At 69.9% G+C, this 57,671-nt stretch carries 52 protein-coding genes (2 of these 52 running past the window's edge); 22 read left to right on the forward strand and 30 right to left on the reverse strand.

Going from position 1 to position 57,671, the window contains the following annotated elements:
- From nagZ to LDL49_RS30445, 6 genes are all read right to left on the reverse strand, one after another.
- Window positions 1-254: the 5' end (the start) of a beta-N-acetylhexosaminidase gene (gene nagZ, locus LDL49_RS30420; RefSeq protein WP_225295891.1), read on the reverse strand. Its footprint begins 1,000 nt before the window's first position; only the first 254 of its 1,254 coding nucleotides appear in the window; it begins with the start codon at window positions 252-254; the stop codon falls past the left edge of the window.
- Window positions 255-363: 109 nt separating this feature from the next.
- On the reverse strand, window positions 364-2,076 hold the full coding sequence (ptsP, locus tag LDL49_RS30425; RefSeq protein ID WP_225295893.1) for a phosphoenolpyruvate--protein phosphotransferase: 1,713 nt from the start codon (window positions 2,074-2,076) through the stop codon (window positions 364-366).
- A complete protein-coding gene (locus LDL49_RS30430; protein WP_225295895.1) occupies window positions 2,073-2,333 on the reverse strand; it encodes an HPr family phosphocarrier protein in 261 nt (86 codons plus the stop codon). Before LDL49_RS30430 ends, ptsP begins: the two co-directional genes overlap by 4 nt.
- 62 nt (window positions 2,334-2,395) lie before the next feature.
- Window positions 2,396-2,842 carry a PTS sugar transporter subunit IIA gene (locus LDL49_RS30435; RefSeq protein WP_225295897.1) on the reverse strand — a complete coding sequence of 149 codons (447 nt, stop codon included), beginning with the start codon at window positions 2,840-2,842 and terminating at the stop codon, window positions 2,396-2,398.
- A gap of 11 nt (window positions 2,843-2,853) precedes the next feature.
- A complete protein-coding gene (locus LDL49_RS30440) occupies window positions 2,854-3,117 on the reverse strand; it encodes a PTS sugar transporter subunit IIB (protein ID WP_263655705.1) in 264 nt (87 codons plus the stop codon).
- 8 nt (window positions 3,118-3,125) lie between these two features.
- Window positions 3,126-4,160, reverse strand: coding sequence for an SIS domain-containing protein (locus LDL49_RS30445; protein WP_372470469.1), 1,035 nt, complete (start codon window positions 4,158-4,160; stop codon window positions 3,126-3,128).
- Window positions 4,161-4,276: 116 nt separating this feature from the next.
- Between LDL49_RS30445 and LDL49_RS30450 the strand changes: the two genes are divergently transcribed.
- From LDL49_RS30450 to LDL49_RS30460, 3 genes are all read left to right on the forward strand, one after another.
- Complete coding sequence (locus tag LDL49_RS30450) at window positions 4,277-5,017, forward strand: GntR family transcriptional regulator (protein WP_225295901.1); 741 nt, start codon at window positions 4,277-4,279, stop codon at window positions 5,015-5,017.
- A 24-nt stretch (window positions 5,018-5,041) separates the two neighbouring features.
- Complete coding sequence (locus LDL49_RS30455) at window positions 5,042-6,361, forward strand: PTS transporter subunit EIIC (RefSeq protein ID WP_225295903.1); 1,320 nt, start codon at window positions 5,042-5,044, stop codon at window positions 6,359-6,361.
- Window positions 6,362-6,816: 455 nt separating this feature from the next.
- Window positions 6,817-7,185: an Rv3235 family protein gene (locus LDL49_RS30460; protein WP_225295905.1), complete on the forward strand. Its 369-nt coding sequence runs from the start codon at window positions 6,817-6,819 to the stop codon at window positions 7,183-7,185.
- A gap of 98 nt (window positions 7,186-7,283) precedes the next feature.
- On the opposite strand, the gene secA is transcribed toward LDL49_RS30460, so the two are convergent.
- Window positions 7,284-10,076: a preprotein translocase subunit SecA gene (gene secA, locus LDL49_RS30465; protein ID WP_225295907.1), complete on the reverse strand. Its 2,793-nt coding sequence runs from the start codon at window positions 10,074-10,076 to the stop codon at window positions 7,284-7,286.
- A 223-nt stretch (window positions 10,077-10,299) separates the two neighbouring features.
- Between secA and LDL49_RS30470 the strand changes: the two genes are divergently transcribed.
- Entirely contained in the window at window positions 10,300-10,560 is a 261-nt protein-coding gene (locus tag LDL49_RS30470) for an HGxxPAAW family protein (RefSeq protein WP_225295909.1), read from the forward strand.
- Between the two features lie 691 nt (window positions 10,561-11,251).
- A complete protein-coding gene (locus tag LDL49_RS30475; protein WP_225295910.1) occupies window positions 11,252-12,433 on the forward strand; it encodes a winged helix-turn-helix domain-containing protein in 1,182 nt (393 codons plus the stop codon).
- Between the two features lie 721 nt (window positions 12,434-13,154).
- On the opposite strand, the gene LDL49_RS30480 is transcribed toward LDL49_RS30475, so the two are convergent.
- The 6 genes from LDL49_RS30480 to mtrA form a co-directional block, all read right to left on the reverse strand.
- Window positions 13,155-13,853 carry a response regulator gene (locus LDL49_RS30480; protein WP_225295912.1) on the reverse strand — a complete coding sequence of 233 codons (699 nt, stop codon included), beginning with the start codon at window positions 13,851-13,853 and terminating at the stop codon, window positions 13,155-13,157.
- Between the two features lie 170 nt (window positions 13,854-14,023).
- Entirely contained in the window at window positions 14,024-14,683 is a 660-nt protein-coding gene (gene hpf, locus LDL49_RS30485; protein ID WP_225295914.1) for a ribosome hibernation-promoting factor, HPF/YfiA family, read from the reverse strand.
- A gap of 607 nt (window positions 14,684-15,290) precedes the next feature.
- Window positions 15,291-16,073: a ComF family protein gene (locus tag LDL49_RS30490; RefSeq protein WP_225295916.1), complete on the reverse strand. Its 783-nt coding sequence runs from the start codon at window positions 16,071-16,073 to the stop codon at window positions 15,291-15,293.
- 233 nt (window positions 16,074-16,306) lie between these two features.
- A complete protein-coding gene (locus LDL49_RS30495) occupies window positions 16,307-18,082 on the reverse strand; it encodes an LpqB family beta-propeller domain-containing protein (RefSeq protein ID WP_225295918.1) in 1,776 nt (591 codons plus the stop codon).
- Between the two features lie 34 nt (window positions 18,083-18,116).
- Window positions 18,117-19,865 (reverse strand): MtrAB system histidine kinase MtrB, encoded by a 1,749-nt coding sequence (mtrB, locus tag LDL49_RS30500; protein ID WP_263655684.1) that lies wholly within the window; start codon window positions 19,863-19,865, stop codon window positions 18,117-18,119.
- Between the two features lie 20 nt (window positions 19,866-19,885).
- The gene (mtrA, locus tag LDL49_RS30505; protein ID WP_043620615.1) at window positions 19,886-20,563 is read right to left on the reverse strand and encodes an MtrAB system response regulator MtrA; all 678 of its coding nucleotides are present in this window, start codon (window positions 20,561-20,563) and stop codon (window positions 19,886-19,888) included.
- A gap of 269 nt (window positions 20,564-20,832) precedes the next feature.
- Between mtrA and LDL49_RS30510 the strand changes: the two genes are divergently transcribed.
- The 5 genes from LDL49_RS30510 to LDL49_RS30530 are packed head-to-tail and all read left to right on the forward strand — an operon-like array spanning window position 20,833 to window position 26,241.
- Window positions 20,833-22,062 (forward strand): DUF7847 domain-containing protein, encoded by a 1,230-nt coding sequence (locus tag LDL49_RS30510; protein WP_225295922.1) that lies wholly within the window; start codon window positions 20,833-20,835, stop codon window positions 22,060-22,062.
- Entirely contained in the window at window positions 22,059-22,679 is a 621-nt protein-coding gene (locus LDL49_RS30515; protein WP_225295924.1) for a DUF4129 domain-containing protein, read from the forward strand. Before LDL49_RS30510 ends, LDL49_RS30515 begins: the two co-directional genes overlap by 4 nt.
- Before the next feature lie 34 nt (window positions 22,680-22,713).
- Entirely contained in the window at window positions 22,714-23,901 is a 1,188-nt protein-coding gene (locus LDL49_RS30520) for a DUF4350 domain-containing protein (protein WP_225295926.1), read from the forward strand.
- Complete coding sequence (locus tag LDL49_RS30525; protein ID WP_225295928.1) at window positions 23,891-24,868, forward strand: AAA family ATPase; 978 nt, start codon at window positions 23,891-23,893, stop codon at window positions 24,866-24,868. Before LDL49_RS30520 ends, LDL49_RS30525 begins: the two co-directional genes overlap by 11 nt.
- Window positions 24,868-26,241, forward strand: a complete 1,374-nt coding sequence (locus LDL49_RS30530; RefSeq protein ID WP_225295930.1) for a DUF58 domain-containing protein — start codon at window positions 24,868-24,870, stop codon at window positions 26,239-26,241. Before LDL49_RS30525 ends, LDL49_RS30530 begins: the two co-directional genes overlap by 1 nt.
- A 37-nt stretch (window positions 26,242-26,278) precedes the next feature.
- Here LDL49_RS30530 and LDL49_RS30535 read toward each other — a convergent pair whose 3' ends face one another.
- Window positions 26,279-27,271 (reverse strand): stage II sporulation protein M, encoded by a 993-nt coding sequence (locus tag LDL49_RS30535; RefSeq protein ID WP_225295932.1) that lies wholly within the window; start codon window positions 27,269-27,271, stop codon window positions 26,279-26,281.
- A 51-nt stretch (window positions 27,272-27,322) separates the two neighbouring features.
- Between LDL49_RS30535 and LDL49_RS30540 the strand changes: the two genes are divergently transcribed.
- Window positions 27,323-28,315: an RDD family protein gene (locus tag LDL49_RS30540; RefSeq protein WP_225295934.1), complete on the forward strand. Its 993-nt coding sequence runs from the start codon at window positions 27,323-27,325 to the stop codon at window positions 28,313-28,315.
- Window positions 28,316-28,324: 9 nt separating this feature from the next.
- On the opposite strand, the gene LDL49_RS30545 is transcribed toward LDL49_RS30540, so the two are convergent.
- Together LDL49_RS30545 and LDL49_RS30550 are read right to left on the reverse strand one after the other, a co-directional pair.
- Entirely contained in the window at window positions 28,325-29,656 is a 1,332-nt protein-coding gene (locus tag LDL49_RS30545; RefSeq protein ID WP_225296072.1) for an LVIVD repeat-containing protein, read from the reverse strand.
- Between the two features lie 83 nt (window positions 29,657-29,739).
- A complete protein-coding gene (locus LDL49_RS30550) occupies window positions 29,740-30,276 on the reverse strand; it encodes a helix-turn-helix domain-containing protein (protein ID WP_225295936.1) in 537 nt (178 codons plus the stop codon).
- A gap of 82 nt (window positions 30,277-30,358) precedes the next feature.
- Here LDL49_RS30550 and LDL49_RS30555 point away from each other — a divergent pair, with 82 nt between their 5' ends.
- Window positions 30,359-31,483 carry an aminotransferase class V-fold PLP-dependent enzyme gene (locus tag LDL49_RS30555; protein WP_225295938.1) on the forward strand — a complete coding sequence of 375 codons (1,125 nt, stop codon included), beginning with the start codon at window positions 30,359-30,361 and terminating at the stop codon, window positions 31,481-31,483.
- A 122-nt stretch (window positions 31,484-31,605) separates the two neighbouring features.
- Here LDL49_RS30555 and LDL49_RS30560 read toward each other — a convergent pair whose 3' ends face one another.
- Entirely contained in the window at window positions 31,606-32,997 is a 1,392-nt protein-coding gene (locus LDL49_RS30560) for an LVIVD repeat-containing protein (protein ID WP_225295939.1), read from the reverse strand.
- Window positions 32,998-33,172: 175 nt separating this feature from the next.
- Between LDL49_RS30560 and LDL49_RS30565 the strand changes: the two genes are divergently transcribed.
- Window positions 33,173-33,805, forward strand: a complete 633-nt coding sequence (locus LDL49_RS30565; protein ID WP_225295941.1) for a DUF305 domain-containing protein — start codon at window positions 33,173-33,175, stop codon at window positions 33,803-33,805.
- A gap of 75 nt (window positions 33,806-33,880) precedes the next feature.
- On the opposite strand, the gene LDL49_RS30570 is transcribed toward LDL49_RS30565, so the two are convergent.
- Both LDL49_RS30570 and ahcY read right to left on the reverse strand, forming a co-directional pair.
- Window positions 33,881-35,116: an adenosylhomocysteinase gene (locus LDL49_RS30570; protein ID WP_225295943.1), complete on the reverse strand. Its 1,236-nt coding sequence runs from the start codon at window positions 35,114-35,116 to the stop codon at window positions 33,881-33,883.
- 150 nt (window positions 35,117-35,266) lie between these two features.
- On the reverse strand, window positions 35,267-36,694 hold the full coding sequence (ahcY, locus tag LDL49_RS30575; RefSeq protein ID WP_225295944.1) for an adenosylhomocysteinase: 1,428 nt from the start codon (window positions 36,692-36,694) through the stop codon (window positions 35,267-35,269).
- A 101-nt stretch (window positions 36,695-36,795) separates the two neighbouring features.
- Here ahcY and LDL49_RS30580 point away from each other — a divergent pair, with 101 nt between their 5' ends.
- Both LDL49_RS30580 and LDL49_RS30585 read left to right on the forward strand, forming a co-directional pair.
- Window positions 36,796-37,155, forward strand: coding sequence for a MerR family DNA-binding transcriptional regulator (locus tag LDL49_RS30580; RefSeq protein WP_225295946.1), 360 nt, complete (start codon window positions 36,796-36,798; stop codon window positions 37,153-37,155).
- Window positions 37,152-37,622 (forward strand): GerMN domain-containing protein, encoded by a 471-nt coding sequence (locus LDL49_RS30585; RefSeq protein WP_225295948.1) that lies wholly within the window; start codon window positions 37,152-37,154, stop codon window positions 37,620-37,622. Before LDL49_RS30580 ends, LDL49_RS30585 begins: the two co-directional genes overlap by 4 nt.
- A 6-nt stretch (window positions 37,623-37,628) precedes the next feature.
- Here the strand turns inward: LDL49_RS30585 and LDL49_RS30590 are convergent, their stop codons facing one another.
- Entirely contained in the window at window positions 37,629-38,717 is a 1,089-nt protein-coding gene (locus LDL49_RS30590; protein ID WP_225295950.1) for an alpha/beta hydrolase, read from the reverse strand.
- Between the two features lie 240 nt (window positions 38,718-38,957).
- Between LDL49_RS30590 and LDL49_RS58540 the strand changes: the two genes are divergently transcribed.
- Window positions 38,958-40,685, forward strand: coding sequence for a phosphatidylglycerol lysyltransferase domain-containing protein (locus LDL49_RS58540; RefSeq protein WP_225295952.1), 1,728 nt, complete (start codon window positions 38,958-38,960; stop codon window positions 40,683-40,685).
- Window positions 40,686-40,710: 25 nt separating this feature from the next.
- Here LDL49_RS58540 and LDL49_RS30600 read toward each other — a convergent pair whose 3' ends face one another.
- From LDL49_RS30600 to LDL49_RS30620, 5 genes are read right to left on the reverse strand one after another with little or no spacing between them, the layout of a single operon-like run.
- Window positions 40,711-41,637, reverse strand: a complete 927-nt coding sequence (locus tag LDL49_RS30600) for a cation diffusion facilitator family transporter (RefSeq protein WP_225295954.1) — start codon at window positions 41,635-41,637, stop codon at window positions 40,711-40,713.
- Window positions 41,638-41,688: 51 nt separating this feature from the next.
- Entirely contained in the window at window positions 41,689-42,795 is a 1,107-nt protein-coding gene (locus LDL49_RS30605) for an SIS domain-containing protein (RefSeq protein WP_225295956.1), read from the reverse strand.
- Window positions 42,792-42,959 carry a Trm112 family protein gene (locus LDL49_RS30610; protein ID WP_214633501.1) on the reverse strand — a complete coding sequence of 56 codons (168 nt, stop codon included), beginning with the start codon at window positions 42,957-42,959 and terminating at the stop codon, window positions 42,792-42,794. The genes LDL49_RS30605 and LDL49_RS30610 overlap by 4 nt, the downstream gene beginning before the upstream one ends.
- The gene (locus LDL49_RS30615) at window positions 42,956-44,329 is read right to left on the reverse strand and encodes a phosphomannomutase/phosphoglucomutase (RefSeq protein WP_225295958.1); all 1,374 of its coding nucleotides are present in this window, start codon (window positions 44,327-44,329) and stop codon (window positions 42,956-42,958) included. The genes LDL49_RS30610 and LDL49_RS30615 overlap by 4 nt, the downstream gene beginning before the upstream one ends.
- 41 nt (window positions 44,330-44,370) lie before the next feature.
- Window positions 44,371-44,739, reverse strand: a complete 369-nt coding sequence (locus tag LDL49_RS30620; RefSeq protein WP_225295960.1) for a DUF3499 domain-containing protein — start codon at window positions 44,737-44,739, stop codon at window positions 44,371-44,373.
- 183 nt (window positions 44,740-44,922) lie between these two features.
- Between LDL49_RS30620 and LDL49_RS30625 the strand changes: the two genes are divergently transcribed.
- The 3 genes from LDL49_RS30625 (at window position 44,923) to LDL49_RS30635 (ending at window position 46,792) form a co-directional block, all read left to right on the forward strand.
- Window positions 44,923-45,315 (forward strand): metallopeptidase family protein, encoded by a 393-nt coding sequence (locus tag LDL49_RS30625; RefSeq protein WP_225295962.1) that lies wholly within the window; start codon window positions 44,923-44,925, stop codon window positions 45,313-45,315.
- Window positions 45,316-45,425: 110 nt separating this feature from the next.
- A complete protein-coding gene (locus LDL49_RS30630) occupies window positions 45,426-45,572 on the forward strand; it encodes a hypothetical protein (protein WP_225295964.1) in 147 nt (48 codons plus the stop codon).
- Window positions 45,572-46,792 carry a methyltransferase domain-containing protein gene (locus LDL49_RS30635; RefSeq protein WP_225295965.1) on the forward strand — a complete coding sequence of 407 codons (1,221 nt, stop codon included), beginning with the start codon at window positions 45,572-45,574 and terminating at the stop codon, window positions 46,790-46,792. Before LDL49_RS30630 ends, LDL49_RS30635 begins: the two co-directional genes overlap by 1 nt.
- A 90-nt stretch (window positions 46,793-46,882) precedes the next feature.
- On the opposite strand, the gene LDL49_RS30640 is transcribed toward LDL49_RS30635, so the two are convergent.
- Window positions 46,883-47,143: a WhiB family transcriptional regulator gene (locus tag LDL49_RS30640; protein WP_214633495.1), complete on the reverse strand. Its 261-nt coding sequence runs from the start codon at window positions 47,141-47,143 to the stop codon at window positions 46,883-46,885.
- Window positions 47,144-47,465: 322 nt separating this feature from the next.
- The gene (locus LDL49_RS30645) at window positions 47,466-49,373 is read right to left on the reverse strand and encodes a hypothetical protein (RefSeq protein WP_225295968.1); all 1,908 of its coding nucleotides are present in this window, start codon (window positions 49,371-49,373) and stop codon (window positions 47,466-47,468) included.
- A gap of 193 nt (window positions 49,374-49,566) precedes the next feature.
- Here LDL49_RS30645 and cofD point away from each other — a divergent pair, with 193 nt between their 5' ends.
- From cofD to LDL49_RS30660, 3 genes are all read left to right on the forward strand, one after another.
- Complete coding sequence (gene cofD / locus LDL49_RS30650) at window positions 49,567-50,505, forward strand: 2-phospho-L-lactate transferase (RefSeq protein ID WP_225295970.1); 939 nt, start codon at window positions 49,567-49,569, stop codon at window positions 50,503-50,505.
- A 5-nt stretch (window positions 50,506-50,510) separates the two neighbouring features.
- Entirely contained in the window at window positions 50,511-51,830 is a 1,320-nt protein-coding gene (locus LDL49_RS30655; protein ID WP_225296074.1) for a coenzyme F420-0:L-glutamate ligase, read from the forward strand.
- 79 nt (window positions 51,831-51,909) lie between these two features.
- Complete coding sequence (locus LDL49_RS30660; RefSeq protein WP_308016213.1) at window positions 51,910-52,641, forward strand: lytic polysaccharide monooxygenase; 732 nt, start codon at window positions 51,910-51,912, stop codon at window positions 52,639-52,641.
- A gap of 67 nt (window positions 52,642-52,708) precedes the next feature.
- Here the strand turns inward: LDL49_RS30660 and LDL49_RS30665 are convergent, their stop codons facing one another.
- The 3 genes from LDL49_RS30665 to LDL49_RS30675 form a co-directional block, all read right to left on the reverse strand.
- Window positions 52,709-54,454, reverse strand: a complete 1,746-nt coding sequence (locus LDL49_RS30665; RefSeq protein WP_225295972.1) for a substrate-binding and VWA domain-containing protein — start codon at window positions 54,452-54,454, stop codon at window positions 52,709-52,711.
- 80 nt (window positions 54,455-54,534) lie between these two features.
- Entirely contained in the window at window positions 54,535-57,093 is a 2,559-nt protein-coding gene (locus LDL49_RS30670) for a bifunctional FO biosynthesis protein CofGH (RefSeq protein ID WP_225295974.1), read from the reverse strand.
- Window positions 57,094-57,141: 48 nt separating this feature from the next.
- Window positions 57,142-57,671 carry the 3' portion of a DNA-3-methyladenine glycosylase family protein gene (locus tag LDL49_RS30675; RefSeq protein WP_225296076.1) on the reverse strand. It continues 364 nt past the right edge of the window, so only the last 530 of its 894 coding nucleotides appear in the window; its start codon lies beyond the right edge, outside the window; it ends in the stop codon at window positions 57,142-57,144.

Here is a 57,671-nt window from a genome sequence, read left to right on the forward strand (position 1 = left end):
GGGGTCTGCGCGCCGTATCTCGCCTGGTTCTCGCCCGACACGCTGCCGGGGCCCGTGCCGTACAGGACGGGCATGAACAGCTGGCCGACCTTCTCCTCCACGCTCATCTTCGACAGGACCCGCGACAACCCGCCGCCCTCGCCGGCCGACGACGAGCTCTGCTGAACCGTCGACGGCGGCGCCACCTCCGGCCGGGTCGCCGGAGCCGCACCCGCCGGGCCGCCACCTCCGCCGGCGCATGCCGCGAGAGCCATCACGAGGAGCCCAGCCGTGCCTGTCCGTCGAAACATGCTCTCAAAGGTATCCATGCCGCGGGACCCCTGAGTCACGCAGCTGACAAATGCCCTCTTCCTCCCGGTCCGGTCAGAGCCCCAGCTCGACGAGGCCCGGCAGGTGGGAGCGGGCCGCCGCGCGGGCGTGCGCCGCCGTAGCCGCTCCCCGCGCGGCCTGCGCGGCGAGCTGACACTGGTCGAGTGTGTGCGCCCCCAGCCCGGTCCGTACGGCGGGCAGCGCGGCGGCCCCCATGGACAGCGTCGACACCCCGAGCCCCACGAGCACGCAGGCCATGGCCGGATCGGCGGCCGACTCCCCGCAGACGCCGCACGGTTTGCCGTTGTCGGAGGCGGCCGTCGCGGTCATGGCGACCAGGTCGAGCAGCGCGGGCTGCCACGGGTCCTGCAGCGAGCCCAGCGCGGCGGAGTGGCGGTCGGCGGCGAAGGCGTACTGCGCCAGGTCGTTGGTCCCGATCGACACGAAGTCGACCACGGTGACCAGGCTCTCCGCCCGCAGTGCCGCCGCCGGGATCTCGATCATCACGCCCGCCTGCGGGAGCCCCCTGGCGTGGCAGGCGTCGGCGAACCAGTGGGCCTCCTTGGCCGTGGCGACCATCGGAGCCATCACCTGGAGCTCGGCCGCCGCCGCACTGACGCGCACCGCACCCGACCGGTTCACCGCCGCCGCCACGGACAGCGCCTCCAGCTGGGCGGCCATCACCTCGGGATACCTCTCGAACAGCCGCAGGCCGCGCTCGCCCAGGGCCGGGTTCGGCTCGGGTGCGGCGGACGGCAGGAACGCCAGCGGTTTGTCGGCTCCGGCGTCCAGCGTCCGCACCACCACCTTGCCGCCGGGAAACGCGGCCAGCGCCGCCCGGTAGGCCGCCTCCTGCTCCGCCACGGACGGCGCCTCGGTCCGCCCCAGGAACAGGAACTCGGTCCGGTACAGCCCCACACCCTCGGCCCCGGCGGCCAGCGCCTCGTCTAGATCGTCCGGGCCGCCGATGTTGGCCAGCAGCTGCACCCGGAAGTCGTCCAAGGTCCGGCCGGGGCCGCCGGTCGTCATGCGTCGCCGCCGGGCGTCGTGGGCGCTGACGTGCCGGGCGATGTCGGACTCGGTGGGCTCCAGCCGTACTTCCCCGGTGTTGCCGTCGACCAGCACCCGGGTGCCGGCCGGGATCTCCGTCGCGCCCGGACAGGCCACGACGGCGGGCACGCCCATCGCCCTGGACAGGATCGCGGTGTGGCTGGTCGGCCCGCCGGCCTCGGTCACGAACGCGGCCACGGCGTCCTTCGACAGCAACGCGGTGTCGGCGGGCGCCAGATCAACGGCGATCAGCACGTACGGCTCACCCGCGCCCGGAACGGGCGGCGGGGCCGGCAGGGGGTGGCCCGTGAGGCGGGCGATCACGCGGTCCCTGATGTCGTCCAGGTCGGCGACCCGCTCGCCGAGGTACCCACCCGCACTCACCAGCATGTCCCGATATTTCGCGAAAGCTTGGTAAACCGCGCGGGGGGCCGCGATCCCCTCGTCGATCAGGGCCTTGACCCCGACCACCAGCCCGGGGTCCTCGGCGATCAGCGCCTGGGCCTTGAGGATCTCCTTGGCCTCGCCGCCGGCCCGGTTGCCCCGGGCCTCCAGCTCCCCCGCGACCTGTCCGAGCGCCGCCACCGCGCGTTCGCGCTCCGGCTCCGGCGGGCCCTCGTACGTGGAACCGGCGGGGGGCTCGGGGACGGCCCCGGTCAGCACGTACGCGGGACCCGTCCCGATCCCCGGGCTGACCCCGGCCCCCCGCAGGTTCACGGTGTCCCGGCGATCGCCGCCAGTGCGTCGAGCACCTCGTCGGCGCCCTCACCCTCGGCCTTGATCACGATGTCCTCGCCCTGCCGGACGTCCAGCCCCAGGATCTGCAGGATGCTCTTGCCGTTGACGGGCTGGCCGCTCACCCCTTTGCTCACGGTGATGTCCATCGGGGCCTTGACGGCGGTCTGCACGAATGTCGCCGCCGGGCGGGCATGCAGGCCCACTTCCGCCGCCACGGTGACCTTGCGCTCGGCCATGTACTCCTCCTTGTCCAACCGGTCCGGACCACCCGGCCCCGGCGCTGGTCCCACAGCTCTGTCTAGTCCCACAGGAAAAGCTCGTCGCCGGCGTGCACGGGCCCGCCGGCCATGGCCGTCACCGCACCGGTGGGCGCGTCGAGCGCGACCACCGGGCAGACCGGCGAGCGGCCACCGGCCTCGATCGCCGCCGGGTCCCAGGCCACCACGGGCTGGCCCGCGCGGACTCTGTCGCCCTCGGCAGCCAGCAACTCGAAGCCCTTCCCCTTCAGCTGGACCGTGTCGATGCCCAGATGCACCAGCACGCCTTTGCCGTCATCCCCGACGATGACATAGGCATGCGGATGCAATTTCATGATTTTTCCGGTTATTGGGGCTACGGCCTTGCCGGGTTCCCTCGCCGGATCGATCGCCGTTCCCGGCCCCACCATGCCCGCGGAGAACACCGGGTCGGGCACCGCCGACAGCCCCACGGCCACCCCCTCGACCGGGGCGAGAACAGTCGTCATGGTCTCGCCCTCTAGCCGATGATGTCCTCGATGTCGCTGGCGATCGTGTCCGCCTCGGGCCCGACGACGACCTGCACCACGTTGCCCGCGGCCATGACGCCGTGCGCGCCCGCCGCCTTGAGCGCGGCCTGGTCGACCTTGGAGACGTCACGCACCTCCGTACGCAACCGGGTGATGCAGGGTTCGATGTCGATGATGTTGCCCGCACCGCCGAGCCCCGCGATGATCGCGCTGGCATCAGCCGCCATCCGTCCTCCTCGTAACGTTACGACCAGGCTAAACGTCAGTCGGTCTGGGTCACCTTGTTGAGCCCGCGCGGCGCGTCGGGGTCGATGCCCAGCTTCCGGGCCAGCGCCTCGGTGAGCAACTGCCCCGGCACGATGAGACCCATGGGCGCCACCCACTCGGGCAGGTCGGGGCCGTTGAGCGCCGCCGTACCCGCGTGGGCCAGTGCCGGGCCGCCGCCGATGGTGAAGGCCGCGGCGCCCGCGGCGACGACGCGCTCGGCGAGCGCGACCGTCCCGGACAGCGTCGGGCTGTTCTCGGCGGCGACCAGCAGGGCAGGGGTGTCGGCGTCGACCACGGCGATCGGCCCGTGCAGCAGGTCGGCGTACGACAGGCCCATGGCGTGCAGGTAGCACGCCTCCTTGAGCTTGAGCGCGGTCTCCAGCGCGGTGGAGAAGGCCAGCCCGCGCGCGGAGACCACGGCCCCCTGCTTGTCGGCCAGGCCCTCGACGACCGCGTCGAGGTCGCCCGGCTCGGCGATCAGCTTCTCCACCGCGTCCGGGACCCGCTGCAGGTCGGCCGCGTCCACGTCGGCGCCGAGGCCGAGCGCGAGCACGGCCAGCGCGGCGAGCTGGGTGGTGTAGGTCTTGGTGGCGGGGACCGCCTTCTCCTCGCCCGCCAGCGTGCACAGCGCCAGGTCGGCGGCCTGGGCGAGCGGGCTGTCCGGGCCGCCGTTGGTCACGCCGACCGTGCTGGCGCCACAGTCCTTGGCCCAGGTCAGCGTCTCGACGATCTCCTCGGTCCGGCCGGACTGCGAGATGGCGACGGCCAGCACGCCGTCGAGATCCAGCTTGCGCTTGTACGTCGTCGCGACGGACGGGGCGGCGAGCGCGGCCAGCCGCCCAGCGTGCGCTTCGACCAGGTAGCGGCCGTAGACTGCGGCATTGTCGGAGGTGCCACGCGCGATGAACAGGAGCTGCCGGGTCCGCTCGCCCAGTGCTCTCACCTCGTCGACCCTGGGGAGCAGAGAGTCGAGCGTGGCCCGCAGCGCCTCGGGCTGCTCGGCGATCTCGCTGCGCATCTTGGTGGTCATCATCCCTCAAATCGTTACCGTGCAGACTTGACCCTGTTTTACGACATGTGGTCTAGTCCGGACTAGACCAGTACGAACCATAGCCCATTGCCCAGGTCAGATCGAGGGGAGGATCCGTGGCACACATCGATCCGGACAGCCCGGTGCCCAAGTACTTCCAGCTGCGCGAGATCCTGCTGGATCTGATCGACAGCGACGAGCTGAGCATCGGCGCCGCCATCCCGTCGGAGCGCGAGCTCTGCCAGCGCTTCGGCCTGTCCAGGATGACAGTCCGGCAGGCGGTCGACCACCTGGTGTCCGAGGGCCGCCTGCACCGGGTGCCGGGCAAGGGCACGTTCGTGGCCAGACCCAAGATCGAGCTCGCGCTGCAGCTCACGTCGTTCAGCGACGACATGCGGGCGCGCGGCATGGAGCCGGGCTCGCGCGACCTCGACCGGCGGGTCGTCCGCGCGAGCGCCCACCTGGCCAAGGAGCTGGGCATCCAGCCGGGTGAGGAAGTGCACTTCATCGAGCGGCTGCGCACCGCTGACGGCGAGCCGTTGTCCATCGAGCGCGCGCACATCCCGGTCAAGCTCGCTCCCGACCTGGCCGAGCACGACCTGTCGGGCAGGTCGCTCTACGAGCTGCTGGAGAGCCGCTACGGGCTGGTCATGGACGCCGGCGAGCTGACCATCGACGGGGGCATCGCCGATCCGAGCGACGCCGATCTGCTCAAGCTCCCCCGGGGCGGGGCCGTACTACTGTTGCAGCGCAGATCCTTCTCCGGCGGCATCTGCGCGGAGCTGGGCGTGTCCACCTATCGCGCGGACCGCTACCAGCTGCGCACCATTCTGGAAATGCCCACCAGACGGGGCTGAGGGCCCGACCCGGAGGAACGCCCGGTGAACGAGACCACCGCCGCCAGGCCTTCGCCGTTCTCACGCGTGATGAACGTGCTCCAGCGGCTGGGCCGCTCGCTCATGCTGCCCATCGCCGCCCTGCCCGCGGCCGCGCTGCTGCTCCGCTTCGGCCAGCCCGACATGCTCGGCTCCAACGGCGCCGAGCCGGGCGGCCTGGCCGACGTGGCCGGTTTCGGCTGGATGAACCAGGTCGCCGAGGTGCTGGCCGCCGCCGGTGCGGCGCTGTTCGAGAACCTGCCGCTGCTGTTCGCGGTGGGGGTGGCGATCGGGTTCGCCCGCAAGTCCGACGGCTCGACCGCGCTCGCCGCGGTGGTCGGCTACCTGGTGTTCGACCGCGTGACCAAGGTGATGTTCTTCGGCTCGGCGATCAGGGACACGGTCCTGATCAGGGCGGTCCAGCCCCAGGGCATCAAGGAGATCATCAACTACGGCATGCAGAACCCCACCCAGGTGCTCGGCGGCATCATGATCGGGCTGGTCACCGCGATGCTGTGGCAGCGCTTCCACCGGATCAAGCTGCCGTCCTGGCTGGCCTTCTTCGGCGGGCGCCGGTTCGTACCGATCATCACCTCGATCGTGGCGCTGCTCCTCGGCGTGCTCATCGGCTGGGTGTGGCCGATACTCGGCGAGTGGATCGGCCACGCGGGCGAGGCCCTGACCACACTCGGACCGCTGGGCACCGGCATCTACGGCCTGATCAACCGGCTGCTGATCCCGCTCGGCCTGCACCACTTCGTCAACTCGATCGTCTGGTACGTGGTGCCCCAGTGCGAGGTCGGCGGCCAGGTCCTCGGCGGCGACTGGAACTGCTACTTCGGCGGCGCCCCGCACTCCGGCCAGTTCATGGCCGGGTTCTTCCCGATCATGATGTTCGCGCTGCCGGCCGCCGCGCTGGCGATGTGGCGGGCCGCGCCCCCGCACCGGCGGGCGACCGTGGGCGGCATCATGCTGTCGGCCGGGCTGGCCTCGTTCGTCACCGGGATCACCGAGCCGATCGAGTTCGCGTTCATCTTCGTGGCGCCGGTGCTGCTGGCCGTACACGCTGTGCTGACCGGGCTGGCGATGGCGCTCACCACCCTCATCGGCGGGCAACTCGGCTTCGGCTTCTCGGCGGGGCTGCTGGACATGCTGCTCAACGCCAGCAAGTCGAACACCCACAACCTGCCGGGCATCCTCCTGCTCGGGGTGATCTATGGGGTGGTCTATTACGTGGTGTTCAGCTTCCTCATCCGCAAACTGAACATCATGACACCCGGGCGCGAGCCCGAGCCCGATGTCGATTCGGGCGAGCCGCCGTCATAACCGCTCTTTTTTATGGCTTTTACGGCCGTTTTCACGGCCTTCACGGGCTTTTCAGCTTTACGGCAGGCCCGGTGGGCCCCACCCGCCATACGGGGCTGAGCCCCGTCCAGGGGCACGCTCCTCCGGATCACGTGGCTGGGCGCCGTGACGTGCGTCCTCTTGGCCGTGGCCTGCCACACAGTGCCGCAGAAGGATTACGGGCCGCGACACCCGAATCGACATCAGCCACTTCACCAATGGAGGCTGGCCGAATTCGTTGGGGACGGCCCATTGATGGCTAACTCAGGGCCGAAATATGCATCGCGCCGCCCAGCACCACTCCAACTTTCGGTGATCTTCCTCACCAATCACCTCGAATCGGTGGGCTGAGCGGGAAAGTTGGCGGGCGATGTATTCCGGGGCCGGGCCGGAAACTCCTTGTACTGTCCCTCTCCCCCTATGACATCGGAGGCCCCATGTCATCCCTTCCGCAGCACGCCGCCGTTTCCGATCCGCTCGTGTGGGGACCGCCGGGAGCCAGTCCCGACGAGCGCAAACTGCGACAGCTCGGGCAGGCGCTGGCCGAGGTGCTCTCGGGGCGGCGGCCACCCGAGAGCGTCGCCGACCGGCTCACCGACCGGGCCTACCGCGAGCTCGTCAGGGCGGGGCGGATGATCGAGACCAAACGGCCGCCGTTCGTGGGGAGCCCGCACGTGAAGGAGCCCAAGGACGGCGCGGTCGAGATGTGCCTCCTCGTCCACTGCGGCGAACGCAGCCACGTACTCGCCGTGCGGCTTGAGCGGCGCGGCGTGCAATGGCTGTGCACGGACTTCGAAACCGCCTGACGCCAACCAGGAGCAAGCCGAGGCATCCGTCCATCCGGAAGACGGGAGAAGGCCCCCGCCGGCAGGCGAGGGCCTTCTCCCGGAACCGGACCGGTGCGTTATGCCTGGGCGTTCTTGGGGTCGCCGTGGCAGCGCTTGTACTTCTTGCCCGAGCCGCAGGGGCAGGGCGCGTTGCGCTCGACGTTGCCGTAGGCGGCGCGCTCGGCCGAAGTGCTGCGGACCCGGGTGTGCTCGACCTCGCCCGCCTCACCCGGCGCGGAGTATTCGAGCTCGGCGGGCCGCTCGGGCCCGCGCAGGCCACGCGCGATGATCGAGCGGGTCTCCGCCATCATCGCGTCCTCTTCCTCGACGATCGGGTTCTCCTGAACCTCGACCTCGATGTTGAACAGGAAGCCGACCGAGTCCTCCTTGATGCCCTCGAGCATCGCGGCGAACATCTCGAAGCCCTCGCGCTGGTATTCGATCTGCGGGTCCTTCTGCGCGTAGGCCCGCATGCCGATGCCCTCGCGCAGGTAGTCCATCTCGTAGAGGTGCTCGCGCCACTTGCGGTCGAGGACCGACAGGATGACGCGGCGCTCGAACTCGCGGGTGGCGTCGGGGCCGAGCTCCTCCTCACGCCTGGCGTAGGCCTCCAGCGCGTCCTTCTTCATCTTCGCGCTGATGAGCTCGGCGGTCAGCTCCTCGCGGCCACCGGCCTCCTCGACCACGTTGTCGATCGTGACCGTGACGGGGTAGAGCTCGCCGAACGCCTTCCACAGCTTGTCGAGGTCCCACTCCTCGGCGAAGCCCTCGGCCGTGGCGCCCGTGACGTAGCCCTCGATCACCTCGCCGATGAAGCCCTGCACCTGCTCGTGCAGGTCGGCGCCCTCCAGCACGCGGTGGCGCTCGGCGTAGATCACCTTGCGCTGCCGGTTCATGACCTCGTCGTACTTGAGAACTTCCTTGCGGATCTCGAAGTTCTGCTGCTCGACCTGGTGCTGGGCGGAGGCGATGGCCTTGGAGACGATGCCGGACTCGATCGGCTGCTCGTCGGGGATGTTGAGCCTGGTCATGATCATCTCGACCCTGGCCGAGTTGAACAGGCGCATCAGGTCGTCACCGAGCGAGAGGTAGAAGCGCGACTCGCCCGGGTCGCCCTGGCGGCCGGAGCGGCCGCGGAGCTGGTTGTCGATGCGGCGCGACTCGTGCCGCTCGGTGCCGAGAACGTAGAGGCCGCCGAGCTCGGTGACCTCGTCGTGCTCGGCCTTGACGGCCGCCTTGGCCTTCTCGAGCGCCTCGGGCCACGCCTTCTCGTATTCTTCGGGCGTTTCGAGCGGGTCGAGGCCGCGCTGGCGCAGCTCGAGGTCGGCGCGGAACTCGGAGTTGCCGCCGAGCATGATGTCGGTGCCTCGGCCGGCCATGTTGGTGGCGACGGTGACGGCGCCCTTGCGGCCCGCCTCGGCGACGATCGCGGCCTCACGCGCGTGGTTCTTCGCGTTGAGCACCTCGTGCTGCACGCCGCGGCGCTTGAGCGCCTTGGACAGCCGCTCGGACTTCTCGACCGAGGTGGTGCCGACCAGCACCGGCTGGCCGACGTCGTAGCGCTCCTTGATGTCCTCGACGACCGCGGCGAACTTGGCGTCCTCGGTCTTGTAGACGACGTCGGCCTGGTCCTTGCGGATCATCGGACGGTTCGTCGGGATCGGGACCACGCCGAGCTTGTACGTCTGGTGGAACTCGTTCGCCTCGGTGACGGCGGTGCCGGTCATGCCGGACAGCTTCTTGTAGAGGCGGAAGTAGTTCTGCAGGGTGACCGTGGCGAGAGTCTGGTTCTCGTCCTTGATCTTCACGCCCTCTTTGGCCTCGATGGCCTGGTGCATGCCCTCGTTGTAGCGGCGGCCGTGCAGGATGCGGCCGGTGAACTCGTCGACGATGAGCACCTCGCCCTCGGCGACGATGTAGTCCTTGTCCTTCTTGAACAGCTCCTTGGCCTTCAGGGCGTTGTTCAGGAAGCCGACCAGGTGGGTGTGCTCGGCCTTGTAGAGGTTGTCGATGCCCAGCCAGTCCTCGACCTTGGCGACACCGGACTCCAGAACGCCGACCGTGCGCTTCTTCTCGTCGACGATGTAGTCGCCGGTGCTCTCCTCGTCGGGCGACTTGGCCTCGACGCCCCTGCGCAGCCGCGGCACGATCTTGGCGAACTCGGTGTACCACTTGCCCGACTGCTCCCCCGGACCGGAGATGATCAGCGGGGTGCGCGCCTCGTCGATGAGGATGGAGTCGACCTCGTCGACGATCGCGAAGTGGTGGCCGCGCTGCACGCACTCGTCCAGCGACCACGCCATGTTGTCGCGCAGATAGTCGAAGCCGAACTCGTTGTTGGTGCCGTAGGTGATGTCCGCCTCGTACTGCTTGCGCCGCTCTTCCGGGGCCTGCCCGGCCAGGATCATGCCGACCTCGAGACCGAGGAAGCGGTAGATGCGGCCCATGTTCTCGGCGCCGACCTTGACCAGGTAGTCGTTGACCGTGATGACGTGGACGCCGTTGCCGGCGAGCGCGTTGAGGTAGGCGGGGAGAGTACAGGTAAGGGTCTTGCCCTCGCCGGTCTTCATCTCCGAGATGTTGCCCATGTGAAGGCTCGCGCCGCCCATGATCTGCACGTCGAAGTGACGCTGACCGAGCACGCGGCGGGCCGCCTCGCGTACGGTCGCGAACGCTTCGGGAAGCAGATCGTCGAGGGTTTCGCCGTCCGCGAGCCGCTGCTTGAATTCGTCCGTCAGAGCGCGCAACTCCGCGTCGGACAGGCTCGTGAAGTCGTCCTCGATGGAGTTGACCTGATCGGCGATCCGCTTGAGCTTGCGCAGGGTCTTGCCTTCGCCGGCACGTAGGATCTTGTCGAGAATGGCTGCCACTTTATGTAAAGCTCCTCGCAGGTCTACCCCGGCGGCGCCGCCAGGAGGAGAGGCTGAGACAAACTTCCCCGTTGCCATCGTAGGCGGTTCAGCAACCAGACACAGCCACCGCGACGACGAGAGCGTCGGGCATGTCTGGGAGAATGGGGCTAGGCAGAGCGTATGCCGGTAAGCCGTTGGTTCGCACCGTTTGCGGTATATCCGGCAAAGGGAAGGATTTGTGATGGTTGAGGGGCAGAAGTCAGAGCAGACGGAGAATCTCGGCAACCATGGCGGCCGCGCGTCCTCATGGCTCGCGGTGACCGTGATGCTGCTCGGCACCGTCGTCGCCGGCTATGGGATGACCGCCGCCAACTGGACACTCATCTGGATCGGCGCCGGGGTGTTCGTCGTGGGCGGAATCCTCGCCCTCGTCTTCGACATCTTCACGGACGTCGTGATCGACGCGCCGAGGGCGGGACTCCACGCGGAAGACCACCGCTGAGCCTCCGGCGAACCTCGGGGACTCCCGAACCTCCGGCGGCCCTCAGGGCCGCCTGAACCTCCGGCGTACCTCAGGGCCGCCCGGATCTCCGGTGTCCCTCCCCCTCCAGGGCGCCTGAGCCTCCGACACGGACGCGGAAGGCCGCCGCTCGCGCACACGCTCGGCGGCGGACCCCCGCTCCTGTACGCCACGCACCGCGGGATCCATACGCGACGAGCCGCGGGATCCCCGCTCACGTGCGCCACGCACTGCGGGATCCCCGCTCACATACGCGACGAACCGCAGGTTCCCACTCACAAACGCGTCCCGCCACGGCCCCTCGCCCATGCGAGCGTCCTCCGGCGGGTCCCCGCACATGCGCGCGCATCCGGCGGTGGACCCGCTCCCGCACACGCCTCGTGATGGACCAGTACTCATTCATGTGCGCATCACGCAGCGGCCCTGCTCATGCGGGCATCACAGCGGCCCTGCTCATGGGGGCATCACGCGGCGGACCACACCCATCCGGGCGTCACGCGGTGGCCCACCCTATGCGGGCGTCACGCGGCGGATCATCGCCCATCGGGCGTCGCAGCGGATCCCCGCTCAGGCAGGCATCAGGCGGCGGGCCATCGTCTCTCCTCCTCCCGTCGGTTTCTGTCGGTGGCCGCCGCTAGCATCGCGGCATGCATAGCCGTACCAATGTGCTGACATGACGGATCTGACGGCCGACGAGGCGCGGCGGCTGATCCTGCGCGCCCAGGGCCTGCTCGGCGCGGACGCCCGCCGGGGCGGCGTGCACGGCATGCTCCGCAGGCTCGGCGCGATCCAGCTCGACACGATCTCGGTCCTGGCCCGCTCCCACGAGCTCGTCGCCTACGCGCGCCTGGGCGCGGTGGGCAGGCCCAAGGTCGAGCGAGCCTACTGGCACAATCCCGCCCAGAGCTTCGAATACTGGTGCCACGCCGCCTGCATCCTGCCGATCGAGCACTGGCCCCTCTACTCCTTCAGGCGGCGCGCCTACCGCAATCGTCGCTACCGCTGGCACGAGGTGCCCGACCACGTAGACAAGCTGCTGGAGCAGGTACGCGCCTCGGGCCCGCTCACCACATCCGACGTCGGCGGCGCCAAGAACGGCGGCCCCTGGTGGGACTGGTCCGACTCGAAGATCGGCCTGGAATGGCTGCTGGACATCGGTGAGGTCGTCTGCAGCCGCCGCGTCGGCTGGCGCCGGGTCTATGACCTGTCCGAGCGCGTGGTCCCCGCCGACCTCCTGGCCGAGGACCTCTCCGACGAGGAGTGCATCGTACGTCTGGCGGCCATCGCCGGGGCCTCGCTGGGCGTGGCGACCCGGGGCGACCTGATCGACTTCCTGCGGCTCAAGGGGAGGTTCGCCGCGATACTGGACGAGGTGCTGCTCAGCGGGGCCACCGGGCTGGTGCCCGTACACGTGGCCGGTTGGCCCTCGACCAGGGGGCAGACCAACGCGTGGGCCGATCCGGCGGCCCTGGAGTCGGCGCCGCGTGGGCGGCACCGCACAGCGCTGGTGTCGCCGTTCGACTCGCTCATCTGGCATCGCGGCCGTACCGAGCGGATCTTCGGCTTCAACTACCAGCTCGAGCTCTATGTGCCCAAGCACAAGCGGGTGCACGGCTACTTCACGATGCCGGTGCTGGCCGGCGGCCGGCTGATCGGCCGCGTGGACCCGGCCCGCGACGGCACCACGCTGGTGGCCAGGCAGCTCAGCCTGGAGCCGGGCCTCACCGGCGCCAAGTGGGCCGACGCCCTGAGCGACGCGCTGTGGTCGGCCGCCGAGTGGGTGGGCTGCGACACCGTACGAGTCGAACGCGCCGACCCCGCCCTCATCGCCCACCTGGAGGCGGAGCCGAGATAGGACCTCGGACCAGACACCAGGTCGAACCTCGGACCGAACTCATTTCGGGCCGAACACCAGGGCGAACCTCGGGCCGGACTCACCTCGGCCGGACACAGGGCGGACCCCGGGTCGGACCCACTCCGGGTCAGCCCGGGTCAGACCCGCCTCGGGTCGGACCCACCTCGGGTGGGACACCAGGTAGGCCCCGGTCGGACCTCGGATAATCGCCGCCTTGAGCCGAAGGCCGCACTGATCGCCACCCCTTCGCCTATTTGGCGGCGGATGCCGACAAGCCTCATCACCTAGTTACGGCGGGTGCCGACGAATCGGCGCCACACCCCATCGAGTGGGGCGGTGGGTGACCAGCAGCCGCCCCACTCACCGCAGGCGGTAAGTACCCGCAACCCCCGTCGGAGGCGCTGGCGGTCGGCAGCCCCAAGCCCCACCCAGGAACCGGTGGTCGCAACCCGCTATGCCCACCGAGGGGCGGGTAGGTGGCCGACATCTGCCAAGCCCACTGCGCGCTCAAACGGTCGGCACCCGCCGTTTCCGCCGAGGGCGCAGGCGGTCGACAGCGCCGCGCTCACCGCAGGGGCAGGCGGTTGGTGGCCACCCGCTCACCACGCTCACCGCGGGCGCAAGCGGTCGGTGCCACCCTGCTCACTCAGACGGTCGCTAACCACCACACCCACCGAGAGGGCGGGCGAGCCGCTGCCGCCGCGCCCGCCCGAGGGCGATGTCAGGTGATCTCCAGCATGCGCTCGCGTACCGCGTAGACCACAGCCTCCATGCGCGAGTGGAGCTGCAGCTTGTCGAGGATGTTGCGGACGTGGTTCTTGACCGTGTTCTCCGAGATGAAGAGCTGCTTGGCGATCTCGCGGTTGTTCATCCCCTTGGCCACCAGGCGCAGCACCTCCATCTCCCGCTCGGTCAGCCGCGGCACGGGGAGTTGGGGTGGGCGTTCGTTCTCCTTCTTGCTCATGTTCGCGAACTCGTTGATGAGTTTGGCGGCCATGGCCGGATTGATGAGCGACTGGCCTTCGTGAACTCCGCGCACGGCGGCGGGGACGTCGTTGATCTGCACGTCCTTGAGCAGATAGCCGGTCGCGCCCGCCTTGATGGCCTCGAAGAGGTCTTCCTCCTCGTCACTGACCGTCAGCATGATGATGCGGGTGCTCGGCACCGAGGCCTTGATACCCTTCGCCGCCTCGATGCCGTCGCGCCGCGGCATGCGTACGTCCATGAGCACCACGTCGGGCATGAGGCGGTCGGCCAGTTCGACCGCCTCATGCCCGTCGCTCGCCTCACCGACCACCTCGATGTCTGGCTCGGCGGCCAGCGCCAGAGCCAGGCTCCGCCTGATCAACTCGTGATCGTCCACGATCAGGACGCGGATCGGCTCGCCTCCTGACGGGCGCGCCTCGCCGGACTCCGTCACCAGGCCTCCTCGATCAGCCTGGAGACCGCCATCTCCGCGCTTCGCTCGCTCATGACCTGACTGAGCTCGCTCACGTCTCCTCCTCGTCGGGGGGCCAGAGCCGTTGGACCGCCAATGATGGCATGTCTTACGCGGTCCTAGGGTGGTCGAGAAGATCTTTTAGCGCTGCGTCACGGCTCTACGAGCCGAAGTACGCCATAGTTGTAGCCGCGCCGGTTATAAACGACACACGGCTGGCCACTCTCCTTGTCACGGAACAGATAGAAGTCGTGGCCGACCAGCTCCATCTCGAGGAGGGCCTGGTCGATGGTCATGGGTTCCGCTTTGTGGTGCTTCTCTCGTACGATGAGCGGCCCGTCACCGTCCATCTCGATGGGGACGATGTCGTCATACTGCTTGTCGTCGGGGAGCTCTTCTTCTTCGTCGAACTCCGGCACGACCTCGGCCTTGCGCGGTGGCGCCAGGTCGGCGACGTCGGGAAGCGTCGCGGTGATCTCCGCCACGGAGGGCGGGCAGTGGTTACCGTGGTGCACCTTGCGCCGGTCGGACAGGCGCCTGAGGCGGCCTTCCAGTTTGTCCAGCGCCATGTCCAGGGCGGCGAATCGATCGTCGGCGGAAGCCTCCGCGCGAATGGCGGGTCCTCGAGAGTGAATGGTCAGCTCGACGCGCTCTCGCTGGCTGGCGATGCGCGGATTGCGCTCCTTCGACACCTCCACGTCAACTCGAATCAGCTTGTTGTCCAGACGCTCGATCCTGGCCAGCTTGGTCTCCACCTGGTCTCGGAACCGATCACTCACTCCTGTGTGCCGGCCCTTGACGATGATGTCCATGCAACAGCCCCCCTTCGTCTAACGACTGAGAAAGAGCGCCCGACGACGTGCTTGCCGGGCGGGGTCTTCCGTCTGCCTCTCTGCTGTCACCGTTACCCTCTTCCGACGTTCCGTCACCGGGTTCTCGGGTGGCACCCGTCCGGCCGACCTGGTCTTCGACCCCACATCCGCCTGCTGAGGATTTCGCGGCTCTGATGCCACTACTGCCCTTCTCTCCTGGCGGGGGACATCTGGACCCCCGGGAAGGCAGGACTTACCCCTAAGCCGCACCGTGATCGGTCGACAAAGAGTCGCCTTACGTGGACCGTTTTGCCTGCGGCTGGCATCGGCTAGCAGAGCCGGGACTCCCGGCCCTGCGCAACCACGGACCCGAACGGGTGCCATGTCAGAACGCTATCCGCATCGGAGACGAATGTCAGCCTAGGGATCGGTCAAACGATCACTTTCTGTGATTTTTCTCCGATGTGACGCGCGTGACGGATGCCCCTTTTTGCGTACGCCCGGCCACATATCCCCTCCCTCGCGGAGGGCTGAGCTGCCCCGCCGCTGCCCAGTGGGTAGGCACATGTGACGTCCGGGTGAGAGCGGAAAAATGATCTCTCTTTACTCAGTGTGACCGTAATGGATTGCAAGATCTTCGGCGTGTCGCGGCGACGGTCACGGCCAGCAGGACGTCGACGCCGTGCACCCGGAGTGTCCTGGCGGCTTCGGCCAGTGTGGAGCCCGTGGTCACGATGTCGTCCACGAGCAGCACAGAGGCCGCTGTGCGGGCCTTCGCGGCCGGGGTGACCCGAAGGGAGGCGGCGAGGTTGGCGGCCCGCTGCGTGGCGCTCAGCCCCGCCTGGTCGCCAACCTGACGCGCCTGTCCGAGCGCGGGCCACAGCTCCGCGCGATGACCGAACGCCGTCAGCTGTCGTACGGTCAGCGCGGCCAGCCTGCCGACCGGGTCGTGCCCCCTCGACCGGAGAGCTCGGGGGGCGCTGGGCACGGGGACAACGGCCAAGACCATGGGCGTCGGCACGGATGTGGGCACGGGTGGGGTGGGCCGGTAGGCCAGAGCGTGGTCGGCGGTGAATGCCGGGGCGTGGCAGGCGGTCAAGGCCAGGGCGTGGCAGGCGGTGAAGGCCAGGGCCGTCGCCAGGGGACGGGCCAGCGCGGTCTGGCCACGCTCCTTGTAGGCGACGATCGCCTCACGCACGGCCCCCGTGTAGTCGGCGGCCGACCAGCACTCGGGGAGGCCGGCGGGGATGGGTCTCGGCATGCGGCGGGCCGGGAGCGGGGCCAGACAGGTGTCGCACAGGCGCGGGCCCCTGGTGCCGCAGCCCAGGCAGCGCTGCGGAAGGGCCAGGTCAGCGAGGTCGGCGAGAGCGGCGAACACGAGGACCAGCATGCCCGCCGCCCCCGACAGTTTCGGCCCAGGAACACCCTCCGCACGGACAGCCGGTCACCGCCCAGCCGGCCCAAGGGCAAACGTCCGGTCGGCCCAGGAACGGTCCTCGCGCAGGCGGCGGGTCGCCGTCCAGCCGGCGCCCCGGCACGGCCCAGATCGCCGACCCGGCCGACCCTGAGGAAGCACCCGGCCGACCGGGCTCAGCGCCCGGCCGACCCTAGGGAAGCGCCGGGTCAGCCCAGGGGGAAGAGCGGAGTGTCGGCGTCTGTGGCCATCTTGGAGGTCCAGTTCTGCTTGTCCAGGTTGGACTCCAGGATCTCGTTCTTCTTCTTGGTCCCCGCCAGGATCCGCTCACCCTGCGCGGCCAGCGTCCGCAGTCGCGTGTCCGACGGCAGCTTGGTGACCGTGCCGTCGCCCACGTTGATCTCCTTGACCACCGCTCCGGCAGGGCTCTGCGACAGCACCACCAGGTGCTCGCCGTCGCGCCAGGCCAGGTCCCGGATCTCCTCGTCGTCGACCGTACTCAATGTCTGGAAATTTCCGAGCATGACGGCGGCGCCGCTTCCCGTGATGGCGCCGACGCGGATCTCGTGCTTGCCGATCGTGACCGCCACCCGCACGCCGTCCCGGGCGATCCGCAGCCGCGTGACGTCGAACCCGTCGAGGCTGGGCGCGGCGATGCGTTCAGGCCCGCGCCCGGCGCCCGGATTGCACCGCAGCACCGCGCCGTTACGGCGGTCGTACGTCCATAGGGTGCCATCCCGATGCCAGGAAGGCGGCGTGAGATCGGCGTTCGCCCCCTGGATCCACTGCTGCCAGCGGCCGTCCGCCGCGGCTCTGGTCACCCAGATGCCGCCCGCGGTCGACTTGGCGGCGATGAGGTCGGCGCCCTGGCCGACGGAGAAGCCGCCGACCGCCACGGCGAAGCCGGAGTACAGGTTGTTCGCCTGACCGGCGGGTCCGGCCACGGGCCGGCCGGGGCCCTCGGTGGCCATCGCGTAGACGGCGCCCTTGCTGGTGTAGTAGGCGGCGTTCGAGGAGGTGCCCAGCCAGGGGTCGCTGATGTTGGGCGGGATGGTCAGCGTGTCCGAGGAGTAGAACGGCTCGCCGTCCAGCTGCACCTCGATGTAGCGGCCGTTGGCCACGTTGTTGCTGGTCAGGCTCCATCTGAGCTGGGCCTGCAGTCCCCTGGTGAAGATGTCGCCCGAGTCGATGGGGCCGCTGAGGTTGATAATCACGCGGTCGTCCCCGGCGCGTACGGACTCGACCCGCGTGCCGTGCGGGAAGACGTTCTCCACGGCGCCCTGCAGCGCTTTGCTCGGGCCCTTGAGCAGGCGTTCGATGATCGTCTTGGCGAAGCTCTCGGTGGGCTTGAGCCGCAGCCGGACCCGGTCGACGACGAGCATGTCCGAGTTGGCGCCCCCGCTGCCGGGCGTGCCGTTCAGGTAGTAGAGGTTGGTCGGCCGGTACGCGCGGGTGACGTCCGCCTCGGTGAGCAGGAGGCCGCCGACCAGCGACTTGACCCGATAGTCGCCCTGCTGGTCCTTGACCAGCGTGAACTTCCTGTCGACCCCCACGGAGGTGGGCACGTAGGTGTCGTCGTTCTCGATGCGGGCGACCTGGGTGCCGGAGAGGGCGACGGTGATCTCCTTGTCACCGATCTTCCCCTCCACGTCGTACTTCACCAGGTTGTCGAGGACCGTCACCGGACCGCCCGGCTTCCACGCCTGCCGGGCCTCGGGCGTCAGATACTGCGCCAGGATCTCCGGATCGTCGGCGTAAGCGGCCATGGCGGCCTGCAGGCCCGTCACCACCTGCTCCGGCGACCAGCCGGCCTGCGGCGGGATGGCGACCATGCGCTGGAACGGCTTGCTCATCGGGTCACCGCCACCGGCCTCGCCGACCGGGAACGGGCCGCCCACGGGGATCACCGCGCAGGCCGAGCTCCAGACGAGAGCCGCGAGGACGGCGACGACAGCGCCGAGCCGCCTGATCCGCCGCCGGATCACGGGACCAGCCGTCGTCGAAGCCGGGACCGAAGCACTAGTCCTCGTCATAGCCGGCCCCGTCCGCCGAGGCCGGCAGCAGCACCGGCGTCATCTGCCCGCGCCACGTGCGCCGCATCTCGATCTCCGGCGGCACCAGCGACAGCGGCGACCCCTTCAGGTCGGTCCCGGCCACCCGGGGCAGCGTCAGCCGGAACTGCGAGCCCTCCCCCTGCTGCCCCCACGCCTGCAGCCAGCCGCCGTGCAGGGAGGCGTCCTCGCGCGAGATGGCCAGGCCCAGCCCGGTGCCGCCGATGGTGCGCGCCCGTGACGGGTCGGCGCGCCAGAACCGGTCGAACACCATCGTGTCCTCGCCCGCCTTCAGGCCGATCCCGTGATCTCGTACGGCGACCGCCACCGCGTCCCGGTCGGCGCCCACCGTCACCACGACGTCCCTGCCCTCGCCGTGCTCGATGGCGTTGAACAGCAGGTTGCGCAGGATGCGCTCGACCCGCCGGTTGTCGATCTCCGCCATGCACGGCTCGTTGGGCAACCGCAGCTCGAAGCGGGTGGAGTGCCGCTCGGCCAGCGCCTCGGAGTCGCCGATCGCGCGCAGCACCACGTCACGCACGTCGACCGGGTCGAGGTCGAGCGTGGCGGCGCCCGCGTCGTAGCGGCTGATCTCCAGCAGGTCGGCCAGCATCGACTCGAACCGCTCCAGCTGGGCCTGCATGAGCTCGGCCGAGCGGGCGGCCATCGGGTCGAAGTCCTCGCGGGCGTCGTAGAGCAGGTCGGCGGCCATCCGCACGGTGGTCAGCGGGGTACGCAGCTCGTGGGAGACGTCGGACACGAACTGCCGCTGGACCTGGGACAGCTCCTCCAACTGGTGGATCTTCAGTGCCAGGTTGACGGCCATCTCGTTGAACGAGGTGGCCAGGCGGGCCAGGTCGTCCTCACCGCGTACCTTGAGCCGCTCGTCGAGCTTGCCCGCCGCCAGGCGCTCGGCCGCCTCGCGGGCCAGCCGGACCGGGCTGACCACCTGCCGGGCGACGAGGTAGGCGATGGCGGCCAGCAGCACCACGAGGCCCAGGCCCACCACGGCGATGGCGAGCCGGACGTTGGACAGCATCCGCTCTTCCTCGCTGATCGGGAAGAAGTGGTAGACCTCGTAGTTCTGGCCGTCGAGGAGGTTGACCACGCCGCCGATGACCAGCGTGGGCGTGGGCTGGCTCTCACCGGTGAACGTGATGGGCGCGGTGAAGCGATACGGCTTGTCGAATTCGTACTTCCGCTCGTCGCGCCGCAAGGCCTGCTGCAGCGCCTGCGGCACGTCCTCCGGCGTGACCTTGCCCGAGGCGCGCGACCTGCCGGGGTTGGAGGTGTTGAGCACCAGCACCTCGTAGCGCTTCTTGGAGCCGTTCTCGCCCGAGCCGGTGATCGTGTCCATCACGTCGTCGAGCGGGTCGGCGGGCGCGTTACCGCTCGCGTCGGAGGTCGACTTGGCCTGGTCGTCGGGCTTCTGGCTGAGCGCGTCGGCGATCTGCACGCGGTCGGCGAGCGCCTCGGTGGCCGAGGACTGCTGGCGGCTCTCGATGACCGACCTGTTGATCTGGTCGGACAGGAAGACACCGAGCACGACCACGACGGTCACCGAGATCACCAGGGTGCTGGTGACCACCTGGAGCTGGAGCGAGCGCCGCCATACGCTCCGTGCCCTGCCCGCCGCACGCCGCGTCCGCCGCCGGACCCCGCCGAGAATCTGGCGGAGAGTACGGCGACGGAGTCGTTTCTTGCTGGTCGGGGGCATGGCAGAGTTGGGCGCGCCGGTCAGGCCGGCCCGGCTTTGTAGCCCACGCCGCGGACCGTGACCACGATCTCGGGGTGCTCGGGGTCCTTCTCGATCTTCGCCCGGAGCCGCTGAACGTGCACGTTGACCAGGCGCGTGTCGGCCGCGTGCCGGTAGCCCCAGACCTGCTCCAGCAGGACCTCACGGGTGAAGACCTGGCGCGGCTTGCGGGCCAGCGCGACGAGCAGGTCGAACTCCAGCGGCGTCAGGTTGATGGTCTCCTCGCCACGCTTGACCGAGTGGCCGGCCACGTCGATGGTGATGTCGCCGATCTGCAGGATCTCCGGGGTGGGCTCATCGGTGCGGCGCAGCCGCGCCCGCACCCTGGCCACGAGCTCCTTCGGCTTGAACGGCTTGACGATGTAGTCGTCGGCCCCCGACTCCAGACCGAGCACGACGTCGATCGTGTCGCTCTTGGCGGTGAGCATGACGATGGGCACCCCCGACTCCGCCCTGATCCTGCGCGCCACGTCGATGCCGTCGGCCCCCGGCAGCATCAGGTCGAGCAACACCAGGTCCGGGCGCGTGTCCCGGAAAGCGTCGAGGGCTTTGTCCCCGTCTGAGACAAAGGATGGCTCGAAGCCTTCGCCGCGCAACACGATGCCCAGCATCTCGGCGAGAGCGGCGTCGTCATCGACGACCAGCACGCGACCTTTCATGGCCCCTCATTCGTTCTACGCATTCTGGGACATACCCGCACGATCGCTGAAGGTTACCCTTAGTTGGCCCATGCATGGGACATGAGACCCGCAAAAGACGAGTTTTAGACTTGCATCCGCGACCGCAATCTCAGTCTGCGGTAACGGAACGACTTTCGGCCATCCTTCGATGAGATCCTTGAGCCGGAACGCCCTGGAATGCGGGCAAGTTGCGCCGGCGAATCGTACGCACGACACCAATGCCCCGCCCACCATGCCAGGATTGGGATATGTCAGACGGTCACGGTCCCTCGCCCGAGACGCCACCAGGCTGGGCTCCAGAACAGCCCCCTCCCTACGGCGCCCCGCAGACCTCGCCGTGGACCGCCCCCGGCTTCGAGCACCAGCAGCCGCAACAGCCGCCACCCAGCTCCGGTCCGCAACCGCCCTATCAGCAGCCGCCGCCCGGCTACGGCTACATGCCGCACCCGCCCGCACTGCGCCCGGGGATCATACCGCTACGGCCGCTGGGGCTGGGCGACATCCTCGACGGGACGATCAAACTGATCCGGTCGAACCCCAAGGCCGTGCTGGGCCTCTCGGCGGTCGCCGCCCTGCTCGGGGCCGTCCCGATCGCGATCGGGCAGGTGTTCGCCTTCGACTCCATGCGCGGGATGCTGAACGATCCGGCATCGGCGGAGCCGGCGGACGTGAGCGGCCTGTACGGCGGGTTCATCGCCCAGTACGGCGGCGCGATCGTCTCCTACGCCGTCAGCTTCGTCGTGGTGACCCTGCTGACCGGCGTGCTGATGCGGATACTCGGCCGCGCCGTGTTCGGCGGCAAGATCACCGCCGGCGAGGCGTGGCAGCTGACCAAGAGCCGCGTCCCGGCGCTGTTCGGCGTGGTGGGGCTGATGGCCGTCATCATGCTGGTCCCGCTGGCCGTCATCGCGCTGATCATCGTCGCGGTCATCGCGGCCGGCGTGGGCGACGACTCACCCGCCGCTGCGGGCGGCGTGCTCGTGATCACCGGGCTGCTGCTCATCCTGTACCTCTGCTACGTGCTGTACTTCCGCACCCGCTTCGCGCTCGCGGCGCCGGCCGTGGTGCTGGAGGGAAGGGGCCCCATCGACGCCCTGCGGCGCTCCTGGAACCTCGTCTCCGGCGACTTCTGGCGGGTGCTCGGCATCCTGCTGCTCACCTCGCTGCTGGTCGGGCTCGTCGCGGGCATCCTGGAGGTGCCCTTCACCATCGCCGGGACCCTCTTCGGCCTGCTCGGCGAGTCGGCGGGCGCCACCGTGCTGTCCACGGTGCTGATCACCATCGGCGGCACGCTCGGCGCGATGATCACCTATCCCTTCGAGGCGGGCGTCTCGGGCCTCCTCTACGCTGACCGGCGGATGCGCAGTGAGGCGTTCGACCTGGTGCTGCAGACTGCGGCGATCGAGCAGCAGCGCCAGGGCTGGGTGCACGCCTCGGCCGACGAGCTCTGGCACCCGTCCAACTCCGCCAGGCCGTGACGCCGATCGACAGGGGGGAGGCCGCGCGCAGGGCCGCGGACGAGCTCCTCAAGCCCGGTTACGAGAAGGAATCACTGCTGGACCAGGCGTACCGGCGCTTCACGCAGTTCGTCGGCGATCTCATGGACGCGGCCACGGGCGGCGGCACGACCGGCGGCATCATCTCCGCCGTCGTGATCTCACTGATCATCGGCGGGGTGATCGCGCTGGTCGTGTGGCGGCTCCGCAAGACCTCGCGCGCGAATGCGACGGCGGCGGACGGCCTGTTCGGCGAGCGGAGGATGACCGCCGCCGAGCACCGCCAGGCGGCCGAACGGCTGGCCGCCCAGGGCAGCTGGACCGAGGCGATCCAGGAGCGGCTGCGCGCCATCGCCCGCGACCTGGAGGAGCGGGCCCTGGTCGACGGGCTGCCCGGACGCACGGCCGACGAACTGGCCGCCGAGGCGGGCCAGGCGCTGCCCGGGTTCGCCGCGGAACTGACGGCCGCCGCCCGCTCGTTCGACGACGTGACCTACGGCGACGTGCCGGGCACCCGGGAGGCCTACACCGCTATGAGCGAGCTCGACGAGCGGCTCCGCCAGGCCAGGCCGGTCCCGCTGGCCGGGAGAACCCCATGAGCGCCAGGCCGGTCCCGTCGGCGGGGGACACCCCATGAGCCTCGACATGCGCCCCCAGGAGACAGGGGAGTCCTACTCCACCGCCCCGACCGTGCGCTCGACCTGGCGGGCGAGCCGGATGATCGTCCTGCTCGGCGCGCTCATCGTGCTCGCCGCGGTCCTGAGCGTGCTGCTCAAACCGGACTCACGCCCGGCCCGCCATCTGGATCCCGCCGACTCCTCGCTGTCGGGCTCGATGGCGCTGGCCGAACTGCTGCGCGACCGCGGTGTCACCGTCGACCGGGTCGACTCATCGGGGGCGGCCGCCGCGAAGGCGAACGGCGCCGCGCCGGGCGACCGGCTGCTGCTGATCACCGACGCCTCCTACGCCGAGACGCGCGAGCTGGCCGCGATCCAGGGCGACCGGGTGATCATCGACAACGTCTTCGCGCTCGACGAGCTGGCCCCCGGCGTACGACCGGTGAAGGGCGGCGCCCGCGAGCGCTCCCGCGAGCCGGAGTGCTCACTGCCCGGTGCCAGGGCCGCGGGCAGCGCGTTCATCGGCGGCACCGCGTTCACCGGACCGTCGGGCGCCATCGGCTGCTACCCGGCGGGCGACGGATCGACGCTGGTCAGCTACCCCAACGCGGGCGGCACCACCACGGTCCTGGGCAGCGGCGAGTTCATGACCAACCAGCGCCTGGCCGAGGACGGCAACGCCGCGCTCGCCCTCAACCTGCTGGGCTCGGCCAAGGCCGTGACCTGGCTGGTGGCGCCGGAGACGCCGCCGGTGGGCCAGTTGCCGGGCGAGGCCGGTCAGTCCATCTACGAACTGATGCCCGCGGGCATCCCCTGGGCCGTGCTGATGTCGGTCATCACGGTGCTGCTGGTGGCGTTCTGGCGGGGCCGGCGGCTGGGCCCGGTCGTGACCGAGCGGCTGCCCGTCGTCGTGCGGGCCGCGGAGACGGTCGAGGGGCGCGGGCGGCTCTACCGGGCCCGGCGGGCCAGGGGCAGGGCGGCCGACTCGCTCAGGGCCGGCACGATCGACCGGCTCACGCCCCGGCTCGGCCTCGGCTCCGGCTCGGGCCGGCACGAGCTGGTGGCCGCCATCGCCGCACGGACCGGCCAGGACCCGCAGGAGATCGGCGCCGCGTTGTACGGGCCGCCCCCCGCCGACGACGCCGGGCTCGTCGGCCTGGCACGCTACTTGGACGTCATCGAGAGGACCGTCAGTGAACATTGAGGAGACCGCCCACGTGCCCGGCGGTGACGCGGCCAGGGACGCGCTCAGCGCGCTGCGCGCCGAGGTGTCCAAGGCCGTGGTGGGCCAGGACGCCGTGGTGACCGGGCTGGTCATCGCGCTGCTGTGCAGGGGGCACGTGCTGCTCGAAGGCGTGCCGGGCGTGGCCAAGACGCTCATGGTCCGCACGCTGTCCGCCGCGCTCTCGCTGGACTTCAAGCGGGTGCAGTTCACGCCCGACCTGATGCCGGGCGACGTGACCGGCTCGCTGATCTACGACGCGAAGACGGCGCGGTTCGAGTTCCGCGAGGGGCCGGTGTTCACCAACCTGCTGCTGGCCGACGAGATCAACCGGACCCCGCCGAAGACCCAGGCCGCGCTGCTGGAGGCGATGGAGGAGCGGCAGGTCAGCGTGGAGGGCGACGCCCGCAAGCTGCCCGACCCGTTCGTGGTCTGCGCGACACAGAACCCGATCGAGTACGAGGGCACCTACCAGCTGCCGGAGGCCCAGCTCGACCGGTTCCAGCTCAAGCTGACCGTGCCGCTGCCGCCGCGCGACCAGGAGATCATGGTCCTCGAACGGCACGCGCGCGGCTTCGACCCGCGCGACCTGTCCGAGATCAAGCCCGTCGCCACCGCCCAGGACCTCGAAGCGGGCCGCCAGGCGGTGTCGAAGGTGCACGTGGGGCCCGAGGTGCTCGGCTACATCGTGGACGTGGCCAGGGCCACCAGGAACTCCCCGTCGCTCCAGCTCGGCGTCTCGCCGCGTGGCGCGACCGCGCTCCTGGCCGCCTCGCGGGCCTGGGCGTGGCTGTCGGGCCGCGCCTACGTCACGCCCGACGACGTCAAGGCGCTGGCCAGGCCCGCGCTGCGGCACCGGATCCAGTTGCGGCCCGAGGCCGAGCTGGAGGGCGCGACCTCCGACGGCCTGCTCGACGGCATCCTGGCCTCGGTTCCGGTCCCGCGCTGATGGCTCTGACGGGACGCGCCGGGCTGGTCGCGGCGATCGGCATCGTGGTCGTGCTGCTGGCGCCCGATCCGGGACCCGCGGTCGCGGGCGTCTGCCTGCTGCTGGCCGCCGCGATCATCGTGGACCTGGTGTTCGCGGGCGCGGTCCGCCCGCTCCGCTTCCACCGCTCCGGCGACCGGCTGGTCCGGCTCGGCGGCCAGGCGACGGTCGAGCTGGTGGTGGAGAACCCGGGCGGCAGACGCGTACGCGGTCTGCTGCGCGACGCCTGGCCGCCCTCCGCGGGCGCCTCACCGCGCTCCCAGCGGCTCGACGTGCCCGCCGGAGAGCGCCGCAAGCTCGTCGTGACGCTCACCCCGACCAGGCGCGGCGACCGCGAGTCCGTGGCGCTCACCGTGCGCTCGCTCGGACCGCTCGGCCTGGCCGCCCGTCAGGGCACCCACCGGGCGCCGTGGTCGGTGCGCGTGCTGCCGCCGTTCCTGTCGCGCAAGCACCTGCCCTCCCGGCTGGCCAGGCTCCGCGAGCTCGATGGCCAGCACCCGGCCCTGGTGCGCGGGCAGGGCACCGAGTTCGACTCGCTGCGCGAGTACGTGGTGGGCGACGACGTGCGCTCGATCGACTGGCGGGCCACCGCGCGCCGCCACGACGTGGTCGTGCGCACCTGGCGTCCGGAACGCGACCGGCGGGTGCTGATCGTGCTCGACACCGGCCGCACCTCCGCGGGCCGGGTGGGCGACGCCCCGACGCCGCTGGCCGGCGCGCAGGCGGGCGCCGGGGGGCTGCTGGTCCGGCCGGATCCCCGGCCGGTGCCGGGCTGGCCACGGCTCGACTGGTCGATGGACGCCGCCCTGCTGCTGGCCGCGCTCGCCGCCAGGGCGGGCGACCAGGTGGACTTCCTCGCCTACGACCGGGCCGTACGCGCCTGGGTGGCCGGAGCCTCGCGCACCGAGCTGCTGTCGTCGCTGGTCAACGCGATGGCGCCGATCGAGGCGGAGCTGATCGAGGCCGACTCGCAGGGTATGGTCGCGGCGGTCCTGTCCCGGGCCAAACGGCGCTGCCTGGTCGTGCTGCTCACCGACCTCAACTCGGCCGCGCTCGAAGAGGGGCTGATGCCGGTGCTGCCGCAGCTGTCCGCGCGCCACCTGGTGCTGGTCGCGGGCGTCTCCGATCCGCGCGTGGCGGCCATGGCGGCCGGCAAGGACACGGCCGAGCAGGTGTACGACGCGGCGGCGGCCGAGCACACGCAGCTGGGGCGGCGGCGCATCACCGCCCGGCTGCGCCGCCACGGCGTCGAGGTGGTGGACGCGCCCCCGGAGGACATCGCCCCGGCCCTGGCGGACGCGTACCTGGCGCTGAAGGCCGCCGGCCGCCTGTAGGCGGCTTTCAGGCTTTCAGGCGGCCTGTAGGCGGGGGTCAGGCGCTGGGGGCCACGTCAGGGGCGCGTTCGAGGTCGCCGGTCTCGTTCTGGCGCAGCGCCCGCCTGCCGAAGACGATCACGTACGCGAGGAAGGCCCCTTCGGCGAGCACCCCGATGCCCACCCGCACCGGGGTCGGCAGCCCGGACGGCGTGACGAACGCCTCGATGAGCCCCGACACGAACAGCACCCCGACCAGCCCGAGCGCCACGCTGACCACCGCCCGGCCCTGCTCCGCCAGCGCCTCGACCCGCTTGCGCGGCCCGGGGTCGATGACCGTCCAGCCCAGCCGCATGCCTACGGCCGCCGCCAGGAAGACCGCGGTCAGCTCCAGCAGGCCGTGCGGGGTGATCAGCCCGAAGAAGATGTCCAGCTTGCCACGGGAGGCCATCAGTCCGGCGGAGACGCCGAGGTTGGCGGCGTTCGACCAGAGCAGCAGGGGAATCGGCAGGCCCAGGAGGATCGCGTAGATGATGACCTGCGCCGAGACCCACGCGTTGTTGATCCACACGTGTCCGGCGAAGGAGGCCGCCGGGTTCTCCGAGTAGTAGTCGGCGAAGTCGTGCTCGACGAGCTGGGTGATCTCGTCCGGCGAGGCGATCGAGGTCTGCACCTGGGGATTGCTCGCCACCCACGCGCCGAGCACCCACGAGACGGCGATGAACGCCAGCGACGTGGCCAGCCACCACCACCGCGCCCGGTAGGCCACCACCGGGAACGACACGGTGACGAACCTGACGAACTCCCGCCAGGCGGGCGTGTGCGCGCCCGTCACCGCCGACCGCGCCCTGGCCACCAGCGCGGACAGGCGGCCGGTCAGCATCGCGTCCGCGGAGGACGAGCGGACGATCGACAGATGCGTGGACACCCGCTGGTAGAGGTCGACCAGCTCGTCGACCTCGGGGCCGGTCAGGGAGGAGCGGTGTTTGACCAGGTGCTCCAATCTGTCCCATACCGGGCGGTGTGCGGTGACGAACGCATCGATGTCCACCCGACCATTGTGGCCGGTCATCCATCGGGTCAATGCCGTTAGGCTCCACGTATGTCAGAGGTTGTGACCGGTGACGCCGTCGTCGTCGAGGTACGGGTGGCCCAGATGCCGTCCCGCGCCTTGGCGCTCATCATCGACATGGCGGTCCAGATGACCGTCCTGATCGCCACGTACGTGGCATTGGAAGCGTTCTTCCTGGTCACCGACACGGCGCTGTTCGCGGCCGTGTCGATCGTGCTGCTCGTGCTGGTGATCGTGGGCTACCCGGTCATCTTCGAGACGGCCAGCAGGGGGCGGAGCCTGGGCAAGCTGGCGCTCGGGTTGCGGGTGGTCAGCGACGACGGGAGCCCCGAACGGTTCAGGCAGGCGCTGTTCCGCGGGCTGGCCGGGCTGGTGGAGTTCTGGATGTTCTCCGGGGCGCCGGCGTTGATCTCCTCATTGGTCTCCCAGCGGGGCAAGCGGCTGGGCGACATCTTCGCGGGCACGATCGTGATCTCGGAGCGCGGGCCGCGGTCCGACGGGCACCTCATCATGATGCCGCCGCCGCTGGCCGCCTGGGCCGCGACGCTGGAGCTCTCCCAGTTGCCCGAGGAGGTGGCGACGGCCGCCCGGCAGTACGTCTCCCGCTGGCACGACCTGTCGCCGCAGATCCAGCACGAGGTGGGGATGCGCATCGCGGCTCAGGTGGCGGCGTTCGTCTCGCCCGCCGCGCCCTCCGGCGTGCCGCCGCACGCCTACCTGAGCGCCGTCCTGGCCGAGCGCCGCAGGCGCGACCAGGTACGGCTGGCCCAGCGCAACGGCATGGCGCCCCCGGTCCCACCTGGCGCCTTCGCCCCACCTGGAGCCTTTCCGCAACCGGGGGCGTACCAGGCGGCGCCTCAGCCGGGATACCAGGCGCCCTATCGGCCGGCGACGCCGCCCGCCCAGCCCTACCAGCCGTATCAGCCTCATCCGCAGGCCGGACAGCCTTACCAGCCGCAGGCGCCGAGCGTGCCGGAGTCGCCGCCGCAGGCGACTCCGGGTGGGTTCGCGCCGCCCCAGTAAGCGGGCGGGTCAGTAGGCGTACTGGGTCTGGGTGTTGAGGACCTTCAGCCGCTTCGCGGCGGCCGGGTCGGTCCGCTGGTCGGTGATGGTCAGCACGTCCAGGCCCTTCTGGATGTCGCTGCTGTAGATGTGGCCGTTGTAGTAGTAGGCCGACCAGGAGCCGCCGAGGTTCGCGGGCTTGAGCGGGCCGCGGTCGAAGTAGCCGATCTCCGCGGGCGCCGACGAGTCGGTGAAGTCCCAGATCGACACGCCGCCCTGGTACCACGCCTGGACCATGATGTCGCGGCCCGCGACCGGGATCAGCGAGCCGTTGTGCGCCACGCAGTTCTCGTCACCGGTCTGGTTGCGCGGGATCTTGTAGTAGCTCTTGAACGCGAGCTGGCCGTCGGTGATGTCATAGACCGCGTCCGCGCCCCGCTGGGGACCGGTCGCCTCGTTGCAGGCGGCCATGACGCCTCCGCCCAGCTCATCGGTGAAGACGACCTTGGTGCCGGTGTTGTTGAACGTCGCCGAGTGCCAGAACGCGAAGTTCTCGTCGGTGACCCTGGCCGTGACCTTGGGGTGCTCCCTGTCGGAGATGTCCATGAGCACGCCGTCGCCCATGCAGGCGCCCGCGGCCAGGTCCTTCGCCGGGAACACGGTGATGTCGTGACAACCGGTGGTGGGGGCGAGCAGGTCCGCCTGCTTCTCGTTGCCGCCGTCGGGGAAGAGCACCGGGCGCGCGACGACCTTGGCGGAGGTGGGCTTGCCGAGCGGCACCTTGACGATCGAGATCCGGTCGTGCGGCGGCTTGCAGTCGGGGTACGACTTGGCGGGCCCGTACGACGAGACGTACAGGTAGACGGCCGTGCTCTTCTTGCCCGGCCGCGTCTTGTCAGGCACGAGCGTGTGCGTGTGCGAGCCGCAGGCGGTCTCGATGGACTTGATGTACTTGGGCCGCTTCTTGTCGCTGATGTCGAAGATCCGGATGCCCTCCCACGCCGACTTCACGCTGGGCGTCTCGGCGTCGGCCTTGCAGGAGTCACTGGTCAGCGACTCGTCCACCGACAGGAAGAGCAGGTCGCCCTGGACCGAGACGTCGTTCTGGGCGGCGGGGCAGGTGACGCGGCTGACGACCGTCGGCTTGGCCGGGTTCTTGATGTCGTAGATCGTGAAACCGTGGTAGTTGCCCTGGAAGGCATAGTCACCCTGGAAGGCCAGGTCGGTGTCGTAGGCTTCCCCGTCCTTGAACGGCCCCTGTTTCGGGACGTTGGCGACGAGCTTGACGTTGGCGCTGGCTTTGACGTCGTCCGACGCGTTGGCCGGTAGCACCGGCAGCACCAGCAACGCCGCTCCCGCCATAATCAAGGCGCGGCCGAATCTGGACACCACGAAGGACCTCCTGAGGTGAGTTGTCACTAGCCGCATCACTATGACAGGAAAAATCAGTAACTTGGGGGCGTCGCGGCAATGATGAAGTCGGTGGGTTCGGTGCCGGTGTTCAGATAGCGGTGCGGCAGCGAGGAGTCGAAATAGCAGCTGTCGCCCGCCTCAAGTTCATGGGAGATGCCCGACACCTCGACGACCAGCCGCCCCCGCAGCACCATCACGCACTCCTCCGACGGATGCGACCACGGCTCGGAGGCCGACGAGCCACCGGGCAGCAGGTGCCCCTCCAGGACCTCCAGCCGTCCGCGCCCCGGCGACACGCGCGTGTAGGTGATCCCGTCGGACGGCGACTTGACCCGCACCCGGGCCTCGGCGCGGATCACCGCCACGAGCGCCGGGTCCGACTCCTGGAACAGGCTGAACAGCGGCAGCTCCAACGCCTTGGCGATCTTCCGCAGGGTCTCCAGACTGGGGTCGTCCCGATTGCGCTCGACCTGGCTGAGCAACGCGCTCGGCACCCCCGAGGCAGTCGCGAGCTGCGCCACGGTGAGATTACGTTCGGAGCGGAGCTCGCGAATTCTGGTGCCAATCATCCGGCGATCCTATCGATGTAGCGTGATTGAAGGTTTATTGAATTCAAGGAAAGCGGCTGATAGGCGGCCCGGAATGTTACATATGTTGAACGCTGCCCAATTCCGGGCGGAGTTTCCGTCGCTGGCCGACACCGTGCATCTGGCGAGCTGCAGCCAGGGCGCCCTGTCCGCCCGGCTGGCGTACTCGCTGCAGGAGATCGGCTACTCGCTGCGGAACAAGGGCGCTCCCTGGGAGGTGTGGATGGCCGAGGTCGAGTGGGCGCGCGAGCGGTTCGCCCGGCTGATCGGGGCCTCCCCCGCCGAGATCGCGGTGCTCTCGTGCGCGTCGGAGGCCGCCTTCCAGGTCGCCTCGTCGCTCGACTGGTCGAGCCGTCCCGGCATCGTGACCAACGACCTGGAGTTCCCGTCGATCGCACACGTCTGGCTGGCCCAGGGCGGCCGCGGCGCCCAGGTGCGGGTGGCCGCGGACACGGGCGAGTACGTCGAGGCCGGAGCGTACGCGCGGGTGGTGGACGAGCGCGTCAACCTGGTGTCGGTCCCGCTGATCACCTATCGCAACGGTGCCCGCCTGCCCGCCGAGGACGTCGTACGGCTGGCGCACGAGCAAGGGGCACGGGTGTTCGTGGACGCCTACCAGGCCACCGGGGTCACCCCGATCGACGTGCGCGAGCTCGGCTGCGACTACCTGGCCTCGGGCTCACTGAAGTACCTGCTCGGCCTGCCCGGCATCGCGTTCCTCTACGTGCGCGACGGCCTGCGGCATCAGCGCGACCCGGAGCTCACGGGCTGGTTCGGCCGGGTGAACCCGTTCGCGTTCGACACCCGGCTGCTGGACTTCCCCTGCGACGCGCGGCGCTTCGAGACCGGCACGCCGCCCGTGCCGTCGGCCTACGCGGCCAACGCCGGGTTCGATCTCATCGAGCGGGTGGACCCCCGGGCCGTACAGGATCATGTGTCGGCGCTCGTCGAGGAGCTGGCCGAGCGGCTGGCGGCGGCGGGCGAGCGGGTGGCGAGCCCGGCCGGCGCGCGCGGGCCGCAGGTGGCGATCGCGGACGACGACCCCCCGGGGTTGGCCGCCCGGCTGGCCGCGCGGCGCATCGTGACCGCGCCGCGCGGCGACCTGCTGCGCATGTCGTTCCACTACTACAACGACCGGTCCGACGTGGCGGCCGTGGCGGACGCCATCAGCCTCTGCCGGAAGTCCTGAGACCTCCGCCAGTACGACGGAGGTTTCAGGACTTGCACCCGGTACGGCGGAGCCGGGCGGGCTCCGCCGCACAGGGTGACCGGATCAGTGCCGAATGGCCCGATCAGTGCCGGGTGGCCGGGTCAGTCGTCGTGGCCCCAGCCCCACTCGCGGTAGGACTGCTGGGTCTGGACGTTCAGCTGGTCGGCGTGCACCCGTGCGGCGCCGTCGGTCAGCCGGTCATTGATCTTGATGACGTCCAGTCCCTCGTTGAAGTCGGCGGCGTAGATGTAGCCGTTGTAGTAGTACGCCGACCACACGCCGCCGCCGCTGTTGTCGGCGCGGGGGCCGCGCTCGAAGTAGCCGATCTCCCTCGGCGCGGCCGAGTTGGTGAAGTCCCAGATCGAGACCCCGCCCATGTACCACGCCTGGACCATGATGTCCTTGCCCTTGACCGGAATCAGCGAGCCGTTGTGGGCCACGCAGTTCTCGCTGTCGGCCTGGTAGCGCGGGATCTTGAAGTAGCTCTTGAAGACGAGCCGGCCGTGGGAGATGTCATAGATCGCGTCGGCGCCGCGGTTCGGCCCGGTCGCCTCGTTGCAGGTGGCCGCGCCGCCGCCGCCGAGCTCGTCGGTGAAGACGACCTTCTTGGCGTCGTTGCTGAACGTCGCCGAGTGCCAGAAGGCGAAGTTCGGGTCGGTGGTCCTGGCCGTGACCTTCGGGTTCAGCCGGTCGGAGATGTCGAACAGCACGCCGTCACCCATGCAGGCGCCCGCCGCGATGTCCTTCTCCGCGTACACGGTGATGTCGTGACAGCCGCTGGTCGGGATGAGCAGCCCCGGCTGGGTCTCGTTGCCGCCGTCGGGGAAGACCACCGGGGTGGCCGCGACGGCCGCCTCGGTCGGGTTCTTCAGCGGCACCTTGACGATCGAGATCTTGTCGTGCGGCGGCAGGCAGTCGGGGAAGGTCGCGTTCGGGTTGTACGACTGCACGTAGATGTAGACGTTCTTCTTCTTGTCCCAGCCCTTGCCCGGCACCAGCGTCAGCGTGTGCGAGCCGCAGTTGGTCTCGACGGACTTGATGTACTTGGGCGCGGTCTTGTCGCTGATGTCGAAGATCCGGATGCCCTCCCAGGCCTCCTTGTGGTCCGCCGACAGGGCCGTGCTGTTGCAGGAGTCGTCGCTGCGCGAGGAGTCGACGGCGGTGAAGAGCAGATTGCCGTAGACGGTGACATCCATCTGGCTTCCGGGACACACCACCGAACTGACCGGCGTGGCCTTCTTCGGGTTCCGGATGTCGTAGATCGAGAAGCCGCCGTAGTTGCCCACGTAGGCGTAGTCACCCTGGAAGGCGATATCGGTGTTGATGGTCGCGGCGATCGGCGCCGGCTTGGGGATGTTCAGCACGTGGGTCACGTTCGGGCTGGTCACTACGGTGTCGGCCGGTGGGATGTCGGCGGCCAACGCCGGCAGCGCCGTCAGTCCTAACGCCACAGCGGCTCCGGCCGCGACCAGGGTCCTGCGAAGGGTCAGCACCCTCGGGCTCCTTCCGGGTCATAAGGCACACATAAATGACAAAATTTTGACCCGGATTGTCAGCTCTCGCCTAGCAACCACTGTGTCAATAAATTTGCTGACTTGCCCTATTTCCTCGAAGTCGAGAAGGCGTCTATAGTGCGACGTCGCGACTCCCCGCGGTCAAGGAGGTCAGGTGCGCAACGCACTAACCGTCGGCACCTGCGCCATCCTGCTCGTCACCGGCTGCTCGGGGGGCACCTCCGCGGGCCCGCCCGCCGCGACCGCCGACGCGACGGCTCCCGTCATCGCCCCCGGACGGCCCGGCGAGGAGGCCAGGACGCTGAGCCCGAGCGAGGCCGCCACCGCCGTACCGCCCCAGAAGGCCAACGCGGCCGACGTCCGCTACATGCAGAACATGATCATCCATCACCGCCAGGCCCTCGACATGGCCCTGCTGGCCGCCTCGCGGTCGGCGAACGACGGTGTGAAGCGCCTGGCGTCGCGGATCAACCAGGTGCAGGGCCCGGAGATCGCCATGATGACGGACTGGCTGAAGGCTCAGGGCCAGCAGGTGCCCGACCACCACGCCGCCCACGAGGGCATGCCGGGCATGGCCACGCCGGAGCAGATGGAGAGCCTCAAAGCCGTCAAGGGGCCGGCGTTCGACCAGCTGTTCGTCCAGCTGATGACCGCCCACCACCAGGGCGCGATCACCATGTCGACCGAGGTCATCACCCAGGGCTCGCACCTGCGCGTCCAGGAGATCGCCGAGGACATCTCGGTGAGCCAGGCGGCGGAGATCCGGCGGATGGGGCAACTGCTCTAAGCCGACCCGCCAGGAAGGCGCTCTAGAAGCCGCCCCCGGAATGTGCTCTAGAAGCCGACCCGCCAGAAATGCGGTCTAGGAACCGACCCGCCAGGAATGCAGGTATTCCTCCTGCTCACCCGTGAGCGTGTCGATCCCGATCCCGGCGGCGGCCAGCTTGAGCCTGGCCACCTCGTGGTCGATCTCCTCGGGTACGTCGTAGACGCCCGGCACCAGCCGCGCCCGCTCCTCGGCCAGCCAGGCGACGGCCAGCGCCTGCGCCGAGAACGACATGTCCATCACGGCCGCCGGATGCCCCTCGGCCGCGGTCAGATTGACCAGCCGCCCTTCGGCCAGCAACAGCAGCCGCCGCCCGTCCGCCAGCACGTACTCGTCGGTGTTGGGCCGGACCCCGCGATGGACCTCCACGGCCAGCTCGTCCAGGGCCCGCACGTCGATCTCGATGTCGAAATGCCCGGCGTTGGCGAGAATGGCGCCATCCTTCATGGCGGCCAGATGCTCACCCCGGATGACGTCCCGGTTCCCGGTGACGGTGATGAACAGATCGCCGACCGCGGCGGCCTCCGCCATGGGCCGCACCTCGTATCCCTGAAGGGTGGCGTCCAGCGCCTTGACGGCGTCGATCTCGGTCACGAGCACCCGCGCCCCCAGCCCCTTGGCCCGCTCGGCGACCCCCCGGCCGCAGTAGCCGAACCCGGCCACCACGACGGTCCGCCCGGCCAGCATCATGTTGGTGGCCCGCATGATCCCGTCGAGTGTGGACTGCCCGGTGCCGTACCGGTTGTCGAACATCCGCTTGGTCCGGGTGTCGTTCACAGCCACGACCGGAAACCGCAACGCGCTCTCGGCGGCCATCTGCCGCAACCGGATGATCCCGGTAGTGGTCTCCTCACACCCTCCGGAGACCCCGTCCAGGAGATCGGTCCGCTCGGTGTGCAGGATGTTGACCAGGTCACACCCGTCATCCAGCACCAGATCAGGCCCCAGATCGAGCGCCTGGTGGATGTGCCGGTAGTAGGTGGCCCGATCCACCCCGGCCCGCGCGTGCACGGCGATCCCATAGCCACGCAACGCCTGGGCGACGTCATCCTGCGTGGACAGGGGGTTGGAGGCGGCAAGAGCGATCTCGGCGCCTCCGGCCTTCAACGCCCCCATGAGCACCGCGGTCTCGGCGGTGACGTGCAGGCAGGCGGCGATCTTCAACCCGTCGAGCGGCCGGGACACAGCGAACCGCGACCCCACAGCGGTCAACACAGGCATGGACCGAGCGGCCCAGTTGATGTGCCGCTCCCCACTCTCCGAAAGATCCACCGCTCCACCCCACACTTCCCCGAAGAAGACGGTCAAGAAGACGCACGTAACGGCGCCCCGCCCCGCATCACCGGAGGAGCGTTCCCCTGGACAGACGCCAACCCCGTGCGGGGTTGGCGCTCACCGTGCTCTGCCGTAAAAAAGAGAAAATCAGTACCGATAGTGGTCGGACTTGAAGGGGCCCTCGACGGGGACGCCGATGTACTCGGCCTGGACCTTGGTCAGCTCAGTGAGCTTCACGCCCAGGGCGTCCAGGTGCAGGCGGGCGACCTTCTCGTCCAGGTGCTTGGGCAGCACGTAGACGCCGATCGGGTATTCGTCCGTCTTCGTGAACAGCTCGATCTGCGCGATCACCTGGTTGGTGAACGAGTTGGACATCACGAAGCTCGGGTGCCCGGTGGCGCAGCCCAGGTTCATCAGCCGGCCCTCGGCCAGGACGATGATCGAGTGGCCGTCGGCGAACACCCACTCGTCCACCTGCGGCTTGATGTTGCGCTTCTCGACGCCGGGCAGCTTGGCCAGGCCGGCCATGTCGATCTCGTTGTCGAAGTGCCCGATGTTGGAGACGATCGCCTGGTGCTTCATCTTCGCCATGTGCGCGGCGGTGATGATGTCGAAGTTGCCCGTCGCGGTGACGAAGATGTCGGCCAGGCCGACGACCTCGTCCAGCGTGGTGACCTGGAAGCCGTCCATGGCCGCCTGGAGCGCGCAGATCGGGTCGATCTCGGTCACGATGACGCGGGCGCCCTGGCCGCGCAGCGCGTCGGCACAGCCCTTGCCCACGTCGCCGTAGCCGCAGACCACGGCCACCTTGCCGCCGATCAGCACGTCGGTGGCGCGGTTGAGGCCGTCGATCACCGAGTGGCGGCAGCCGTACTTGTTGTCGAACTTCGACTTGGTCACCGAGTCGTTGACGTTGATCGCCGGGAACCGCAGCGAACCGGTCTTGTGCATCTCGTACAGGCGGTGCACACCGGTCGTGGTCTCCTCGGTCACGCCCTTGATGCTGTCGGCGATCGCGGTCCACCGCTTGTCGTCGCCGACCGTACGGCGGAGCAGGTCGATGACGACGTGCCACTCCTCCGGGTCCTCGTCCGTGGCGGACGGGACGGCCCCGGCCTTCTCATACTCGGCGCCCTTGTGGACGAGCATCGTGGCGTCGCCGCCGTCGTCGAGGATCATGTTGGGGGTCTGGCCGCCCGGCCAGGTGAGCGCCTGCTCGGTGCACCACCAGTACTCCTCCAGCGTCTCGCCCTTCCAGGCGAAGACCGGGACGCCCTTGGGGTCGTCGACGGTGCCCTGGGGGCCGACGACGACCGCGGCGGCGGCGTGGTCCTGGGTGGAGAAGATGTTGCAGCTGACCCAGCGGACCTCGGCGCCGAGCGCGACCAGCGTCTCGATGAGGACGGCGGTCTGGATCGTCATGTGCAGGGAGCCCATGATCCGCGCGCCGGACAGGGGTCGCGCACTTGCGTACTCACGGCGGATGGCCATGAGGCCGGGCATCTCATGCTCGGCGAGCCGGATCTCCTTGCGGCCGAAGTCGGCAAGTGAAAGGTCGGCGACCTTGAAGTCCATCGGGTGTTCCCCTCGCATCACGGAGTTGTCGCGATGAGTTTAGGTGCCGTCCGAGCAAGGTCGCATCTCTACCACCCGAAAACTGACGTAAGAATGTAAGGATGCGCATCACTGAAGCGGCCAGGCGGCTCGGCATGTCCCCGCGAATGCTCCGATACCGGGAGGCTCTGGGCCTCCTGCCGCCTGTCCGGGAGCAGGGTGCGCACCGGCGGTTCGGCGCGGACGAGCTCGCGGCCGTGGCTCAGGGGCTCGAACTGGAGAAGCGGTTCGACATCTCGCCCGCCGAGCTGGCGTTCGCGTTGCGCGTGCTCAGCGAGCCGGCCGTGGCGGTCGCCGTACGCGATCTCGGCGTCCGGATCGGGCGCATCCAGGCGCCGCGCCGCGCCCTGGACTTCGAGCAGGAGAAGGCGCTGCGCCTCCTGCGAACCTCCGCTCCCGGCCACGCGTCCAAACGGTCATGATGGAACTGCTGATGGCCACCGTGCTCGCCCTCTCCCCGGCGCAGCCGACCGGCGAGGTCAAGGTCTACTTCGCCAAGGGAGACGGCATTCCCGGCAAGGTGGTCGCGGTGACCAGGAAGGCGCCCGACCGCGGCGTCGCCAAGTTCGCGATCGAGCAACTGATCGCGGGCCCGACCAAGGCGGAGCGCGGGCGGGGTCTGCGCTCCGAGCTGACCGGACGGCTGCGCGGGCCGTCCGACTGCGGCGCCGACTTCAAGCTGAAGATCAAGGACGGCAGGGCCACGCTGCGCTTCTGCCGGACGGTGTGGGGCAGCGGGGTGGGCGGCGACGCGCGCGCCCTGCACACGATCGCCGCCACGTTGCAGCAGTTCAAGTCGGTCAAGAAAGTGATCACGCTGGACAAGGACGGCCGCTGCCTGTTCGACCAGTCGGACGCGGGCACGTCCTGCATAACCGGCCACGAGTAAGGGCCGTTACGCGGCGGAGGCAGGGGCGTGGAGCTGCTGGGCGAGCCACGGCAGGGCCTGCGGCAGCTCCCTGTTCCAGGTGTTGAAGTTGTGCCCGCCGCTGGGCAGGATCAGCGACGACGCCTGCATCGGCGGCTTCACCGCGGCCAGGAACCGCTGCGTCGACCGGTAGTCGCTTTCGCCCTTCTTGCTGCTGGTGACCAGCACGGTGACCGGCGGCGCGGGCAGGCTGGACAGCCGCCACATGAGGTCATTCCGCTGTTCGACCGCCTTGTCGCCGCCGAACAGGTCACCGGTGGTGCCGTCGATGATCGTCTTGTAGTAGCCCGAGAGCGACACGGCGGCCGAGAACGCGTCCGGATGGGTCATGGTGAGCTTCAGCGCGCAGTAGCCGCCGGTCGAGCCGCCCAGCACGCCCCAGTAGTCCCGGCCGCTCCCCACCCGGTACGAGGCGATCATGTCCCGCCGCACGTCGGTGGCGAAGTACGCCTGCACCTGCGGCCCGTTCGGCACGTCGACGCACTCGGTGTCGCGCGGCAGCACCACGCTCGGCCGCATCATCACCAGGATCGTCGGCTTGACCTGGTGCGCGGCGATCGCGCTGGCCATCCGCCCCGGCAGGTCGAGCCGGGTCATGAGGTTGCGCGGGTCGCCCGGGTAGCCGGTCAGCGACAGGATCGCGGGGAAGCGCGCCTGCTTGTCCGTGAAGTAGGCCGAGGGCAGGAAGATGTACGCCTCCTCGCTGAGGTGCGTGGTCGGCCCCGGCATCATCACCTGCTCGATCCGGCCACCCCGTACGGCACGCTGGGACAGCACCTTGATGCCCGCGCCGACGCCCGCGACCGTGATGGGCGCCGATCCCGTGTCGGTGCCGAGCACGTCGTCCCACGAGCCGTAGAAGCCGAAGTAGGAGTTGCCGATCAGGGCGAGCGCCACCAGCGTTAACAGCTGGTCTCCCGCGAGCACACCCACCCTGCCCAGTACGGCCGGCCAGCCGCGGCCGCTCAGCCGGGGCCACAGCCAGACGGTCGCGACCAGCGCCCCCACCGCGAGCACCAGCACGAGGAATTGCAGTTTCACCGACGTCAGTCCCATAGCGCCCTCCACGATAGGCATACTCCGCGCGGCGTAAGCACTGGGTTAAACCCAGCGGGCGACTTCATCGGCGCGGGCGCCGGTTCGGCTCTTCGACCTGATCACCGGGGCGGACCACCGCCTGACGCCAGCGCTCGGCCTGATCACCAGGGCGGACCACTGCCTGACATCAGCGCCCGGCCTGATCGCCACCGGCGAGCTAACAGGGCCGTTATAGAGCCTCGAATCTAATATGGAGCTGTGAAGAGGCTCGCGCGCCCGTGGGTGCCGACTGTCACCGGCTACGCCTCGCTGATGATCGGTCTGCTCGACATCATCAGGGCCGTGGCCCCGGGGTTCGGTCGCACGAGGATGGGCCAGTGGTCCGACCTGCTGCCCGGCATCGTCACCACGCTCGCGCGGGCGACGGCCCTGATCGTCGGCATCCTGCTGGTGATGCTGGCGCACGCGCTGCGCCGCAGGAAGGCGCGGGCCTGGCGGGCGATGGTGGTGCTGTTGCCGGTGAGCGCGGCCATAGAGCTCGTCCACCTGCGTCACCTGTTCACGGCCGTGCTCAGCCTGATCGTCTGCATGGCGCTGCTGCTGAACAAGCATGAGTTCACCGCCCTGTCCGACCCCCGCACCCGCTGGCGGGCGCTGTGGAACCTGCTCGGCCTCGGCGCCCTCGACCTCGGCCTCGGCTACCTGCTGGTCAGCGCCCACCCGAGGGTCATCGTCGGCGACCCGAGCGTGCTGGACCGGTTCCAGCACGTGGTGTTCGGCCTCGTGGGCGTCGAGGGTGCGGTCACCTACACCGACGACCGCGTCTCGGACCTGGTCTACCTCTCGCTGATCGCGCTCGGCACGCTGACCGCGGTCACCTCCCTCTACCTGCTGCTGCGCCCCGAACGCCCGATCTCCGAGCTCACCGAGGAAGACGAGCGGCGGCTGCGCGAGCTGCTCGGCAGACACGGGCAGCGCGACTCGCTCGGCTACTTCGCGCTCCGCCGCGACAAGAGCGTGCTCTTCTCCCCCTCGGGCAAGGCCGCGATCGCCTACCGGGTCGTCTCGGGCGTCATGCTGGCCAGCGGCGACCCGATCGGCGACCGCGAGGCGTGGCCGGCGGCGATCGACGGGTTCATGGCCATGGCCAGACGGCACGCCTGGGTGCCCGCGGTGATCGGCTGCGGCGAGGTCGGCGGCGAGGTGTGGACCCGCAGGACCGGGATGTCGGCGCTGGAGCTCGGCGACGAGGCGGTGGTCGAGGTCGCCGACTTCACGCTGGAGGGCCGGGCCATGCGCAACGTCCGCCAGATGGCCAACAGGGTCGAGCGCGGGGGCTACACCTGCCGCGTCCGACGGGTCGCCGACCTGACCGGGGACGAGAAGGAACGGATCAAGCAGGCCGCCGTCTCCTGGCGCGGCACCGATACCGAACGCGGCTTCTCCATGGCGCTCGGCCGCTTCGGTGACCCCGCCGACGCCGACTGCGTGGTGGCCACCGCGCACAAGGAGGGCGAGGTCAGGGCCGTGCTCCACTTCGTGCCGTGGGGTCCGCACGGCATCTCGCTCGACCTGATGCGCAGGGACCGCGACGCCGAGCCCGGACTGAACGAACTGCTGATCGTCAAGACCCTCCAGGCCGCGCCCGAGATGGGGATCAAGCAGGTCTCGCTGAACTTCGCGATGTTCCGGGCGGTGCTGGCCAGGGGCGAGCGGCTCGGCGCCGGGCCGGTGCTGCGGGCGTGGCGCGGGCTGCTGGTGTTCCTGTCGCACTGGTTCCAGATCGAGTCGCTGTACCGGTTCAACGCCAAGTTCCGGCCGATCTGGGAGCCGCGGTTCGTGGTCTACCCCAATGCCCGGGATCTGCCGCGGATCGGGGTGTCGGCGTTGCAGGCCGAGGCGTTCATCACGCTCGGCCTGCCCAGCCGCGGCTGGCGCCGCGCCACCCGCCTCATCAGACGCAACACGGCCCCACTCACCTCGTAGCCGCGCACACGCGGGGAAGAGCGCGTCAGGCGGTCGGGGTGTGCGAGCGGTCGAGGTCCGGCTCCAGGTAGATGACCCGGGCGATCGGTACGGCCTCGCGGATCCGCCGCTCGGCCTCGTCGATGCCCCTGGCGACCTCGGAGGCCGAGTCGTCGTGCGAAACCGCGATCTTGGCCGCCACCAGCAGCTCCTCCGGCCCGAGGTGCATCGTGCGCATGTGGATCACCCGGTCGACCGCCGGCGTGCCCTCCAGCGCGGTCCGGATCTGGGCCTCCATCTCTGCGGACGCCCCCTCACCGACCAGCAGGGACTTGGTCTCGATGGCCAGTACGACCGCGATCACGGCCAGCAGCAGGCCGATCATCAACGTGCCGACCCCGTCCCACACGCCGTCGCCCGTGATGACCGCCATCGCCACGCCGAACAGCGCGAAGACCAGTCCGAGCAGCGCGCCGAGGTCCTCCAGCAGGATGACCGGCAGCTCGGGCGACTTGGACCGGCGGATGAACGTGACCCACGACTGACTCCCGCGCACCGGGTTGGACTCCCTGATCGCCGTGCGGAACGAGAAGCCCTCGGCGATGATCGCGAAGATCAGCACCGCGAACGCCCAGATCGGCGACTCCACGTCGTGCGGAATAACGATCTTGGTGACGCCCTCGTAGAGCGAGAACGCCGCACCGATCGTGAACAGCACCACGGCCACCACGAACGCGTAGAAATAGCGCTCGCGCCCGTATCCGAAAGGATGCGCCTTGTCCCGCTCCCGCTGCGCCCGCTTGCCGCCGAGCAGCAACAGCAGCTGGTTGCCCGAGTCGGCGACGGAGTGGATGCCTTCGGCGAGCATCGAGGACGACCCGGTGAAGAACGCGGCCACGAACTTCGACACGGCGATCGCCAGATTGGCGCTCAACGCCGCAATGATCGCCTTGTTACCGCCACTCGCGCTCACCGGAGAACTCCACTCATCGTGATCATGTCGTTTTAGGCCCGAAAGGGGATCCTATTCCGAAATTCTGGCCTTGAGCTCCGTGATCGCCGACACAGGGGTCGGATCGACGCCGTATCCGAGAGCCAGATACGTGGTCGCGTAGTCGCCCAGGCCGATCAGGGAGGCGATCCGCTCCAGCGGGTGCGTGCCTTCGGCGGACAGCTCGGTGACGGGCACGTCGCGGGCGTTCGCCAGCCGTACGGTCGCCTCGCGGCGCCGCGCCACCCGCGGGTCCTCCTCGACGTCGCGCAGCATCACCAGCCTGAGCGTGCGGGTGGCGGCGTCGGCGAAGATGTCGCGCTCGGCCATCGGCCCGTCGAAGGCGGCCACCTGGTTGTGGCCGGTCTCGGGCAGCTCGCCGTAGATCGCCGGGTATTTGGCGTTGGTGTTGAGCTGGCAGGCCAGCCGGTAGCCGGCGACCGCGGCGACGGAGGACGAGCCCCAGATCATCGGCACGCTCTCGGCCAGCGCCATGGCCAGCGTCTTGCCCGGGTTGACGAACGACTCGCTGGACGGCCGGCACCGGTGCGCGATGTCCTCCAGCGTCCTGGCCACCCGCTCGTAAAGCTCCTCGTCGGCCTTGACCAGGCCGAGCGAGGCGGCGGACACGATCAGCGGGATCGTCAGCAGCCAGATGTTGGCACGGGCCTGCCCGGTCGCGGACACCGCCACGTAGACGGCCGACGCTTGCCTGGCGATCGCCTCCAGGGGCGAGTCCGGGCTGCCGACCGCGAGCAACGAGCAACCGCGCCGCACGGCCTCCATGGCCGCGGACAGCGTCTCCTCGGTACGGCCCGAGCACGACACCGCGATGACCAGATCGGTGGCGCCCACCCAGCCGGGCAGCTGGTGGGAGCGCAGGGTCACGATGGGCATCGGGGCGCCGTTGCCGCAGACCGCCGCCAGGATGTCGCCCGCGATCGCGGAGCCGCCCATGCCCACGACCACGATCGCGCGCGGGCGTACTCGGGAGATCAGCCGGTCGACGCCCGCCTCGACCGCGGCGCGGTAGGCGATGCGGACCTGGGCGGCCGAGGCCGCCACCGCCACCAGCATGCCGCCCGGGTCACCCTCAGTGAGATGGTGCTGGTCATCGAGCCGCTCGGGCTCCCAGGTCACGGCTTCCTGGCCTCGTCGACGAGCAGGACGGGGATGTCATCCCTGACCGGGTAGATCAGGCCACATCCCGTGCAGACCAGCTCCTCGGTCTCGCTCTCCGCGCGCAGCGGCGACTTGCACGCCGGGCAGGCCAGAATCTCCAGCAGCCAGTCGTCGATCTTCACACTGACACCCCTCTAACCATGGCGAGGACCTCGTCCCGTATCGCCGTCATCTTGCTCTCGTCAGCGGCCTCGGCGTTGAGCCGCAGCAGCGGCTCGGTGTTGGAGGCGCGCAGGTTGAACCACCAGTCGGAGCCGGTCACGGTGAGCCCGTCGAGCTCGTCGACGGTGCCCCGGGAATCGAACGCCCGTCGTACGGACCGGAGGGCCGCGTCCTGGTCGGCGACCGTGCTGTTGATCTCGCCCGAGGCGTGGTAGCGCGCGTAGGCGCCGATCAGCTCCGACAGCGGGCGGTCCTGCTCGCCCAGCGCGGCCAGCACGTGCATCGCCGCGAGCATGCCGGAGTCGGCGAACCAGAAGTCGCGGAAGTAGTAGTGGGCGGAGTGCTCGCCGCCGAAGACCGCGCCCGTGCGGGCCATCTCGGCCTTGATGAACGAGTGCCCGACGCGGGTGCGCACCGGTTCGCCGCCGTGCTCGCGGACGATCTCCGGCACGCCCGCCGACGTGATCAGGTTGTGGATGATCGTCGCGCCCGGGTATTTGCCCAGCTCGCGTACGGCCACCAGCGCAGTGACGGCGGACGGCGAGACGGACTCGCCGCGCTCGTCGATCACCCAGCACCGGTCGGCGTCGCCGTCGAAGGCCAGCCCGAGGTCGGCGCCCGTCTCGCGGACGGCCCGCTGCAGATCGCGCAGGTTGGCGGGCTCCAGCGGGTTGGCCTCGTGGTTGGGGAAGGAGCCGTCGAGCTCGAAGTAGAGCGGGACCAGCTCGATCGGCAGGCCCTCGAAGACGGCGGGAACGGTGTGGCCGCCCATGCCGTTGCCCGCGTCGGCCACGACTTTCAGCGGCCGGATGCTCGACAGGTCGACCAGCTTGCGCAGGTGGTCGGCGTAGCCCTGGAGCAGGTCCCTCTCGACCAGCGACCCGGCCGGCTCGGCGGTGTCGCCGAGCGGCTCGGTAAGGCCGCTGCCGAGCAACTCGGCCGCGCGGTCGCGGATCTCGGTCAGGCCGGTGTCGCCGCCGATCGGCACCGCGCCCGCGCGGCACATCTTCATGCCGTTGTAGCGGGCCGGGTTGTGGCTGGCGGTGAACATCACGCCGGGCAGCCCGAGGCTGCCGCTGGCGTAGTAGAGCAGATCGGTGGAGCCCAGCCCCGCGTGCACCACGTCGGCGCCGCACGAGCGCGCCCCGCGCACGAACGCGGCGGACAGCGGCCCGGAGGACTCCCGCATGTCATGCGCGACCACGACCGACCGTGCCCCGGTCGCCTCGACGAAGGCCGCCCCCACGGCCTCGGCGGTCGGCTCGTCGAACTCGTCAGGCACCACACCGCGAACGTCGTACGCCTTGAAGATCTTGGCGAGGTCGCCCACTCTCCAGCTCCGCCCCTAGGTCGTCACGTGTACGAACGAGCCTACCGGTCGCGATGTTGCTGGGCGGACCGAAGAACGCGCAGGTGCCCCCTACGCCCGACCTCGACCCCTTGGCCGACCGGCTCGCCGCCGCCGGAGGGCGTCGGCCTGGCGGCCTCCCTGACGGCGTTGGCCAGCGCCTCGAGGTCGTCGGAGCTGGGCGATGTGCCGTCCGTGGGCAGCCGCACCACTTCCCAGCCGCGGGGAGCGGTCAGCCGTTCGGCGTGTTCGGCGCACAGGTCGTAACAGTGTGGCTCGGCGTACGTCGCCAGAGGGCCCAGAACAGCGGTCGAGTCGGCGTATACGTACGTGAGCGTGAAGACTGCAGGCTGGCTGCAGGCGGTGCGGGAACAACGGCGGACGGGGCTCACGGAGGGACCGTATCTGGTAAGAGTGCGAGGCGCCACTATCTGAGCGCTCTTAACGAGCGTGTCGCCACAATTCGGACACCTGTCGCAGCCTTTCTCCCCAACTGCCCCGAAGCCGCCTCCCCGTACACTTGCCGTGTGAACCAACGGCGTGGCCCCAGACGGCGTGACCGGCACGGTCGCGGCATGCGCGGCCCCCTCGCCCCCTCCCACGTGCCGATAGCCAGATCACGCAGCGAACGGTTCGACGACCTCGTGCTCGACGCGGTCGACCGGCTCCGGCCGCAGTGGGGCAAGCAGCTGGCGGCGGTGGAGTTCGCGGTCGAGGAGGTGCCGCCGCTGAGCGAGCTCGGCGACGGGCCCCGGCTCGGTTCCGAACCGATCCCGTTCGGCCGCGCCGACGCCGCGCGCGGCCAGGACCCGGCCGCCGTGGTCATCTACCGGCGACCGCTGGAGGCCCGCGCCCGCGACCGCGACACGCTGGGGGCGCTGGTGCACGACACCGTGGTCGAGCAGGTGGCCACGCTCCTCGGCCTGTCTCCCGAGACCGTCGACCCGGGCTACGACGACCGCCGCTGACCGCCTGGACCAGCGCGGCGGCCGAAGGTTTGGCAACCCTTGCCTAGTTGCGGAGAGTAGCCATACGATTACTGTGCGTGTTCATTCGTTCCATGCGAAGGAGAGCATCTGTGGGCAGGCACGAGAAGCCCGACAGCCCGAAGGCCGAGGCCCTCGATCCGAAATCCGCCGCAAGCCGAGAAGCCGGCTCCAACAAGGACCAGAACAAGACCTCCAACGGCTCACACAGCGCCGACTCGAAGGAGGGAAAGAAGTAGTGAACGACACGGCGCAGGGGGTTGAACGCCTGATCGAGCACCTCGACGAGTTCGACGACATCGGGCCACGCGTCAAAGGGGCGATCCGCGCGGTGCCCCGCCATCTGTTCATCCCTTCGGTCGCGCTCCCCGTGCCGACTACCCCCGACAGCGCGTACATCATCGACCGCGACGCCGACCCGGACGCCTGGTGGGACGCGGTCTACTCGCCCCACTCCATCGTCACCCAGCTCGACGACGGCGCCACCGACATCAGGGAAAAGGTGGGCAGCTACTCCTCCTCGGCCTCGGCGCCGAGCACCGTCGCCGACCTGCTCCAGATCCTGGACACCGTGCCAGGCCGCCGGGTGCTGGAGATCGGCACGGGCACCGGCTGGACCGCCGCCCTGCTGTCCCATCTCGTCGGCGAGGAGAACGTGACCTCGATCGACGTCGACCCCGTGGTGGCGGAGCAGGCCGCCAAGAACCTGAGCGCGGCCGGCGTGCACCCGCACCTGATCGTCGGCGACGGCGCGGCCGGCTGCCCGGAGCGGGCGCCGTTCGATCGGGTTCACGTCACCTGCGGCATCCGCACCGTGCCGTACACGTGGGTGGAGCAGTGCCGTCCTGGCGGGGAGATCGTGCTGCCCTACTGCCCCGGGTTCGGCGACAACCATGCCCTGCGGCTCGTCGTCGCCCCGGACGGCACCGCGTACGGCCGCTTCCTCGGCTTCGCCTCGTACATGATGATGCGCTCCCAGCGTCCCGTCGCGGACCGCCCTGCCCGTGGCCCAGAGGACAAACACCGCTTCACCACGCGCGTGGACCCTCGCACGATCGCCTACGCTCCGTCCGGAGCGGACCTCGCCATCTCGTCGCTGACGGGCCTGACCTCGAGCGGCAGTGCGGAACCGGACGAAGACGGAGAGCTGTACCGGATATGGGTGTCCGACCCCGACGAGGCGTACTCCTGGGCGACCGTGGCGTGGCGACCCAACACAGAGGAGTACGAGGTCTACCAGGTAGGCCGGCGGCCTCTGTGGGAGGAGGTCACCGATGCCTACTTCCGCTGGGTGAGCTGGGGCAAGCCCGACCGCGACCGGTTCGGCATGACCGTCACTCCCGACGGCCAGCAGATATGGCTGGACGCCACGCCTATCGGGGAAGCACGACGGATGACGTGGCCGTCGGCGTCAGGAGCGGGGTCCAGGTCCGGGCGGGTGCCAGCGGCCGTTCGGTGAGCGGCAACCCGCCCACCACGCATGCGAAAAGGGGTCACACGGCAGCCCGTGCGACCCCTTCTCTTATATCCCTTTATATCCCTTATATCGCTAAACGGCCTCTCGCTTGATCCGTCTGCGCTCCCGCTCGGACAGCCCACCCCAGATGCCGAACCGCTCATCGTGTTCGAGTGCGTACTCAAGGCACTCCGCACGTACTTCGCACGATCGGCAGACCTTCTTGGCCTCTCGGGTGGAGCCGCCTTTCTCCGGGAAGAACGCCTCCGGATCCGTCTGAGCGCACAGCGCACGCTCCTGCCAGCCGAGTTCTTCAGCGTCAAGCTCATCCTGTGCGATGACCAGATCGGTCACTGCACACCTCCCTGCCGCCCGCCCGCAATGGAGCCCCCCATGGAACGCCTTCCTTACTACCCACCCACAGGAAGGCGTAACAACATGGTTGTAATTACACGCGTGTGCCGTACGTGGAGTCAAGCGGCATGCCGGTATCCGGGGAAAGACCAGATCTCGCCCCGGTGTGCATGGCATGTGATGTTCGCACCCCGGCCTCAGCCCTGTTTTCATGGCGTTGGCCTGGTGTGTTGCAACGTCTGGCAGTGGTCCGAAACGTACCAGGGCGGGAGAGACTCCCGCCCGTGGCCCACCTTCTCTCTAGCCGTGCTTTAACGGACTCTTACCTGCGTGGCTCGTTGGGGCTGTATATGGCCGTGGGGTCGATCGGGTCGTCTCCCTGACGGGGTGCCTCGCCGCCCAGCGCGTCACCGCGGTACATCGACGGGTCGAGCCGGACGGTGGACTCCGCCGGGTGCTCGCCCCATCCGGCCGCCGGGGGCTGCGACTGGTGGTGCGGCTGGTAGGGCTGCGGCTCGTACTGGGCCGGCTGGGGCTCGTACTGGGCCTGGGGCGGCTCGTAAGGGGCCTGGTGGGAGACAGGGGCCTGGTGGGAGGCAGGGGGCTGGTGGGACGCGGGGGGCTGCGTCGGGTAGCCCGGCTGCTGGTGCTGCGGGTGGCCGAAGGGGTCGTCGTACGGCCTGGCCTGCTGCTGGCTCGCGTAGTCGGGAACGCGCAGGTCCGAGGCGGCGCCGCCCGCCGAGTGCTGGTACGTCTCGGCCTGCTGGTAGGCGTCCAGGAGTTGCTGGGAACGCGGGTCCACCGGCGGGTCGGGCTCCTGGTAGGCGGCTGGGGTGGCGTACTCGTGGCCCGAGAAGCCGGTGAAGGGCTGGCCCTGAGGTGGGCCCTGGGGTGGGGCCTGGGGCTGGTCGAAGGCGTTCTGCCCGAAGGGCTGCTGGCCGAACTGGGGCTGCGGCTGGGCCGGGGGCTGGGCCTGGTCGGTGGGTGCCCACGGGTTCGGCTGGCTGTCGAGGGGCGAGAAGGGGTTGGGCTGGCTGTCGACCGTCTGGTAGGCGTTCGCCTGGCTGTCCGCGGGGGCGTAGGCGTTGGGCTTGCTGTCCGCGGGGACGTACGGAGCCGCCTGGTTGTCCGGCGTGCTGTACGGGATCGGCTGGTTGTCCGGCGTGTTGTAGGGGGTCGCCTGGTTGGCGGGCGTGTTGTACGGCTGCGCGAAGGCGCTCGGCTCGCTGTCCGCGGGGACATAGGGGGCGGGCTGGTACTCGGGCTTCGGCTGGTGACCGCCGTCGGGCGTGGGGAAGCTCGGGTTCGTCTGGCCGAAGCCGGGCTGGGGCTGAGGCGGGGGGAAGCTGGGGTCCGTCTGGCCGAAGCCGGGCTGGGGGAAACCCTGGTCTGGCTGGTCGCGGTCGGTCGTGGCGGGGAACGCGACGGTGGTCGGCTGGGCGGAGGAGGCCGGCTGCGGAGCGTAGGAGGGCTGCTCGGACTGGCCGCCGTAGCTGGGCGGCTGCTGGCCATAGGCGGGCTGCTCAGGCGCGCCACCGTAACTGGGCGGCTGCTGGCCATAACCCGGCTGCTCAGGCTGGCCGCCGAAGCTCGGCGACTGCTGACCGTAGGCGGGCTGTTCAGGCTGGCCGCCATGGCTCGGTGGCTGCTGGCCGTAGCCGGGCTGCTCGGGCTGGCCGCCGTAGCTGGGAGGTTGCTGACCGTACGGCTGCTGCTGGCTGGGGGGTTGCTGACCGTAAGGGGCGTTGGGGAACTGCTGGCCGTACCCCTGCTGGGGCTGGACGGCGGGGCGGTCGGGCAGGACCTGGGGGAGCAAGTAGACCAGCGCGATGGCCGTCAGCGCGAGCACCGGCACGCCCCTGATCACGAACTCCGCCGTCAACCGCGCGCCACTGCCCGCGAAGAGCCCGAGGACCAGCGTGATCGCGCCGAACAGGGTGGCGATGGCGAGCATGGCCGCCGCCCCGAACGCGACCGGCTTGGCCTGGGACGACGGTGTGCCGACCTTGGTGAGCAGCACCACCGAGCCAAGGAGCAGCGCCGTCGTGACGGGGCTGGTGAAGTTCGCGAAATTGCTGAAGGCACGGTCCGCGAAGGAGAGGTCGGCGACCACGGAGCCCGAAGAGCTGACCAGGACCTTGCCGATGGCCACGAGGATGTTCAGTCCGCCCCCGGCCAGCATGAGCCAGGCGGCCGGCTCCCTCAGCCGGGCGACGTCAAGTTTGCTCACAAGTACCCCCATCGGACCCTTTGGCCCGAAGGGAGTTTGCCACATTGCTGACTTTGACGGCGGATGTCCCAGCAACCTCTTACGTACTAGACGTCCACATTAAGCATGGTTTGCAGGGTTTTTCGGAGACCGAAGCGTTGTAAAGCCGCCTCCCGCGACAGGCGTGTCGGTGGCCGGTGCGAGACTGGTCCGCATGCACATCGTGTCCCTCGCCGGCGGCATCGGCGGCGCCCGCTTCCTGCGTGGCCTGCGGGCGACGGCCCCCGACGCCCAGATCACCGTCATCGGCAACACCGGCGACGACATCACCCTGTTCGGCCTGCGTGTCTGCCCCGACCTCGACACCGTCATGTACACCCTGGGCGGCGGCATCGACGAGGAGCAGGGCTGGGGCCGCGCCAAGGAGTCCCATGCCGTCAAGGAGGAGCTGGCGGCCTACGGGGTCGAGCCGCAGTGGTTCGGGCTGGGCGACCGCGACTTCGCCACGCACATCGTCCGGTCGCAGATGCTGGAGGCCGGCTACCCGCTCTCCCAGATCACCGAGGCGCTGTGCGCCCGCTGGCAGCCGGGCGTGCGCCTGCTGCCGATGAGCGACGACCGCTGCGAGACGCACGTCGTGGTCTCCGACGAGCGCGGGCGGCGGGCGATCCACTTCCAGGAGTGGTGGGTACGCCTGCGCGCCGCCATCCCCGCCGAGTCGATCGCGCTGGTCGGGGTCGAGACCGCCAAGCCGGCCCCGGGTGTGCTGGAGGCGATCGCGGAGGCCGACGTGGTGATCCTGCCGCCGTCCAACCCGGTGGTCAGCATCGGCACGATCCTTCAGGTGCCGGGCATCCGCGACGCGCTGCTGGCCAAGACCGTGGTGGGCGTCTCCCCCATCATCGGCGGGGCGCCGGTGCGCGGCATGGCCGACGCCTGCCTGACCGCGATCGGCGTCGAGACCAGCGCCCAGGCGGTGCTGGATCTCTACGGCGCGGAGCTGATCGACGGCTGGCTGGTCGCCGAGGAGGACTCCGGCGTCGCTCTCGACGGGGTCAGGGTGGAGTCACGACCGCTGATCATGCACGACGCCGACGCGGCGGCCGACATCGCCCGCGCCACCCTCGACCTGGCCCTGGAGCTCGCCCGATGACCCCCATGAGTCCGACCGAGCCCACCACCCCCGCGGCCCCGGCCGGCGGTCTGGCCGGTCGTGTCGAGGTGTTCGGCGTCCCGGGCATCGGTGAGGTGCGGCCCGGTGACGACATCGCGGCCCTGCTCGGCGAGGCCGACCTGCGTGACGGCGACATCCTCGTCATCACCTCCAAGATCGTGAGCAAGGCCGAGGGCCGCGTCCGCCAGGCCCCCGACCGCCAGGCCGCCATCGCCGAAGAGACCGAGCGCGTGGTGGCCAGGCGCGGCGACACCGTCATCGCGCAGACCCGCCACGGCTTCGTCATGGCCGCCGCCGGGGTCGACGCCTCCAACACCACCCCCGGCACGGCCCTGCTCCTCCCCGAGGACTCCGACGCCTCCGCCCAGCGCATCCGGGCGGCTCTGGCGGCCCGGGCGCGGGTGGGCGTGATCGTCTCCGACACGTTCGGCCGCCCGTGGCGCCACGGCCTGACCGACGTGGCGATCGGCGCCGCCGGCGTGATCCCGCTCGAAGACCTGCGCGGCGGCGCGGACACTCACGGCAACCCGCTCAACGCCACCGTGACCGCCCTGATCGACGAGATCGCCGCCGCCGCCGAGCTGGTCAAGGGCAAGCTCGCGGGCGTGCCCGTGGCCGTCGTGCGCGGCCTGTCCCACCTGGTGACCGAGGAGGACGGGCCGGGCGTGCGGGCGCTGGTCCGGCCGGCCGACGAGGACATGTTCCGCTACGGCTCGCGTGACGTGGTGTTCGCCCGCCGTACGATCAGGGAGTTCTCCGGCGAGCCCGTGGACTCCGATGCCGTACGCCGGGCGGTGGCGGCGGGCATCGCCGCGCCGGCGCCGCACCACACGACCCCGTGGCGGTTCGTGCTCGTCGAGTCGGCGCAGACGAAGGTGAAGCTGCTCGACGCCATGCGCGACGCCTGGATCGCCGACCTGCGGGCCGACGGGTTCACCGAGGAGTCGATCACCAAGCGGGTCAGGCGCGGCGACGTGCTGCGCAACGCCCCCTACCTGGTCGTGCCGTGCCTGGTGATGGAGGGCTCCCACACCTACCGTGACGAGCGGCGCAACGCCTCCGAGCGGGAGATGTTCATCGTGGCGACGGGCGCGGGCGTCGAGAACTTCCTCATCCAGCTGGCCGTCGAGGGACTCGGCTCGGCATGGGTGTCGTCCACGATGTTCTGCCGCCCGGTGGTGCGCGAGGTGCTCGACCTGCCGGAGTCGTGGGATCCGATGGGCTGCGTCGCGGTCGGCCACGCGGCGGCCCCGCCCAGGGACCGCCCGCCCCGCGATCCGCAGGACTTCATCCTGACGCGCTGACAGCCAGTCAAAGGGGCATTTACCGTTAATAAGGTTTCCTTTACATTCGGAGCATCCCCCCATGTGAAGGAGCCGCTCCATGAGAAAGATGCTCACCTTCATCACCGTGGTGGTGATCTCGATCGCCACCACGGTCTACGTCGCCCAGCCGGCCCTGGCGCACGGCTACATCAACTCCCCGCCCAGCCGTCAGGCGTTCTGCGCGCAGGGCCAGGTGCCCAACTGCGGCGACATCATCTACGAGCCGCAGAGCGTGGAAGGGCCGAAGGGGCTGCGTAACTGCCACGCCAACAACGCCCGGTTCGCCCAGCTCAGCGACGAGTCCAAGCCCTGGCCGGTCACCTCGGTCGGCAACTCGGTGACCTTCAGGTGGACGCTCACCGCCAGGCACTCCACCAGCACCTGGGAGTACTTCATCGGCAACACCCGGGTCGCCTCCTTCAACGACGGAGGCGCCCAGCCACCGGCGACGGTCTCCCACACCGTGAACTTCGCCGGCTACAGCGGCCGGCAGAAGGTCCTGGCGATCTGGAACATCGCCGACACGTCCAACGCCTTCTACGCCTGCGTCGACCTGAGGTTCGGCGGCGGCGGGAACCCGACCCCCACGCCCACGCCGACTCCCACCCCGACCCCCAAGCCCACGCCGACCCCGACAGCGACGCCGGGTGGCACCTGGGCGCCGAATGTCGCGTATGCGGTAGGCGCGATGGTCACGTACGCCGGGCTGTCGTACAAGTGCATCCAGGCGCACACCTCACTCCCCGGATGGGAGCCGCCGAACGTACCGGCGCTATGGCAGCGCGTCTAGCCCGCAGAGCTCACGAGCGAGCTCGCCAGCGAGCGAGGGGGTGCCGGGACTTCCCGGCACCCCCTCATTACGTGGTCGGCTTGCAGGTGGGGTGGCACAGGCGGCGGGCCAGTGCGGCGAGGAAGACGTCGATGATCTCGTCCGGCTGCTGGGCGATGTGCAGGGAGCCGTTCGTGACGGACGTGATGTCGGACAGGCTCGCCCGGTCCGCGTTGCCGAAGGCGATGATGACGATCTGGATGGGCTTGTTCGGGTCCCACTCCTCGCGGAGCTTGCTGATCAGCTGCGGCAGCTTGATGCCGCGGCCGTCGTCCTTGCCCGCGGTGATCACCAGGAGCGTGTTGTTCATCTCCTCGCGATACTTGCCCGCGACCTCGTGGAAGCCGCCGAGTATCGCGTCGTAGAGCGAGCTGTCGCGGTCGGGATGCGCGGCGATCGTGCTGGTGAGCTGGTCGAGTACGCTCCTCCGGACCAGCTGGCCGCTCTCGGGGCGGTTGATCGGCCCCAGGCTGACGCGCTGCTGGTAGCCCTTGGCCTGGCCGAGCCCGTCGGCGAACTCCCACATCCCCATGTGCGTGGTGTCGGGGAAGAGCCGTAGCCCGATCTTGGCCGCGGCCAGCGAGACGCCCAGCCGGGTGGTGTTCTTCAGCTTCTCGGCCATGTGCTTGGAGGTGTCGGCCAGCACCAGGATGTTCGTCGGCGGCGCCAGTCTGCTCCACGCCTGCAGCGCGTCGTCGATGTCCTCGGGCGACACCGAGGGCCGGGTCTTCGGGGCGACCGTCGGGATCTCCGGCCCCGGTGAGATCGGGCCCTGCGTGCCGTCGCCCGAGTGGAACCCGGCCCGCCGTACCAGATCCTGGGCCTCCGGGCCGCGCAGCCAGTCGGCGAAGAGCGTCGAGGCTTCGGCGGCCGTGGGGTCGGTGGCGGTGACGACGTACGGGTAGTCGAGATTGATCGTGCCCTCACGCGGGTTCAACGCGACGACCGGGTCGGCCGACGGCTGCTGGTTGTGCGTCCACACCGACTGCTCGGGCACGATGACCACCGGCCGCTGCCAGAACCTGTGGTCGTCCACGGCGGCCAGCATCGAGCGGTAGTCGGGCGCCGAGCCCGCCTGCGCCCAGCGGACGAACGCGGTCAGCGCCTTGTCGGCCTCGGGCCCGTTGCCCACCACGTCCCTGGCGGCGGCGACCGTGGCGATGCCCGCCCCGGCCAGCGACGGGTCGGGGACGCGCACGATGTCGGGCTCGTTGGCGTTGGGCATCAGCCGGCCCCGCACGGTGGAGGGGAAGACCATCCGCCAGTTCATCTCGGTCTTGCCGACGGAGAAACGCTGCGCCAGCGACGACCGCGTGGCGAACACCAGCGGCGACGTCGCCACCACGCTCTCCCCCGTGGGCAGCGCGCTCGCGCCCTGCTTGCGAGCTAACCGGATCCAGGCGGAGGAGTCGGCGATCCAGCCGTCGGGCCGCTCGCGCAGCACGCCGGCCCGGTCGCCGATCAGCGTACGCAGCACGGTGGCCGGGGGCTGCTCGGTGACCTGGACGAGCACGCACCGGCCGCCGATCGAGTTCTTGGCGTCATTGAACTTTCCGGCCGCCTCCATGGCCGCCGGAGCCACGTCCACCGCGGCGGCCACGCTGACCAGAACAGGCTCTCGTGTCGTGCACAGCGCACCGGCTCCGCCGAAGAGCACGACCACGGTGGCGGTGACGATGGCCAGCGCCCCCGCCCCCGCCAGCAGGCCGCGTTGCAGTGCCTTCCTGCGGCGCTGTTCGGCGGGCAGCGCCGCCCGGTGTCGACCCAGCCGCACGGTGCACCTCTCTCCAGGGGACTGCCGATTCTTCCAGCGCCGCCCACGACTGACGCAAGACTCGGTAGAACTTGTTATAACTACGCCATCGGGAGTACCCGCCTGACGCTCTGGCAGACACCGTCGCTCGCCGCCGACGCGGCCAGCCGCTCGCCGTCGGGCCGGCCGTACTCCGTCGTACGCTGCCGCACCGGCCGGCCGGTGACCTCGACCATCGCGCGCAGCTCGCTGATCGTCTTGTACGAGCCGTTCTCCGATCCGGCCATCCGGCTGATGGTCTCCTCCATCAGCGTGCCGCCGAGGTCGTTCACCCCGCCCTGGAGCACCTGGTGGCACAGGTCGTCCTGGAGCTTGACCCAGGAGCACTGGATGTTGGAGATCGCGCCGTGCAGCAGGATCCTGGCCAGCGCGTGCACGGCCCGGTTCTCCTGCGCGGTCGGACCCGGCCGGGCGACACCCGCCAGGTAGATCGGCGAGCTGGTGTGCACGAACGGCAGCAGCACGAACTCCGAGAACCCGCCGCTCTCCTCCTGCAGCCGCCTGATCAGCTTGATGTGCCTGACCCAGTGCACGTGGGTGTCCACGTGGCCGTACATCATCGTGGACGTCGTCGGGAGGCCCACCCGGTGCGCGGTGGTGATGACGTCGATCCACTCCTTGGTGGGCAGCTTGCCCTTGGTGAGCACCCAGCGGACGTCGTCGTCGAGGATCTCCGCCGCCGTGCCCGGCAGCGAGTCGACGCCCGCCTCCTTCGCGGCGTGCAGCCAGTCCTCGATGGAGAGGTTCGTCCGGCTGGCGCCGTTGATGACCTCCATCGGGGAGAAGGCATGTACGTGCATGCCCGGCGTCCTGGCCTTGACCGCCTTGGCGAGGTCGAAGTAGGCGGTGCCCGGCAGGTCGGGGTGGATGCCACCTTGCATGCACACCTCGGTCGCCCCGGCCCGCCACGCCTCCTCGGCACGGTCGGCCACCTGGTCCAGGCTGAGCGTGTAGGCGTCGGCATCGGTCCTGCGCTGGGCGAACGCGCAGAAGCGGCAGCCGGTGTAGCAGACGTTGGTGAAGTTGATGTTCCTGTTGACGACGTACGTCACCTCGTCGCCGGCCGCCTGCGCGCGCAGGTCGTCGGCGATGCGGGCCAGCTCGTCGAGCGCCCCGCCGTCGGCCGACAGCAGCGCCACGGCCTCGGCCTCACTCAACCCCGCCGGATCCGCCTCCGCCCGCCGCAACGCCGCCCGCACCTCGGACGGCGTATGCCCCCCGGACGCCGCGGGGTCCAGCCGATCGCGCAGCGCCTCCCAGTCTCCGTAGACATTGTCGAAGTCGTCACGCCGGTCATTGGTCCGGCCCGTCGTGTCCACCTCGACGTGCAGATCCACCCGGCCGGAAGCCGCGAACCCCCCATCCGGCTCCTGCCACGGCCGCCCCTGGAGCACCGCGTCCTCCCGAGCCAGCCCCGTGACCGGATCCGCCAGCGCCGCCACGTGCGCGAACAGCCGAGGGTCCAGCCACGGCTCCCCCGCCAGCACATACTCCGGATAGATCGTCAGCCGCTCCCGCAGCCGGAACCCCGCCTCCCCCGTCCGCGCCGCCAGGTCGTCGATCTGCGGCCACGGCCGCTCAGGGTTGACATGGTCGGGCGTCAGCGGCGACACCCCGCCCCAGTCGTCGATCCCGGCCCGGATCATCAGCTCGTACTCGGCGTCGACCAGGTTCGGCGGGGCCTGCAGCCGTACCCGGGGCCCCAGCACGAGCCGGGCCACCGCGATCGTGGCGGCCAGCTCCTGCAGGTCGGCGTCCGGCAGGCCGCGCATGGCGGTGTCGGGCTTGGCGCGGAAGTTCTGGACGATGACCTCCTGGACGCCGCCGTACTCGCGTGCCACCCGCCGGATCGCGAAGATCGACTCGGCCCGGTCCTCGATGGTCTCGCCGATGCCGATGAGGATCCCGGTGGTGAACGGCACGTTCGAGCGGCCCGCGTCCTCCAGCACCCGCAGCCGTACCGCCGGGTCCTTGTCGGGAGACCCGTAGTGGGCCGCGCCCTTCTCCTCGAACAGCCGCCGCGAGGTCGTCTCCAGCATCATGCCCATCGACGGCGCGACCGGCTTGAGCCGCTGCAGGTCGCGCCAGCTCAGCACGCCGGGGTTCAGGTGCGGCAGCAGCCCGGTCTCCTCCAGCACCCTGATCGCCATCGCGCGCACGTACGACAGCGTGTCGTCGTAGCCGTGCGCGTCGAGCCACTCGCGGGCCTGGTGCCAGCGGTCCTCGGGCCGGTCCCCCAGCGTGAACAGCGCCTCCTTGCACCCCATCGCCGCCCCCTGAGCGGCGATCTCCAGCACCTCGTCAGGGCTCAGGAACGGCGCGGGCAGCTTGTTCGGCGCGGTCGCGAAGGTGCAGTAACCACAACGGTCCCGGCAGAGCCTGGTCAGCGGGATGAACACTTTCCTGCTGTACGTGATGACGCCCTCCCTCCCGACCGCCGCCAATCCGGCATCCCGGATCCGGGAGGCGTGTTCGAGCAGCGTGTCAAGGTGCTCATCGCGGGCGTGGAGCAGCACGGCCGCCTCGGTGACGTCGAGGGTCTTGCCGTCGCGGGCCCGGGCGAGAGCACGGCGGAGTGCGGAATCACTTACGAGACTCATACCGGCACACTACGACGGGCTGGGTTCACGACCCGCACCTAGGGGGTGTCAGAAGGACCGGTAGTCGCGCACTGGCATTCTCGGGCCGCGCGCGGGCGGACGCAGCCCGGTGAGGTAGATCAGGACCGTCGCCCGGTGCCGGTGGCCCATGTAGGGCTCCAGCAGCCGCATCATGCCAGGATCGTCGGTCTTCTCGCCGGTCAGCGTGTAGCCCACCAGCGTGGCCAGGTGGAAGTCGCCCACGCTCACGGCGTCGGGATCGCCGAAGGCCCGCTGGCGCACCTCCGCCGACGTCCACACCCCGACGCCCGGCAGGGCCCGCAGCAACCGGTCGAGCTCCTCGCTGGTGGCGGCGGCCTCCAGCTTGGCGGCGTGCCAGGCCGCCGTGGCGATCGTCCTGGCCCGCACCGCCTCGGCACCGGCCCGATGCCAGTGCCAGGACGGCACCTCCCGCCACACGCTCGTCTCGGGCACGACCCGCATCCCGTCGGGCGCGGGCCCCGGAGCGGGCTCCCCGTAGCGGTTCAGCAACCACCGCCAGGCCCGCCACGCCTCACGCCCGACGACCTTCTGCTCGA

Source organism: Nonomuraea aurantiaca (genome assembly GCF_020215705.1).
Lineage (GTDB): Bacteria > Actinomycetota > Actinomycetes > Streptosporangiales > Streptosporangiaceae > Nonomuraea > Nonomuraea aurantiaca.

Excerpts from the sequence above, each read along its gene's own strand:
- LDL49_RS30430 (WP_225295895.1), bottom strand. The coding sequence starts at position 2,333 with ATGGCCGAGCGCAAGGTCACCGTGGCGGCGGAAGTGGGCCTGCATGCC.
- LDL49_RS30435 (WP_225295897.1), bottom strand. The coding sequence starts at position 2,842 with ATGACGACTGTTCTCGCCCCGGTCGAGGGGGTGGCCGTGGGGCTGTCG.
- LDL49_RS30445 (WP_372470469.1), bottom strand. The coding sequence starts at position 4,160 with ATGACCACCAAGATGCGCAGCGAGATCGCCGAGCAGCCCGAGGCGCTG.
- LDL49_RS30460 (WP_225295905.1), top strand. The coding sequence starts at position 6,817 with ATGTCATCCCTTCCGCAGCACGCCGCCGTTTCCGATCCGCTCGTGTGG.
- LDL49_RS30470 (WP_225295909.1), top strand. The coding sequence starts at position 10,300 with ATGGTTGAGGGGCAGAAGTCAGAGCAGACGGAGAATCTCGGCAACCAT.
- LDL49_RS30475 (WP_225295910.1), top strand. The coding sequence starts at position 11,252 with ATGACGGATCTGACGGCCGACGAGGCGCGGCGGCTGATCCTGCGCGCC.
- hpf (WP_225295914.1), bottom strand. The coding sequence starts at position 14,683 with ATGGACATCATCGTCAAGGGCCGGCACACAGGAGTGAGTGATCGGTTC.
- LDL49_RS30490 (WP_225295916.1), bottom strand. The coding sequence starts at position 16,073 with ATGCTGGTCCTCGTGTTCGCCGCTCTCGCCGACCTCGCTGACCTGGCC.
- mtrB (WP_263655684.1), bottom strand. The coding sequence starts at position 19,865 with ATGCCCCCGACCAGCAAGAAACGACTCCGTCGCCGTACTCTCCGCCAG.
- mtrA (WP_043620615.1), bottom strand. The coding sequence starts at position 20,563 with ATGAAAGGTCGCGTGCTGGTCGTCGATGACGACGCCGCTCTCGCCGAG.
- LDL49_RS30510 (WP_225295922.1), top strand. The coding sequence starts at position 20,833 with ATGTCAGACGGTCACGGTCCCTCGCCCGAGACGCCACCAGGCTGGGCT.
- LDL49_RS30520 (WP_225295926.1), top strand. The coding sequence starts at position 22,714 with ATGAGCCTCGACATGCGCCCCCAGGAGACAGGGGAGTCCTACTCCACC.
- LDL49_RS30530 (WP_225295930.1), top strand. The coding sequence starts at position 24,868 with ATGGCTCTGACGGGACGCGCCGGGCTGGTCGCGGCGATCGGCATCGTG.
- LDL49_RS30540 (WP_225295934.1), top strand. The coding sequence starts at position 27,323 with ATGTCAGAGGTTGTGACCGGTGACGCCGTCGTCGTCGAGGTACGGGTG.
- LDL49_RS30545 (WP_225296072.1), bottom strand. The coding sequence starts at position 29,656 with ATGGCGGGAGCGGCGTTGCTGGTGCTGCCGGTGCTACCGGCCAACGCG.
- LDL49_RS30550 (WP_225295936.1), bottom strand. The coding sequence starts at position 30,276 with ATGATTGGCACCAGAATTCGCGAGCTCCGCTCCGAACGTAATCTCACC.
- LDL49_RS30555 (WP_225295938.1), top strand. The coding sequence starts at position 30,359 with ATGTTGAACGCTGCCCAATTCCGGGCGGAGTTTCCGTCGCTGGCCGAC.
- ahcY (WP_225295944.1), bottom strand. The coding sequence starts at position 36,694 with ATGGACTTCAAGGTCGCCGACCTTTCACTTGCCGACTTCGGCCGCAAG.
- LDL49_RS30580 (WP_225295946.1), top strand. The coding sequence starts at position 36,796 with ATGCGCATCACTGAAGCGGCCAGGCGGCTCGGCATGTCCCCGCGAATG.
- LDL49_RS30585 (WP_225295948.1), top strand. The coding sequence starts at position 37,152 with ATGATGGAACTGCTGATGGCCACCGTGCTCGCCCTCTCCCCGGCGCAG.
- LDL49_RS30590 (WP_225295950.1), bottom strand. The coding sequence starts at position 38,717 with ATGGGACTGACGTCGGTGAAACTGCAATTCCTCGTGCTGGTGCTCGCG.
- LDL49_RS30625 (WP_225295962.1), top strand. The coding sequence starts at position 44,923 with ATGCGCGGCCCCCTCGCCCCCTCCCACGTGCCGATAGCCAGATCACGC.
- cofD (WP_225295970.1), top strand. The coding sequence starts at position 49,567 with ATGCACATCGTGTCCCTCGCCGGCGGCATCGGCGGCGCCCGCTTCCTG.
- LDL49_RS30655 (WP_225296074.1), top strand. The coding sequence starts at position 50,511 with ATGAGTCCGACCGAGCCCACCACCCCCGCGGCCCCGGCCGGCGGTCTG.
- LDL49_RS30660 (WP_308016213.1), top strand. The coding sequence starts at position 51,910 with ATGAGAAAGATGCTCACCTTCATCACCGTGGTGGTGATCTCGATCGCC.
- LDL49_RS30670 (WP_225295974.1), bottom strand. The coding sequence starts at position 57,093 with ATGAGTCTCGTAAGTGATTCCGCACTCCGCCGTGCTCTCGCCCGGGCC.